We start from the raw sequence: 44039 nt of genomic DNA on the forward strand, positions 1-44039 counted from the left end.
TTCAACGGTGAACCGATAAGCCCCAGACTTGTCGTCCCAGGAAGGTGGGGCTACAAATGGATAAAGTACATCCACAAAAATAGAGCTCGTCAACTACAACTTCCTCGGGACGTGGGAGAGCGCCGGCTACCCAGACGATGCCTACATCGAGGAGCTCGGTGAGGGGGTGAGGTGATGAACCTGAAGAGCGCGTTAAAACTCGTCGAATGGACGTCCTTTCCGCTGCTCCTCATAACGGGCCTCATGGTGGTGAGCGGATACGCTCTGACGAGTGAAGCGGCGCAGAGGGCGTCCCTCTTCATTGACTTCACGAGGGCGAGCACGCTGCACCTTGGGCGCTTCTTCAGGCTGAGCATTGTTCTCCTCTTTCTGGCCCACAGCTATGCAGGAACGGAGCTTTTCCTGGCCAGACGGGTGAAGAATGAGCGGGTAAGGGCTTTTGTGGAGTACTCCACGCTGGCGTTTCTTGTGTACGTGGCGTGGGTGGCCCTCAACGGCGAGCTTGGGAGGTGAGGCATCAACCTCTCATTAAGGGCGGCCTGAAAATGCCCTCGACCTCTTCCCTTATCTTCTCGAAAGGCCCCGCCAGGTATACCTTCCCGCCGCTGATGACCACTCCAAAATCGGCGATGTTCTCGAACGGCTCCCATATGTGGCTTATTATGACGAAGCTCCTGTCTCTGGCCTTCCATTCCCTTATTACCTCCACTATCTCGGCAACGCTCTCGAAGTCCACGTTGGCCAGCGGCTCGTCGAGGAAGATCACGTCAGGTTCGCCAACGAAGGCCTGGGCCAGAGAGAGGCGCTTCAGCATCCCGGAGGAGTAGCCCTCTATTATCCTGTCGAGAGCCTCATCAATGCCGAAGAGCCGCGCCGCTTCCTCCACATCTCCCGCACCGGCTCCCCTGCCCCTCGCTATGAACTCAAGCCATTCCCTCCCCGTGGTCAGCTTTGGAAACCTTCCGGGGTCGAAGGCGACGCCAACGTTCCTCCTCGCCTCGGGACTTTTCCAGGGGTCTTTTCCGAGGAGCCTCACGCTGCCCTTCGTGGGTTTGTAGAGGCCGAGGGCAACCTTTAGGAAGGTGCTCTTTCCGCCGCCGTTGGGGCCGAGGATGAGGGTTAAGCCTTCGGGAACCTCAACCGTAACCCCGCGAAGAGCCTTTATCGGCCCGAAGTACTTGTGCAGGTTCTCCGCCTTGATTATCATCTCCTGCCACCCCCGATGAGAGTTACTGCCAGGAGACCCCCAAAGAGCGCCGTCGTCCACAGGTGGGCCGTCTTCTGCCTCCCTGGAAAGCCCACGTCAACGGGCGTTACGGTTATCGTTATCCCCTGGCTGGAGTTCCCGCTGAACTCGTAGTACCCTGGATGCGGAAAGACGAGAGAGAAAGCCCCGTTGCCGCTCACCTTTCCGTTGAATATCACCTCACCGGTCTGGAGGTCCTTCACCCTGAATTCTCCCGTGCCGACGGCGTAGAGCTTTGATGATGATGCAGAGGAAACGTAAATCGCCGTCGTCTGCCTATCGGCCACGAACGCGCTGTGGTAGTGGACATCGCTCGGCTCGAGGCCGGACTGCAGGCCAAGGCTCAGGAGCGAGACGAGCATGAGGGTGAGGAGGAGAACCCGGAGGAGCCTCATCTCACGTCCCTCCAGTTGCCGATGATGAGGTAGAGCACCGTGAGAACCAGCGCCGGAAGGAGGATCACCTTGAGGAACTCCCGGCCAAAGACCGGATCCATTCCGAGCGATATGGTGGCCCACTTGTAGTTGGTCAGTGCATCCCTCCACTTAAGCAGCCAGAACCAGTCCGCCCCCACGAACTCGGGGAGGTATAGGAGCACGAAGCCGCCGAAGATTGAAACGTAGGTGTTGGGTGAGGCTATGGCAACCACCGCCGCGATGGAGACCATGAAGAGAAGGGCCGAGATGTAGAAGAAGGCCACTGGAACCGTCTGAACCTTCAGCACCTCGATGACGGCTTTGGGAGTGTCCGCGAAGTGGAGGGTGAACACGAGCAGGTGAACGGAAAAGACGAAGATGAGGAGAAGAAGGAAAGCCGCCAGGAACTTGGCGAGGAGGATTCTAACCCTCGAAAACGGGAGGGAGTAGACGGAAAGCGCGACCCCCTCGTCCCTTTCGAGCCTCACCGCCAAGGTGACGAGGAAGGGCACGAGGAGAGCCAGGAGGAGGTAGACGTCACCGGTGAACGCGTCGCGAAAAACGGAGCCCAGAGTCTCAACCCCCGAGGGCACCCCGTGGGAGCTCGCACTCCATGTCATGTAGTACCTCTTCATGACCAGCCCCACCAGAACCGCGCCCCCTGAGGCCATCGCAAGGTTCAGGGGGGAGCGGAGCTCCCAGCGGAGGATCTCCCTCACTTCCTCCACCTCCAGAGGAAGAGCACGGCGAGTGCCACCAAAACTCCGAGTGCAGCCGCTATGGATGTTTTGGACGGCCTCTCATCGGGAAGCTCCGCGGGCCTCGTGAAGTCTATGTTTGTCTCCGCCAGGACGAGGCCGAAGGGTGGCATCTTGCCCCCTTTCTTAATCTCCTCCTCGTGCTCCTTCGCGAACGCCGTGTCCTGTATCATGGGCTCCATTATCCCAAGGGGCTCCCACAGCGGGCTGAAGGGCGTGAAGAAGGCTATAGCGAGTCCGCTTGAGCCGTCGTAGAGGAAGACGTCCATGCCCTTGCTGCCGGAGCCCGCAATCTTATTCGTGTGGGCCATGTAGACCGGCGCGTTGAAGTCGCCGTAGTAGGTCATTGCGGTGGAGTTTATCATCTTCACCTCCTCAACTTCCAGGCCCGGCATTACCTCAAGGCCACTTATGTTAGCGGGGTTCTCGCTCCAGAGGAAGTTCCTTCCCACGGGGGTGCCGTTTACGTAGAACTCGCCGGTCTTGAGGTCAAGCTCGATGGCACCGCTCCGCGTGAAGTTCTCGGGCACGAAGGACTCGTTGAAGAGGTGACCTTTTCCATTCGCTATTCCCAAGACCACACGATAGTGCTCCGTTGTCTCCGTGTAGCTGTCCTCGCAGACGGTTACGTTTTTGGACTCGGATTCAATCGTCAGGCAGTTCCCACCGGTGAAGTTGTAGCGCTCCTGATATTCCTTAAGCAGCTGCCGGGCGGCTTCCTCGTCAAGCTCTTTCCACATCTTTTTCGTGCAGTTGTAGCCCTGGAGAAGAAGGGCCACCTGGGCCTTATCCCCCGAGACCCTGAGGACACGCCACGTGAACTCGACGTAGGGACAGTGGTAGTCAATCGAGCCGTTTTGACTCCAGGAAATCTCTATGATATCTCGAAGATGCTCATCGCCTCCACCCGAGTGAGATATGTACTTTGCATAGATTCCCTCCTTGAACCAGTAGGGGGTTGCCGAGGCAGTTGAAGCAGTTAGAAGCAGCAGAACAAGGATCAGAGCCACCCTCCTCATTCCATCGCCCCCGAAAGAGCGCAGGCCTGTGAAAGCGCTTCCTTCCTCCATCCGCCCCCCCCCCAACGGGGTTCTGCACTTAATGTTACGTTATGGCCATTTATTAGTCTTTCGGTGTTCTGAAGTTCCCATTAAACAACCCATAAGAGCAACAATGAACACCTTAGAATCCGGATAGTCAAAAATACAAAAGGGAGTAAAAAGCCCTCAGAAGTTGAAGTTTATGTCCTTCATGAGCTGGTCGTAGAACTCCTCCTTGTAAATGTCCGGGTAGCGGGTTATGTAGTCGTACTGCCTCTTGAGTATGGTGTAGTGGTTCCTCTCCATGTCAGCGAGCATGTTGAGTACGGTCTTCGTCTTCTCGGTGGCAGCGTAGCCTGCGAGCTCGTTGTACAGCTTCTCACTCACGAGTTCAGCCTCCATGGCAATCTCGTAAACCTCGTCGAGGTTCAGGTCGGGCTTCTTTATCGCCTCGGCCATCTTCTCCGCTATAACCTTGAACTCAGCCATGACGTCTATCTCCACCTTCTTCGGTTCGCCCTCCCCGCTCTGGAAGCGTTCGGCCATCTTCTCAATTATCTTCCTGTGCTTGTCCTCCTCCCTTGCCAGAAAGAGCAGCTCGTCCCTTATGATATCACTCTTCACGACGGAAGCGAGCTTTTCGTAGGCCTCTTTGGCCCTAATCTCCGCGTTCGCGGCAATCTCAAAAACTTCCCTATCGGTTACTTCCATCCAGAATCACCGTGATATAGTAGGGCGAAACTCCATATTAAACTTTTGCAACCCTACCGGCGGATGAAAGACCCTAGGGGTGCAGTGGGGGCAGGACTCACAGGGAAGGGCTTTCGTGGCATCTCCGAGTTACCCTTTTCCTTGAGCCTCGCACCGCGCCATTATTCCGATCGGAGGGGGGTATCCCTCGGCGCATCGGTGGGGAGGGAAGCTTCATACACAAAACCCTAATAACCTTCCGCCCTATTTTCTTTGATGCCCATGAAGAGGATAAAGTTCTCCATCCCGCTGAGCCTCGAGTACTTCAACTCCTTCAGGGACTTTCTGGAGGCTGTGGAGTGGGGATACGGGGACACGTACTTCCTCATCGGGAACGACGTGGTGAAGCTGGTCGAGGTCAAGTTCAGGGAGGGCGTGAACCCCGAGGAACTCCTTGGGGAACTGCTCGAAATCCCCCACGTGAAGGACGCGAAGCTCATCCCGAAGAACGACCACCACCTCCTCTACGTGAGGGCAGACCTTCTAAGCGCTCCCATCCCCGAGAACGTCTTCCAGCTCTTCGAGGTGCAGAAGAGGGGGGTGGTGGTCTTCGAGAAGGGCACCTTCAGTCCTGAGGGGGTTTATCTCTACATCGTCTGCGAGGACGAGCTCGTTGGGGACGTCATCTCGACGGTGAAGGAAGTCTACGGGGGAAAAGTTGTGAGCGTCGAGGACTACACCCCGGAGGAGAACCCCCTCTTAAAGCTGACCGGAAGGCAGTTTGAGGTTCTCCTCCTGGCCTACAAGAGCGGCTACTTTGATGATCCAAGGCGCGTGACGCTGAGGGACCTCTCCCAGATGCTCGGCCTGAGCCCGTCAACGGTGAAGGAGCACCTGAGGAAGGGAATCAAAAAGGTTCTTGAGGGGGTTATTGAGTAGACGGGGGCCCATGAAAAAGCGAGTATTCGAGGGCGTTGAGGTAATGGAGGTTGCGTAAAGGTGTTATAATTCGCCCGTTTATTTAGCATTTTGAGGTCAGGATCTCCTTATAGAACTCCACAGGACTGAAAACCTTGATCGTATGATTCCCGAGTTTCACGACCTTTTCTTCATTTCGAAGGCTCAGGAGGTCGTTATCCCAGGTAAGTATGTAACCTGCTCCCATTTCATAAGCTATTTCCAGCCACTTGTTGTCGTCAGGGTCTCTGCAGAGGTTGAAGTTAGTAGAGGGGGATATTATTTCAGAACCCTTCAAGAAGTGGGCTAAAATATCTTCCCAGCCGGACGAAATCTTCCTTTTTCGGCTAAGAGTCCAATTTTTAGAGTAAGCTCGTCGAGGGCACCCTCACTCGTGAAGTTGATGAGCCGCTCTCCATCCAGGGCCTTGATCAAGAGGGCGGATAAACCATTGGGCTTTATCAGAGCCGCCAGCACGACGTTTGTGTCGAGGACGACTTTCATTCCCTTGCACCCGTGAGCCTCTTGGACTCTTGGTCTATCTCCTTGAGAGCCTTTAGGACTTCGTCCCCTTCTTCTTCGAACTCTCCACGTTTAAGTTTCTCCCATGCCTCTTCTGCTTCCTCTTTGAACTCTTCCTCAGTGAGCCTCTTTGCCCTTTCCCGTGCTTTTTCCATCATTATCTGGCCCAGTGCCATCGTGACGGCGAACTTTATGAAGTCAGAGCGGCTTCTGAACTCTTTCTCCTTTACCAGTTCGTCAATCTTCTCGACGACGTATCCGGGGAGCCTCACGGAGATAGGGTGATCTGTCCCGGTTTCTCCCATTTTCTTCACCAACTACAAATAGAATACAAAAGTATTTAAAAATTGTCCTTTTGCTTATCCCGCACATGTGCGGGGCTAACTATAACTACCTTGACGTCCTAATGTAAACAGGTGGAAGCATGCCGGTGATTGAGGTTAGCGGTGTTAAGAAGTACTACGGCGACGTTAGGGGTGTGGAGAACTTAAGCTTTGAGGTCGAAGAGGGCGAAATCTACGGCTTTCTCGGGCCGAACGGTGCCGGAAAAACGACTACCGTCAAAATCCTCGTCAAGATAATCAGGGACTACACCGGGGACGTCAGGGTCTTTGGAAAGGACCTCAGGGAGTGGGGGAAGGACTACTACAACAAAATCGGCGTCTCCTTCGAGTTTCCAGCGGTTTACTCCCGCCTGACTGCCCTCGAAAACCTCGAGTTCTTCGCGAGCTTCTACAAGCGGCACCTCGACCCGATGGAAGTCCTCAAGATGGTAGGGCTCGACAAGGAAGCTGATCAGCTCGTTGCGGGCTTCTCCAAGGGCATGAGAAAGAAGCTCGACATAGCGAGGGCCCTTCTCCCAGACCCGGACATACTCTTTCTCGACGAGCCGCTCGAGGGCCTCGACCCAGCTAGCGCGAGAAAGTTCAAAGACCTCTTCCTCGAGATGAAGGAGAACGGAAAGACGATTTTCCTCACGACCCACAACATGTACGTGGCCGATGAGCTTTGCGACAGGGTTGCCTTCATCGTTGACGGCTCCGTAAGGCTGGTGGACAACCCGGGCGAGCTCAAGGTAAAGATGGGGAAGAGGCTCGTTAAGGTCGAATACGTGGCGAGCGAGGAGGTGAGAACGACGGAGTTCCCGCTCGAAGGAATTGGCCGGAACGAGGAGTTCCTCAAGATCATCAGGGAGCACGAGGTCAGGAGGATCAACACGGAGGAGCCGACCCTGGAGGAGATATTCCTCAAGGTGACGGGGAGGCGGCTCGTATGATGGGGAACCTGCTGAAGACAAGCGTAATCGTCGGGTTCAGGAGCTACGTCTACCCGATATACCTGCTCGTGGCGCTGGCTTACGGCCTGATGCTCCTCGCGTTCCCGGAGCAGTATCTGCCCACGATGGTGCCGGTTTTCCTCATCCTCGAGCCGGGGCTGGTTGGCTTCATGTTCGTGGGCACGGAGCTGTTCGCGGAGAAGAAGGACGGAGCCATAGGGGCCCTGGCGGTAACGCCAATCGAGTGGAGAGACTACCTCCTGGCCAAGACCCTCCTTTTGGGTGCCCTCTCGGTAATAGCCTCCGTGCTGATAATGGCCGTTAGCACGCGCTCCCTCTACGGGCTTTCCTACGTGGTCGTCGGGACGGTTCTGGCCTCCATCGTCTACACCCTGCTCGGGGTGGGAATCTCCGCAAAATACCGCGACCTCGACGATTACTTCCTCCCCATACTGGGGGTCATGGTGGTCTCGCTTCTGCCCTTCGCCCACTACCACGGCTACCTGACGCACCCGCTCTGGAAAGTCCTCTACGCAGTCCCGAGCTACCCGGCGCTCTACTTCTTCAAGGCTCCCTTCGTGGATGTCCCAACCAGGACACTGGCATACGCGGCCCTTGGATTAATCCTCTGGGCGGTTTTGGCATACTACATCGCTAAAGTCAGGTTCTACAGGTACGCTGTGGAGGGAGTGAGATGAGCTTCGTGAAGAAGTTTGGAGCGATTTACAAGACCGATTTAAAGCTCCTGAGGAGGGACCCGATGCTCGTTTACAGCGTGGCGATGACGCTCGTCCTCCTCCTCATCGTCCGCTACTTCAGGGACCGCGTGGGAGTTTACTACCCCCTCTTGGCCCTCCTTGTGCTGGTGTTTATTCCCATGATATTCGGCATGTTGCCAGGCTTCATGATGGCCGACGAAAAGGAAGAAAAGACGGTTCAGGCCCTTCAGGTGATCCCTATATCGAGCGAGACCTTCCTTGCCTACAGGCTGACTTGGGCTTCCATAGCAACGGCCATTTTAGTGGCCATCTCCCCAAAAATCCTCGACATCGAGATTCCGCGGAAAGGTCTGCTGGCCATAATAGCCTTCTTCCTCTTCGAGGCATGGACGTACGGCCTCATGATAGCTTCGCTCTCCGAGTCAAGGATGCAGGCGTTAACTGTGGGCAAAGTCCTCGGCTGGCTGCTCTTCCTGCCCCCAGCGATAAAGCTCATCGTGGTGTGGCGGAACCTCTCAACAGACTGGAGCGAATTCACGGCTTTCCTCCCCACGTACTGGGCTTACAAGCTCTTTGAGGGGATCCCAAAGGCCGATTATAACTCTTTCCTCCCGGGGCTGGCAGTTCACGCGGTGTGGCTTTTCGTATTCGTATGGCTGTTCAAGAGAAGGGTGCTTTGATATGTTAGTGGATGGACGTTAATGTTCGTTAATTTACTCTCCCTTATTTTCACTCCGGTGGTTAGCAAAACTACCGTTGAAATTACTTAACTTTATGAAAAAAAAGCAGAAATGATTACGTATAGTAAAAGGAAAAATTTATATTGTTGACTGAGACAATATATTATGAAAAATCTTGGAGGTGTAACAATGGGGAATTCACGTAGCCTAAAAATCGGGGCACTATTGTTGATATTTTTTGTTATAAGCATTAACTCTGAGATTGTCTTAGCAACTAAATCCTCTATGGACGAACCCACAAGAGGAACTGAAGAATACCTAAACCATGTGTTCAAAGAATACTATGACCTCAAGGCAAGTGGAAACGAGTCCCAGGCCCGACAGTTATTAGAGAGTTATGGATTCAAGCATCTTACTCACGAAGAGTTCCCTGTAAAAACGATTCCAGGAACTCCAATTCAGCCAATGGGTGGGGATCAGGATGACCTACACTTGTCAATTGATTGGGATGTCTACAATGATAACGGTGTTGCAAAGCTGTTTGTGACATATCAATGGACATGGGATCATATAGAGGAATTTGAGGGTTCTCCAGATAAGGTTTCAATAGCAATACCCGTGGGGTACTGGGACGGGCCAACAAACTCGTATCCATATCACTGGCTTTTAGAAGTTAGCGATCGTCCATACTTTATTTCCGCTGGAGGAGTAAAGAGTTATGAGATTCACTGTGAAAGTGGATACGATGATTTGGCAGAAGACAGTAATAAACTTCTCCATATCTGTAGAATTTATGCAGAAGTATACGATCACTATAACGTAGGTTCTATAACAATTGGATTTAGTAGGATAAACCCGGAATATTATGATTACTGGATAAAAACGGGTTTGTATATATCCATACTTGGGACTTTGGACCTTTGGTTGAGTATCCGCTTTCCTTGGGAGGACTTTTAATTAGCTCTACAACTGGAACAGTTGCATATGGCGCCATATCTTATGCAGTAAACCAGTATGTAGTAGATAAGTACTTAAAAGGCGGATGGTCCAAGGAATACACAACTGAAATACTGCTAATGGATGGAACAGGGGATCTCCCACCGGGGGCATTATCGATCAGGAACTGGAGGAGGTAATATGAGTACCCTCAAAAAGAAGATTGCAGAGTTCCTCCTCCTTCTCCTCTTTTTCTTGGGCCTGATCACGTTTGCTTACTCCCACGAGCCAAAATCTTGCCCGTCCAGCGGTAACTGGATAGATCCCCACGGATTTACGGCAACGTGCAACGTTCCTGACTGTCAGGAAGCCATGAGTAGAATCAACAAATGGACATCTTTAACCCTCATCCTGCTGACAGCCTACTTGGCGGGCCTTAGGGCGAAGGGAGAGCTCAATATCGAGGCAGCTTTGTTCAGGGTTGGTGTTTATCTAACTTTCATAAGTGTAATCATAGCCTCAGAGCTCTCAAAGGTGGCAGAAGGGAGCTGTTTGGTCATTAAACCCGTAGCGTATGGAACAGCAGTGATAGGATCCTTCCTTGTGGCTTGGTTTCATGGGGAATAGAAGAGAAATGGTAAAAAGGAAGGAAAAATCCTTCACTCGAGCTTCTTGTGGCAGAACCACCAGTCGTAGCACTCGATCTCGCCCTTGGCCTTCGCTTCCTCGCGCTCCTTGATCTGCTCGACTGTCCCGGCCGGCGGGACTATGGCGCGGTCGCCGATGAGCTCGTTGTTGGGCCACTTGTGCGGCAGGGCGACGCCCTTCTCGGTGCTTATCTTGAGGGCCTTGACGAGCCTGAGGATCTCGTCCCAGTCCCTGCCGACCTCGGCCGGGTAGTAGACGATGGCCCTTATGGTGCCCTTGTCGTCGACGATGAAGACCGCCCTCGCGGTTATGGTGGCGCCGCTGGGTATCATACCGAGCTTCTCGGCGAGATCGCCCCTATCGTCGGCTATGACCGGGAAGGTTATCTCCTCGCCGAGGTTCTCCTTTATCCACTCCATCCACTTGAGGTGGCTGAAGACCTGGTCAACGCTGAGTCCGATGGGCTCAACGCCGAGCTTCCTGAGCTCCTCAACGCGCTTCTGCATGGCATAGAACTCGGTCGTACAGACCGGCGTGAAGTCCGCCGGATGGCTGAAGAGCACGAACCACTTGCCCTGCTCGGCGAAGTAGTCCGGGAGCTTTATCACGCCGTGGGTGGTCTTGACCTCAACCTCTGGAAACTTTTCTCCTATGACTACCATTTTCATCACCCTCCATTTGTTTGGTATGTTCATCCCAACTAATGAGGTTCGAATATATAAGTATTTTGGTTCGGCTAATTGTATTAAATCTGTCTAATATCGAGATAAAACTGGACATTGTTGGATATAAATACAATTTTTTCCGTTTAACTTGGACACTATGTCAAAATATTTGGGCTATGTATATCGTTAAGACACAACCAGTAGTTTTCCATCTGAAGCACGGTGTATAAGATAAGCTGGGAACATAGAGGGCTGCTGATAGGCCTAATACTACACGTCCCGTGAGGGCAAGTTATTATTTAATTAGTTTTTTATTCTTTTAAATAATTAGTTAATTAAAGAAATAGGACATCTCACAAAACCGCCTGACAGGCTATGGTTAGTGAGGACGAGCTCCAGGGCTTCAACAGGGCAGGAGTTAAGAGCAACAAGGGCTTCAAGTACGCGATGGCGGCTCTTGAGATGGCGAATTTGATAAAAAAGCTGAGGACTTAAAGGCCTTCGCCTTTTTCTCTTTCCTCTATGCAGACTCTCACGTGCTCGGGGGCGCTCTGGAGTATCGCCTCTTTGAGCTCCCTTCGCTGGAGGTATGCCATGAGGAGCACCCCTCCTTTCAGCCAGCGGTTTTTGATCTTCCTCCCGAATTCCAAAGCCCTTTCGTAATCCTCGATCATTATAAAGCCGAAAGCGAGGTTCTCGTAGGCAGTATCGCCTCCCACCTCTTCCGCTATCTCCACTCCCCTCCCGGGATTCCCATTGATTACGTATAGGTAAGCAAGGTGTGAGAGGGCCTCCGAGCGGTAGGGCTCCTCAAGGAGGCGGTAGAGGAATTCAAGCGTTTCTGGCTCTTCAAGGATCATGGAAAGCGCCTACCTGTAGTGGTTCGGGTTTTTGAGTGAGTCGAGGAGGCACTTGGCGGCGTTGGGATCACCATTGAAGAGGAACCTTGAAGCGTTCCTGACGACGTCTTCCACCGCCCATGGGGCGTATGCTGGGGGGAGGGAATCAACGTCAATGGGATAAGCGTCGAGGAGGGTCCGCAGGAGGGCCCTTAAACGGCCCATTTCCTCCAGAGCCGGCCTCCACCCGTAGCGGATAAAGATACCCCGCATCTTTTCGAGGTCTCTGAGAATCATAGCGTACAGCTTTACCGTGGATTCTATCCACTCATCCAGGGGAACCTCGAAGTAGACTTCCTGGTGGGGGCCGTACCACTCAAGGGAGAGCACCTTCAGCGTATCCCCTCCCCTCGCCACGTGGAGGCTTATCCATGGGTCGTAGGAGCCAAGACCCGCAACAAGATGTTTTTCAAGGAAAAGCCCGAAGCTTTCCCCGGCGAGGGCCCTGTAGTAGTCGTTTCCCTTTACCCTGCGCGTTGAGAGCTCCCTCATCTCAAAGGGCGGCTCAATGCCGAGAAGGTGGAAGTCCATGAGGGCAAGCTCCTCAAGCCCATCCGCGAGGAACACGTCGGCGCTGAAAATCGGGACTTCTCCCCGCTTGATGGAAAGCGTGCCGTAGTCGAAAAGCCTCCTTTCTCCAAGATAATCCTCGACGCTTCCAGACCGAGAGAGTTCGGCCAGTCTCTCAAGGAGCCACTCCCTGCCCACTTCAACCGTCCAGCCGATTTCCATACTTCATCACCTTGAGTAGCAGCCTGAGAGAGGCGGTGTTTTCGAGGTATGCCCTTTCGAGCCCGTGCTCTGAGCACTCCTCAAAAAGGGCCTTAAGCTCAAAGGTCAGGGATTCCAAAAATCGCCTCTCAGCGTCGAGGAACTCTCCAGCGGACAGTATTATGTCGTCTTCTTCCCCGTGGAAGACCAGCTTATCATCTATAAGCTCCACCTCCCCATGGAAACCTGCAAAGGAGAGGTAAATCCCCCGTTCTCTATACCGGCCCCTCAGCCCCACTCCAGTTATGCGGGCTATCTCAAAGGCCATCCCAATTCGCCCCCTCGCGATGAGGTCGATTATCAGTAGTGCCTCCGCAAAATCTAGGTAGTCGTACTCACCCCTGGCCAGATAAAGAGACCCCACGGAGAACTCAACGCTTGCCTTCGGCCTTAAACATCTCTTGAACCTCTCCCACGGCCCGGGACGAAAGAGCCGCCTGACGAAGTCCCCCTCAATTGCCGTTGCCTCGTCAATCACCGCCTCAAGGGCCTCTCGCTTTATGCAGTCCCCGACATCTTCTAACTCTGGGTGGGCTTCTATTTTTACCCGCATGTAGTTATGTGGGAGGGTGCCGTTATAAAGTTTAGCCTGTGAAAGAGAAAAAGCAAACTCATGCCTTTCCGCTCACGACCTCAAAGCCGCTCTCCCCTTCCACTATCCCAACGGCGAGCACCTTGTGCTCGAAGGGAAGTTTCATAACTTTTTCAACGAGCTCTTCTGGAGTGGAGAAAGTCAACTCAACGCTTTCAAAGCCGTTCATGTTGTACGTAGCCGTCAGGAACGTCTTCCCCTCTTCAAGCTCAAGCTCCCTGACCCAGAACTCTTCCCTTCCAACAAAGCCGAGCCAGCCTCTCCGCTGTCCGCGCTGGATTATCCCGGCTATCCTTGGGGTATTGTACTCGTCCCTCTCGTAGTCTAAAGCGTCTAAAACGTGGACGAGGGCCTTCCTCGGCTTCTCCCATTCGAGGGCCTGAGTTATGAAGTCCGTGTGGAGGCCGTTGGTAACGACCGCGTAGTCATTAGTTAGCCTCACGACGGGATAGCTCACGTAGGGGTTCTCAGTCTTGGTCTGGTTAATGATGTAAACCCTGTTTCCCTTCACCACTGCCCTTCTGTTCGGGAAGGAGCGGGAGCAGAGGAGGTAGAAAGCGAAGGGCTTTCCTTTGTTCAGCCCTATCCCAAGCGTCCTTCCCACGTACCTCACGTTACCGCCTCCTCAAGCCTGTCCTCCTCTTCAGCAACCTAAGCTCCCTAGCTATTCTCTGCCCCATGGTGAGCCTCTCACCCCAGTAGAGCTCGGAGTACCAGTGGTCGGCGTTGCTTCCCCCGTCTATGCGCGATGCTATTCCTATAGCTTTGAAAGAGCCGTCGTAGGCGAAGTGAAGGGCGAACGGGCCGATAACCCCCGGCGGTTCAAGCTCCCTCATGGCTCCGACGAAAGCCATTCCATAGTCGTAGAGCTTCGGGAGGAGCGATTCTCTGAGCGCTACGGCCCTGTTGCCGGCTATGGTGTAGGGAAGCGGCCTCACCGGCCAGCGAGCGTTGCCATCGGCTATTAGAACCCTCTCGTCAACGCCTAGGAGCTCAAGCCTCTCCAGAATGGGCGAGTAGAAGAAGTGGACGTAGAGGTAAACGCCCGGGATGAAGCGCTCAATCCTGTGGGGCTCTTTAAGCGTTGAAAGCCTCTCCTCAAGCTCGCTTCCCCTTGCAATGAAGTGGCCACTCCCTCCCCTCGGCCCCTCGATTCTGACGAAGTAGAGCTCATCCGGTTTGGCCTCTTCTGGCTCTACCACCTCAGCCCTCGGAATCCCCGCTCTATCGAGGGCCATGTCCTGGAGCTCGAAGGTCGTCTCCCACTTGAGGAAGCGCCTGTTCCCGAAGAACTTTGCTTTGGCCTTTTCTATCGCCTCAAGTCCGAGGTAGGCAACGAACGAGCCGTGCGGGACAACTATGCCGTCATCGTCCAGGATGGCGCTCATGTTATCAGTGACTAGGAGCTCATCAACGACCGGCAGCGAGGAGTAGAAGGGCTTTCTCTTAGGTGAAACGTAGAGCCTCGTCTTAAATCCTTCTTTCTTCGCCCCGAGGAGTATCTGGAGCGAGGAGTGGGAAGCTATCGTGGAGACTATCACACTATCACCTCCCTCAGCTCCTCCTGGCTCAAGAGTTTTCCATCCCTCATAACGCGCATCGTGTCTCCGCTCAGCTCGTCTATGAGGATGAGCTCGCCGTTTCTCCGGCCGAACTCCAGCTTGAAATCAACGAGCTGAAGGCCCTTCGAGGAGAAGAACCCCCTCAGAATCTCCCCTACTTCCAGGGTTTTTTCCTTCATCTCTCTAACTTCCCGTTCGCCCGCTATTCCGAGCTTTGTTATGGCCTCCTCCGTTATCAGCGGGTCTTTGAGGGAATCGTCCTTCAGGGTGAACTCCACTATTCCGAGGGGCTTCAGCTCCTCCACCCAACCATTGTAGCGCCGCAGGAAGCTCCCGTAGGCCAGCTCGCGGTAGATGACCTCAAGTGGTATTCTCTCCGCCTTCAGGAAGCGCGCCCTCCTCTCGTCAATCCGTTCGACGAAGTGCGTCCTTATCCCGTTCTCTTCGAGGAGGCGAAAGAAGAACTCCGCCTCATCGAGGACTGCACTTCCCTTGCCCCTCCGCTCGCCTACGACCTCGTTGCCGCCGGTGTCCTCCCTTCCTCCTTCGCCGAGTATGGAGTCCTTGAAGTGGAAGACGAGGTAAGGCCCGTCTTCGTAAACGTCCTTGGTCTTTCCGCGGTAGATCAGTTTCAATCCCGCTCACCCGCGAGCATGTCGTTGATGAGCTTTATTGCACAGAGGTCGCCGCACATCGAGCAGGCCTCGGTCTTAGTCGGCCTCTCCTTCCTTATCTCGACGAAGCGCTCCTTGTCCATCGAAAGCTCGTACTGCTTGGCCCAGTTGAGTCTCCCCCTCGCCAGCGCCATGAGGTAGTCCTTATGGAAATCAGCCTCGAAGCGGGTTAAGTTGACCGCGTGGGCCGCTATCTTTGAAGCGATTACCCCCCTCCTCACGTGCTCCACATCTGGAAGGCCGAGGTGCTCAGCCGGAGTCACGTAGCAGAGGAAGTCAGCTCCATTGAGGGCCGCTATCGCTCCGCCTATCGCGGCCGTTATGTGGTCATAGCCCGGGAAAACGTCGGTAACGATCGGTCCGAGCACGTAGAAGGGCGCGTTGTCAGTGGCTACTTTAGCGAGCTTCACCTGGGCCCCTATCTGATAAATGGGAACGTGGCCCGGTCCCTCGACCATGGTTTGAACCCCAGCCTCTCTCGCTCTCCTCACGAGCCTTCCGAGGGTGTAAAGTTCAGCCATCTGGAGTTCGTCCCCGGCATCAGGAAGGCCGCCGGGCCTCAGTCCATCGCCGAGGCTCAGAACCACGTCGTACTCCCTGGCGAGCTCAAGGAGGTAGTCGTAGTCCTTGTAGAACGGGTTCTCCTCGCCCCAGTGGAGTATCCAAGCGGCCAGAAACGTCCCGCCGCGCGAGACCATTCCAACGGTTCTCTTCGTTCTCTTCATCTTCTCGACGACCTCTTTTGTGACGCCAACGTGGATGGTCGTGTAGTCAACTCCATCCCTGAAGTGCTTCTCGACAGCCTTCCACATGTCATCCTCGGACATCTCTATGATGGCATTGCCTTTGGCGAGCATCTCCTCCGCGGCCTGGTAGATGGGAACGGTACCCACTGGAACGTCCACGGCGTGCATTATAGTCTTCCTTATCTCGTCGAGATCGCCTCCTGTGGAGAGGTCCATTATCGTGTCGGCGCCGTACTTTACTGCAACTTTTGTCTTCTCTATCTCGGCCTTAACGTCTACTATGTCCCTGGAAGTACCTATGTTCGCGTTCACCTTGATCCTAACGCCCGCGCCCACGGCAACTGGCTTAACCCAATCGTGGCGGACGTTGCGGAAGATGACCGTGTGGCCTTTAGCTATGTTCTTCCTCAGCTTTTCGGCATCTACTCCTTCCCTCCCGGCCACGAACTTCATTTCCTCCGTTATGACACCCTTTCTGGCTTCCTCAAGCTGGGTCATGCCCATCACCCAATCTATAACCGATTTATAACAAAGTTTTTAAATTTCAAAACTTAGTTTTGAACGCGGCTTAAAAAGTTTTGGGTGGTGGACATGAGGGACGTTGAGATAAGCAGGGCGATAGTTGAGGCATACTTCAACGACCTTCTTGAGAACCTCCAGCTCGACGTTGCCATAGTTGGAGCGGGCCCGTCAGGAATGGTCGCGGGTTACTACCTCGCCAAGGGCGGCGCGAAGGTGGCCATCTTTGAGAAGAAGCTCTCCGTAGGCGGCGGCATCTGGGGCGGGGCGATGGGCTTCAATCGAGTTGTCGTCCAGGGGAGCGCGAGGGAGATCCTCGACGAGTTTGGCGTGGACTGCAAACCCGTTGGAAGCGGGCTCTACGTTCTCGACTCAATAGAACTCGCCTCGACGCTCGCGAGTAAGACAATAAAGGCAGGGGTGAAGATATTCAACATGGTCGAGGTGGAAGACCTCGTCGTCAAGGACGGCAGGGTCTCTGGAGTGGTGATAAACTGGACTCCAGTTAAGATGGTAAACCTTCACGTGGATCCGCTCACGGTCGAGGCAAAGTCCGTGGTGGATTCAACGGGCCATGGGGCGCAGATCAGTCAACACCTCCTCAAGCGCGGTCTGCTAAAGACAATACCAGGGGAAGGCCCGATGTGGGCGGAGAAGGGTGAGGAGCTTACCTTTGAGCACACGAAGGAGGTCTTCCCCGGGCTCTACGCAACGGGAATGGCCGCAAACGCTCTGGCTGGAGCGCCGAGGATGGGCCCGATATTCGGCGGAATGCTCCTGAGCGGGAGGAAAGCTGCCCTTGAGATCCTTGGAAAGCTGCGGGGTGAGTGATTTGGAGTTCGTTGGAGAAGTGCTAAAGAAGCTCAGGGAAAAGCGGCCGCTCGTCCACAACATCACGAACTACGTTGTCATGAATGAAACTGCCAACGCTCTCCTCGCCATAGGTGCCTCACCGGTTATGGCACACGCGGTCGGAGAGATAGAGGAGATGGTCTCCATAGCGGACGCCCTCGTGATAAACATAGGCACCCTCGATGGGCGCTGGATAGAGTCTATGGAGCTCGCGGTTAGGACTGCTTCAAGGCTCGGAAAGCCAGTGGTTCTCGACCCAGTCGGAGCGGGTGCCACGAAGCTGAGAACCTCTACAGCACTGAGGCTCATAGAGCTCGGCGACATCTCAGTGATCAGGGGCAACTTTGGAGAGATATCGGCCCTCCTTGGCGAGCATGGGAAGACAAGGGGAGTTGATTCGGCGCACTTCTCGGCGGAGGATGCTTCAGAGCTTGCCGAGACTGCGAGCGAAAGGTTTGGAAGCGTGGTAGCGGTCACAGGGCCTGTTGACTTCGTGAGCGATGGAAAAACAACCTACGCCGTCGAAAACGGCCACGAACTGCTTGGAAGAGTTACGGGTACGGGGTGCATGGCAACGGCCATAACGGGCGCTTTTTTGGCCGTGGAAGAGCCCCTCAAGGCGAGCATCTCGGCCCTCGTGGCCTTCGAGGTGGCTGCCGAAAAGGCGAGCGAGGAGGCCCCTTACCCGGGAAGCTTCCACGCAAAGCTCTACGACTGGCTCTACAGGATAACGCCCGAGCTTCTGGTTGAGAGAGCGAGGGTGAGGAGGGTTTGAGATGTCTCTCAGTGATTCCCTCCTTTTTTACGTCATAACCGCCAGGGGGGACAGGAGTGAAGTGGAAAAGATCAGGGAGGCCCTAGAAGGGGGCGCAACCTCCATCCAGCTGAGGGCGAAAACAGTCTCTACGAGGGAAGCCTACCTTGCGGGGAGGGAAATGAGAAGGCTGGCGAGAGGATATGGGGCGCTTTTCTTCGTTGACGACAGAATAGACCTGGCTTTAGCGCTCGACGCCGACGGTGTTCAGCTTGGGCCGGAGGATATCCCCATAGATGTTGCCAGGGAGATAGCCCCAAACCTTCTCATCGGTGCCTCCGTCTACAGCCTTGAGGAAGCCATTGAAGCAGAGAGGAAAGGGGCTGACTATCTCGGCGTGGGAGCGATTTTTCCAACCCCAACAAAGCCCGAAGCGAGGGTTCTCGGCCTCGGAGGTTTGAGGGAGATCGTGAAGAGCGTTAAAATCCCAGTGGTGGCCATAGGGGGCATAACGGTAGGAAATGTGAAGCAGGTAATGGAGACGGGGGCGGATGGAATAGCCGTTATCTCGGCCGTTATGAACGCACCCGACGTTAAAAGGACCGCGATGGAATTTGCGGCCCTCCTTAAGGGGTGATGCCGATGGTCGTACTCGTCATAGCGGGCCTCGACACGGGCGGCGGAGCTGGACTCAAGGCAGACATCGAGACGGTTTCCGCTTTGAGCGGGCATCCTCTTCCAGTAGTTTCCACCATAACATACCAGAACCCTAAAGAGGTTAGGGGTACCTTCCCAGTCCCGCCCGAGGTCATTCGGGGGCAAATACGAGCAGTTAAGGGGGCGTTTGAAATAAGGGCTGTTAAGATAGGCCTTCTCCACGGTAGCACGGTGGGGGTTGTGGCAGAAGAGACGGAGGGGCTAACGAGGGTTTTCGACCCGGTAATAGCTTCCTCCTCGGGCTTTCGGTTTTTGAGCCCCGAAGATGTGGAGGAACTTAAAGAAAAGCTCATCCCTGGCTCGATAGTCACACCGAACGTCCCTGAGGCGGAGGCACTTACGGGAATGGAGATAAGCTCGATAGAGGACATGAAAAGGGCCGCAAGGATTCTCGTGGAGGAGCTGGGTGCGGAGGCGGCCGTCGTCAAGGGCGGGCACCTGAACTTCACCGACATTCTCTACTGGAACGGAAAGGTCTTCGAATTTTCCGGGGAGCGGGTCGAGGGCTTCACACACGGGACCGGCTGTGTTTTCTCCTCGGCACTGGCAACTTTCATTGCAAAAGGTCTTGAGCTTCCAGAGGCTGTCGAGAGGGCAAAGCGCTTCGTTGAGGGGGCGATAAGGTTCTCAAGGGCCGAGGCAAAGGCCGTCAACCCGCTCTGGGAGCTTCAGAGGGACGCCCAGAGGTGGAAGGCAAAAGAGGAGCTTGAAAGAACAGTCAGCGAGCTCGTGAAAATTGGTGAACTTTTAAATCCACACGTCGCGGAAGTCGGCACTAACTTCGCTCTGGCAACGGATTTCGGCGAGGTCTTTGCAGTTAAGGGCAGGATAGTTCGCTACGGTAAGACTGTGAAGCCCGTCGGGCCCGTTGAGCTAAACGCCAGCGACCACCTGAGGAGGGCCCTCCTGAAGATGATGGAGTTCTACCCGGAGAGTAGAGCTGTCCTCAACCTTCGCTATTCAGAGGAGCTCATAGAAAGAGCGAGAAAGCTCGGACTCAAAGTTTCCTTCTACGACCGCGGGGAAGAACCGGAGGAGGTAAAGGGGGCCGAGAGGGGCACGATGGAGTGGGGCATTGAGACTGCAGTTGAAAGACTTGGGGACAGACCTGACGTTGTCTACCATCTCGGCGACCGGGGGAAGGAGCCGATGGTGCTCGTTTTTGGCAGAAGCGCGGGAGAGGTGGTAGAAAGGATCAAGGCGCTCCTTTAACATCCCTATCTTCAAAGCATACCCGATATCAAAATCAAAAGGATAAAAATCTAAAGTTCTCAGTCCATCAGCCTGCCGCCGTTGACGTCAACCAGCTCTCCGGTAACGTGGTCGTTCTCGAGGAGAAATATCACGGCATGGGCTATGTCCTCAGGCTTCGCTATCTCGCCCGTGAGTGACAGTTTTCCGAGTTTCTCCTTTATCTCGGGGCTTATCAGTCCGGTATCTACGGGTCCTGGTGCTACCGCGTTGACGAGTATGTTTGGAGCGAGGTGTCTTGCGAGGTTGAAGGTTAGGGCTATGAGCCCGCCCTTCGAGGCGGCGTAGTGCGGCCCGACGGTTCCGCCGTCCTTGCCCGCTATCGAGGCTATGTTCACTATCTTGCCCTTCTTCATGAACTTAAGAACTTCCTGCGTGACAATGAAGGCACCCTTAAGGTTTACGCCAAGGACGTTGTCCCAGTCCTCATCTGTTACCTCCATCGGCTTCAGGGCCTTCCCGAGTATTCCAGCGTTGTTGACGAGAATGTCTATCCCGCCGAAGCGGTTAACGACACTCTCCACCATCGCCCTCACTTCCTCTCTGTTCCTGACGTCGGCCTTCACGATCATGGCCTCTGCCCCGGCCTCTCTGCAGAGCCTCTCGGTCTCTTTGGCCCCCTCCTCGTCATGGGCGTAGTTTATGGCCACCTTCGCCCCCTTATTCGCAAGGGCCACCGCTATGGCCCTTCCAATTCCCCTCGAGGCGCCGGTGACAAGGGCAACCTTTCCCGAAACCTCCATATCACCACCCCCATAAGTCCACTACATTGCTGGCAATAGTTTGTCCTTCTCCCAAAAAGCTTTTATGTTTGACGGGGTCGCGGGTGGACTGGGGAGGACTAAGTCGGGGTGCTGAAGCGGTACGTCAATGGTAACCCAAACTTTTTCGTGGATATAATTTCACGCCCATAAACCATTTTTAAACCATAAAAGGCTTCTCCACTCCGAAAATGTTAAATACTCGAAGCTGGGTAGAGAATTCAAGGAATTCAAAAAAGAGGTGGCTCTTCATGGTGAAAAAATATGGTTACTTCGGGCTCGTCCTTCACACCCACATACCCTACGTGAGAAAGCACGGAAAATGGCCCTTCGGTGAGGAGTGGATTTTTGAAGCAATATCAGAGACGTACATACCTCTTTTGATGGCTTTCGAGGAGCTGAAGGGGAAAAACGTCCGCTTCGGACTCACCATCGGTGTCACACCCATACTCATGGAACAGCTGGCGGACGAGTATATGAAGCGCGAGTTCGAGGCGTACATGGAGAGGAAGCTCTCCGCGATGCGCGAGGACGTTGAGAAGTACGAGGGGCAGGTAAAGGAGGCCGCCCGCTACATGTACGAGTACTTCTCGGGCGTTTACGACTACTGGAAGCGCATAAACGGTGACATCCTTGGAGAACTGAGGAAGCTGCAGGACGAGGGTTATATCGAGGTCATAACCTCCGCCGGGACCCACGGTTATCTTCCCCTCCTCGGGAGGGACGAGGCGATAGAGGCGCAGGTGGCAAACGGCGTTCTAACCTATGAGAAGCACTTTGGGAGGAAGCCGCGGGGAATATGGCTCCCCGAGTGCGCCTATCGGCCGGACGGCTTCTGGAAGAGCCCGAGCTCGGGCGAGGTCGTGTGGAGGAAGGGCATTGAGAAGGTTCTCAAGGAGTACGGAATCGAGTTCTTCTTCGTTGAGAGCCACCTCATAGACGAGGGGCCCGCGAGCTTCGGCTACGGCCAGATAATCCCCGCAAAGAGGCCTAAATCCACGCTGAGGCCCTATTTCATAAAGGCCACCAATATAGCTGTCTTCGCGAGGAACCGTGAGACGGGACACCAGGTCTGGAGCGCGGACATTGGCTACCCCGGCGACTTCTGGTACAGGGAGTTCCACAGGAAGGCCCCGGAGAGCGGCGGGCAGTACTGGCGCGTAACGGGGAAAGATATTGATATAGGCAAAAAGGAGCCCTACGTTCCGGAGAAGGCCATGGAGAGGGTTGAGGAGCACGCGAGACACTTCGTCTGGCTCGTTAAGTCCCTCCTCGAGGACTACGAGAGGAAGAACGGCGAGAAGGGTATAGTTGTTTCGCCCTACGACACGGAACTCTACGGTCACTGGTGGTTCGAGGGCGTGAAGTGGATAGCGAGGGTCTTTGAGCTCATGGAGAAGGAGGGAATCGAGACCACAACGATAAGTCACTTCCTTGACACGTTCGAGGGGAAGCGCTACGAGATAGAGCTGCCGGAAGGTTCATGGGGCATGTACGGGACTCACTACACGTGGTGGAACCCCGGGGTCGAGTGGATGTGGGAGCACATACACAGGGCAGAGAACAGGATGGTGGCGCTCGCGAGCGAGTACTTCGGCGAGGACGACCTCGGCGACCGCGTCCTCGAGCAGCTCGGCAGGGAGCTCCTCCTCCTTGAGAGCAGCGACTGGCCGTTCCTCATAACAACCGGACAGGCCAAAGAGTACGGTAAGAGGCGCCTTCTTGAGCACGCGAACGCGTTCCACAGGCTCGCCAACGAGCTCGTGAGGTACTTCAGGGGCGAGAACTTGGACATGGGTCTCCTCGAGGAGATGGAGGAGGTTGACAACCCCTTCAGGCCGATTGACATAACCTCGTACGTGAGCGAGGAGCCTCCGGAGCTCGAGGAGTACGTTGAGCCGCCCGAGGTGCCGGAGGAGCCCGCTGAATCGGGCGAGAGCGAGGAGTCGCTGTCCATAGCGAGCGCCCAGGGGATAGAGAACCGCTTCGAGAGCAGCAGGGCGATGAGGCAACTTGAGCTCGAGGAGAAGGCGGAGAGTGCAGACCTCGCGGCCCTCCTGAAGGTGCGCGGCATTGGCCCAAAGAGGCTGGAGCGCTTAAAGATGGCGGGGATAAAAAGTCCGAAGGAACTGAAGAGTGCCGACCTCAAGGCCCTCTCCAAGAAGAGTGGCATCCCGCTGAAGGTTTTAAAACGGGCCGTTAAGGCCCTCTAATTCATTTCCAGTATGGTTCCCTCATCAGCACGGCCTTCTTGAATATCTCCACGAGCTCCCTATCGTCCGCGCCTTTTCTCATCGCGGTCAGGAAGTCAACGGTGTCGTTTCTTCTAAGGAGGCACGTTTTGAACTTTCCGTCGGAGGTAACCCTAAGCCTCGTGCAGTTGGCGCAGAAAACCGTGTTGTGCATGGAGCGCACTACCTCGACCTCAGCAATCCCGTGATCCGTTGGGACGAAGTACTTCTTACGTCTGTGCATCCTCCTCTCGCGGGTCTCAACGGCGAGCCTTTCTAACTTCTCCTCAACGGGCTTCAGCGGGTAGAAATACTTCTTGAAGAAGCGGGTCTCCGTGAACTCCCTCGGTGCTTCGAGCTCTATGAGCTGGAGAACGGTACCTGTCTTCGCCGCGAACTCCACCATGTCCCATATTTCATCGTCGTTGAGTCCCCTCATCACCGTCATGTTGAGTTTAACCGGCGAGAGGTACTTCACCGCCTCCTCTATGCCCTCGAGAACCGTCCCGAGCATGTCAACGCCCGTAATTTTTTTATAAACGTCCTCTCTGAGGCTGTGGAGCGAGACGTTCACCCTGTCAAGGCCCGCTTCGGCCAGCGGTCTGGCCAGCTCCCTCAGCCTGCTCCCGTTGGTGGTCATCGAGAGGTCAAGGACGTAGGGTTTTACGCGCCTCACTATCTCGGTTATGTCCTCCCTGACGGTGGGCTCCCCTCCTGTGAGCTTGACCTTGCGCACACCGAGGCGGGAGGCTATCCTCACGAGGCGCTCCACTTCCTCCGGCGTCATCTCGTGGCCGTCCATTGACGTCTGCCCCTCGCGGTGGCAGAAGAAGCACCTGAAGTTGCAGTCCCTCGTGAGGGATATTCGAAGATTGGTCACGGGCCTGCCAAAGCGGTCTATGAGCACACCATTCCCTCCGAGAGGAATTAAAACAAACGCTTAAAAAAAGGTTTTGGGAAAACAAAAATGTTTACTCGACTATCTCGAAGGAGTAGGTAACTTCCGCTCCGCTGAGCTTCACATGTGCGCTGGCGGAGCAGTACTTGTCCTGGCTCAGCTCTATCGCCCGCTTGGCCTTCTCCTCGCTCACGTTCCCCTTTATCCGGTAGTGCAGGTGAACCTTCCTGTAAATCCGCGGATGCTCCTCCCTTCTCTCCCCGCTTATCTCGACTTCGAGCCCCTCTATCGGCTCGCGCATCTTCCGGAGTATCATTACGATGTCGTAGGCGGTGCACCCTGCCACGCTGAGGAGAAGGAGCTTCATGGGACTTATACCGCCCTCACCGAGTATCACGGAGCACTTATCCCCCTCAATCCGCCCTATGAACTGCTCGTCCTTAAACCACTCAACCTTTCCCTTGACCTCGCCGCTCATTTTCATCCCCACTCTCACTTGGGAAAAGCGTTTAAATCCCTTTTGAAAACCTCAGGTTATGTATATAAGACCCTTTGACCCGTGGAAATCAAAACTCTGCACCTGCCCATTCAAGTACACGCTTAACATCTACACTGGATGCGATCACGCGTGTGTTTACTGCTACATAACCTCCTACATCCCGAAGGCCTTCCGCGTGAGGGAGAAAGAGGGTCTCCTCCCAAAGCTCGAGAGGGAGCTCAGGAAGTTCGACAGGAGGTACATCATAGCGCTCTCCTACTCCTCTGACCCCTACCCAACCGTGGAGCGCCATCTCGGCATAACCCGGAAGGTTCTTGAGCTCTTTAAGCGCCACGGCGTTAGATGCCTGCTCCTCACCAAATCAGACATCTTCGAGCGCGACCTTGACATCCTGAGCGAGCTCCGCTGCGCCATTGGAATAACGGTGACGACAGTGGATGCGAGAAAGGCAAAGCTCCTGGAACCCAACGCCTCTTCCCCCAGAGACAGAATCCGCGCCCTCAGGAAAGCCAGAGAAGCAGGAATTCCTGTTTACGCCCGCATTGACCCGATAATCCCCTTTTACACGTGGGAGGACTTCGATGAAACCCTCGATGCCCTCTCATTCGTGAGCCACATAACGGTCTCCACGCTCAAGCTCAGGCCGGACATAGAGAAGCGCATGAGGGCGAAGTTCCCGGAGCTGATGGAGCGCCTCGGCCCCCTCTACGAGCGGGGAGAGAGAATAGCGGGCTACCGCTACCTGCCCCGCGATTTGAGGATGGCAATACTCGAGGAGGCGAGGAGGAAGATAACGGAGAGGGGAATAACCTTTGGTTCCTGCAGGGAGGGTTATACCTCATTCCCCACCTGCGACGGCTCCCACCTCGTCCCCCTCTAATTCCCCGCGGTACCTGGAGGCCTCCTCCACGAGGGCCCTGAAGACGGGCAGCATGTTCTCCATCCACTCCGCGTGCCACTGGAGGCCGATTAGAAAGCTCTCGCTCCCCTCAACGGCCTCTATTATTCCATCCGGAGCGTAAGCCACCGCTTTAAGTCCCTCGCCGAGGCGCTTTATGGCTTGGTGGTGGTAGCTGTTAACTGCAAGAACTGCATCGGAGGTGCTCTCCACTTCGAGGCGCTCCTTGAGTATCCCAAAGAGACGCGTGTCCAGCTTAATCTTAACGGGGTGAATCGGATAATCCCTCGGGAGCATGTCCCCCCCATTCGCAAACCAATCGTGTTTTATCGCGTTCACAACCTCGCTCGCGAGATCCTGATATAGGGTTCCCCCGAGGGCCACGTTTATGAGCTGGGCCCCACGGCATATGCCGAGTACTGGAATCTCGCGCTCGTAGGCGAGCTTGAAGAGCTCAAGCTCAAACTCGTCCCTGTAAGGCTCGATGCTCCTGATGCGCGGGCTTATGGGTTCGCCATAGTATTTTGGGTGGATATCCCCTCCCCCGGAGAAAAGTAGGCCATCTACCAGCTCCACCGCGTCCTCCGGGTCCATAAGCGGTGGTAAGAGAACTGGAACACCGCCCGCCCTCTTAACGCTCGTAAAATAGGCCTCCTTGAGTGAGAATGTCCTCTGCTTCCAGTGATATGACGTGGTAATTCCGATGACGGGTTTCATGATATCACCGTCAAAACATTAAGATGCCCATGTATATAAAACATTCCTCCCGCTGGAGGCCGCTGAGGGGATTAGGGGAAAGCATCTCCCAGCAGGAAGAAAGGAACATCTTCCTTTTCCAGCACTTTTACATTCCTTGGATACCTTCTATGCGCAAATCGCCGAGCCTCATACCAACACCTGAGAAGTTTTAGTTCTCACAGGTATGAGATGAACCTACGGTGGCCAAAAGACGGAGGATTAAATATTGCCGGAGCTATTTTCCAATGGTGGCGAGAATGGAGATAGTAATTCCCGATGACGTTATCACAGCCATGAAGCTTCCAAGAGGGGAAGTTGAGAGGGAGTTGAGGGTTGACTTAGCTGTTATTCTCTACCAGTGGGGCATTCTCCCGCTCGGGAAGGCGGCCAAGCTTGCAGGAATGACTAAGAGGGAGTTCCTTGAGGAACTCGCCAAAAGGAAAGTTCCGAGGCACTACACGGAGAAGGAACTTGAGGAGGATCTGGCCTTTGCCCGTGGTGAGTGACGCCACCCCGCTCATCCCAAAAGCCCTGCGGTAGAAAAGGGGTTAAAGAAAAGGGAGAAGGCTCACTTCTTGAGCTTCTCGCACTTCTCGACGAAATCCTTGAGGATGTCCTTGAGCTTCGGCTCGCCGATCTCCTCGAGCTCGTAGCGGACCCTTACGGCCGGCTTGTTGAGCTTCATAACGCGCCTGAGGTCTATTGGGGTACCCATGATGACAACGTCTGCATCAGCGCGGTTGATGGTCTCCTCGAGCTCCTTGATCTGCTTCTCGCCGTAGCCCATTGCCGGAAGGATGACATCGAGGTGGCTGTACTTCTTGTAGGTGTCCACTATTGAGCCGACGGCGTAGGGTCTCGGGTCGATTATCTCGGCCGCTCCGTACTTCTTCGCTGCTATGTAACCGGCGCCGTACTTCATGCCACCGTGTGTAAGGGTCGGACCGTCTTCTACAACCAGAACGCGCTTGCCCTTGATGAGCTCAGGCTTGTCAACGTAGAGCGGTGAGGCACCGTCTATGACGATGGCGTTCGGGTTGATCTTCTCGATGCTCTCGCGGACCTTCTGGACGTCGTCCCTGTTGGCGGTGTCTATCTTGTTGATTATGATGACGTCCGCAGCGCGGAAGTTGGTCTCACCGGGGTGGTACTTTAACTCATGCCCGGGCCTGTGAGGATCTGTAACGACTATCCAGAGGTCTGGAACGTAGAACGGGAAGTCGTTGTTTCCTCCGTCCCAGAGGATTATGTCGGCCTCCTTCTCTGCCTCGCGGAGGATCTTCTCGTAGTCAACGCCCGCGTAGACGACCATACCCCTGTCTATGTAGGGCTCGTACTCTTCCCTCTCCTCTATGGTGCACTCGTGCTTGTCGAGGTCCTCGTAGGTGGCAAACCTCTGAACGACCTGCTTCCTGAGGTCGCCGTAGGGCATCGGGTGCCTTATTGCCACGACCTTGTAGCCCATCTCCTGGAGGAGCTGGGCGACCTTCCTTGAGGTCTGGCTCTTTCCACAGCCGGTTCTGACTGCGGTGACCGCTATAACGGGCTTGGTGCTCTTTATCATGGTGCTCTTCGGACCGAGCAGCCAGAAGTCGGCCCCAGCGCTGTGGGCCCTGCTCGCGAGGTGCATGACGTGCTCGTGTGAAACATCGGAGTAGGCGAAGACAACGACGTCAATGTCGTGCTCCTTGATTATCTTCTCAAGGTCGTCCTCGCTCCATATGGGGATTCCGTTCGGGTAAAGCTCTCCGGCGAGCTCAGCTGGATAGACCCTTCCCTCGATGTCCGGAATCTGAGTCGCGGTAAAGGCAACGACCTCGTATTCAGGGTTGTCCCTGAAGAACGTGTTGAAGTTGTGGAAATCCCTTCCGGCGGCCCCAAGAATAACAACCCTCTTTCTCCTCTTCTCGGCCATGGTGATTCACCCCATGTTCTTTGTGCGTTCGTGTATATGTTTTGGCATTTATAACAGTTTTTGTTGAATAAAGCAACCTTCTGGCGTGATTTATTCGGAGAGGGCAGGGCAGAACTGAAAAACATTCAAGAAGGGCTGAACAACTATATTCATGTGGTTGACCTGGGATCAGTCCCTTACCTCGAGAACCTCTGCCTTCTGATACTCAGCGATTTTCCAGGGCGCTATTTTGAGCAACCTGTCTATCGCCCCACCCCCGCCGATGACGTACTCATTTTCGAGAACCTTTGGATCCACTACTGTCCTGAGTGGAACTCCGACCGGCGGGATGCCTCCAACCTCGTATCCGATGAGCTTCTTGACCTCCTTCGGCCTTGCGAAGCGGCACTTCCCGAAGAACCTCTCCAACTTCTCCATGCTCACCTTTGATTCGCCGTCCACTATGACGAGGAGCGGTCCGTTCTCGCTTACTATCACGAGCGATTTTATGACCTGCTTCGGGGATGCTCCCGTCTCCCTAACGGCCTGCTCCACGGTCTTCACAGGCCGTCCTATGTTTAAAATCTCCGCGCCCAGTCTCCTCGCTATCTCCTCAAGCCTCTTCATCTCGATTCCTCCTCTCTATTTATGGCGCAACCGTTAATAAGTTCTCTGTGGATGTGGAGTGAGTGATGGCTATGATTCCCGTTGAGGTCAGAACCCACACGGCCCTCCACGTCGTTAAGGGTGCGGTTGTTAAGGTTCTTGGAGAGAACGCGAAGTGGACCGCCAGCGTTTATGTAAGCGGGAACCACGGAAGGCTGACCGTCAAGTTCAACAGAAAGCCGGCCCCCGAGGAGGTTGTGGAAATAGAACGCCTCGCCAACCGCAAGGTGGAGGAAAACAGTCCAATAGAGATCTACGAACTCCCGCGGGAGGAAGCGGAGAGGCGCTTTGGCGAGGAGATGTACGACCTCTTTCCGATTCCACCGGAAATTAAAACGCTGAAGGTCGTTGTGATAGAGGGATGGAACGTCAACGCGTGCAAGGAGGAGCACACAAGAACCACGGAGGAGATTGGGGCGATAAAAATCCGGAAGGTCCGCTTCAGGAGGGCCAAAGGGCTCCTTGAAATCGGCTTTGAAGTGGTGGACCAGCCGTTCCTCCCTGCGGCAAAACCTTAATAAACTATGGTGAGTAGTAAAGATTGGGTGAGTGGCATGAAGCTAAATCCTAAAACTTCCATTACGGGAGCGTTTCTTGCGTTTATGCTGGTAATCGGGTGGTTCCTCCGACCCTGGCTCCATGGGTTGGTGATGGGCCTTTACAGGAACCCTGCGTCCCTCTACATGTTCTTGGCCATCGGGGTCATTATCATCGTTCAGGTCCGAAAACCAATAACCTCCGGGAGAAGGGCGGCGTTTCCTGCAATTCTGGGGATTATGGTGCTCCTTTCGATTTTTGCCTCTGCCCTGGCGTCTCCTTTCTCAAACACCTCCCTCTACAAAACCTACCATCCCTCTGAAATCACGGGGGAGCTCGATCTCTCCACGGGCTACATCAGGATCCTCCCGAAGTTCACCGCCTACCGCTACGCCATAGACACCATAGAGTACGCCCGCTACACGCTGAGCGCGGGACATCTGACGATGCTAAACGGAACGCCAGTGTGGGGCTTCTACATAGTGCCAGATGGGGCCTGGAACGCCATAAGGCTCAAAGACCGGGGGGGTGCTCCTGGTTGATATGGGAACGACGCAGGCGAAGATGCAGCGCATCGAGGAGAAACTCCAGGTTGGGCCGGCGATGCAGGTCTTCGACAACCTTGAGTGGGTCCTCTACAAGAAGCACTACCTCGTTGACCTCGACCTCCCGAGGGCCCTCTACTACAACGGCAAGCTCTACATCGTGGTGCCCTACATTTCCTACGACTTCAAAGTCTTCTACACCGTCCCAAGGTGGGGAGGCGTTTTCGTCGTGGACGAGGAGGGCAACGTGGAGGATTTAACTCCCGAGGAGGCCCTAAAGGACGAGCGCCTCAGGGACTTCCCGCTCTTCCCGGAGAGGCTTGTGAGAAACGTTGTGGAGGCGCAGAACTACTGGAAGGAAAGCGTGTTTTCCAACATAAAGAACCTCTGGCTTCACCACGAGAACCAGATTGAGCTGATAGACGTCAGCAACCAGGGCAACAGGCAGCCATTCCTCGTCGTGGCAAACGACGGCAGGAAGTACTGGATGACCGCTGTGGAACCCTACGGAAGGGCCCATGGTTTGGCTGCGATATACCTCATGGACGCGAGGACGGGCGAGATGAGCCAGGTGAAGTTTGAAACTCCCCTGACGGGCCCGGTCAAGGCGATTGATTATGTAAAAAAGGCCCTTCCCACCTTTGACTGGAGCCAGTTCATGGCCGTTGAGCCCATCCCAATCTTCCTCGAGGGGACTCTCTGGTGGAGGGTTGCCATAATCCCGAGGAGCGGTTCGGGTGTGGCCAAGATAGCCTTCGTCAACGCGGAGACCAAGGAGGTGCAGATCTTTGAGAACGAGCGCGAGGTCAGGGAGTTCCTCCTCAGGGGGGAGGCAATCCAGGCGGAGGAGATAAGCGGGGAGGTAAAGGGGCTCTACTCATACATCAAGGACGGCAACACCCACTGGATACTTGTAGTCGGCAACAGGACGCTCTACATAAGCGCGGCCGACCTGAGCGAGGAACTCATTTTCAAGCTGGTGAGCCTTAAAGAGGGGGAGAACGTAACGGTCAAGGTGAGCGAAGGCAGGGCCGTGGATATTAAGCGCTGAGGGGTTTTGCCTCTCTCCATGTTTTTGTTGTTTATTGTCAGCACACAAAATACGGGAAAAGTGTGTATTTCAACTACACACTACTTCCTCACCCACAGGGCCCCGGCCATGCCGAAGTATGTAGGGCATGCGTAGGCGCTCACCTTGAGCTCGAAGTTCGCCTTCCTCATTACACCGAGCATTATGAGCATCTGCCAGTAGCTGTCCGGTAAAGCCCTCTCTATCAGGTCGTTCGGGATTGAGGGAAGCTCCTCGAGGCGGTTCTCGTTTATCAGCTCCATTATTAGCTTATCGTACTCCTCGCTCTCCTTTCTGTAACCGTAGGGACCGTTCTCGTCGTGCGCGTGCCCGTGGTCTGCGCTCACTATGAGTGCGATTTTCTTTTTGCCCCCCTCAAGGACTTCGCCGAGGACTTCTCCCGCTTTGATTAGTGTCTCCCTGCTCAGTCTTCTCGCGGGTGTGAGCAGAACGAGGGGCCTCTTCTCAAGGAACTGGAGAGGTATGAGCTCTCCCCATGTTAGGGGCCAGCGGGAGTAGGTCCCGCTCCTGCTGGCGAAGTGGAGATCCACTACCTGAATTCCAGCCTCTTTCCAGGCGCTGTAGACCTCATCGGCAAGTTCTCGGTCGGTCTCCCACTCCCCCGGCAGCTCAACGCCGTCAAAGCCGAGCCATGAGATGAGGTTCTCCGCCATGACCACTCCGAGGTACTCGCTCATGCGGACGTTGTGGGGGCTTATGAGGACGTAGGTGTCAGCAGTGCCGAACTCCCTTTCAATCTCCTTTAAAACCCCGGCCAGCCTTTTCGTTTCCTCCTCGGGCGGGTCTAAAACCGGGTTTCCGTGGGGCATGAGACCTACTCCAATGAGCACTTCAACCACCAAAAAGCATACGTTTCCGAAACTTATGAGACTTTCCAAGGAGAGGAAAACCCAAATAGATTTATTCTTCCTCCCAGCCCATGTTCCTGAGCATCTTCCACAGGAGTTCCCTGAGTGTCTCCCTCTCCTGGGGGGTAAAGCCCTCGAACATGAGGGAGTCCAGCTCCTGCCCGACTTTCCTTATCTCCTGGAGGACGGCCTTTCCCTCCTCCGTCATGTGAACAAGGTAACGCTTTTTCACCCGTTCCCGCCTTATGAGTCCCCTCGCCTCGAGGTGCTGGAGTATCTTCGACGTCGTCCCTTTAACGACGCCAAGTTTTAGGGTGAGCTCACTCTGCTCCACAGGGCCATTCCGCAGAATAAAGAGCGTCTGGACGTGGAGGAAGTTGAGGTTCAGCTCCTCAAGTTTTCTCTCAAATTTGAGGCGCATCTTCCAGTAAACGTGGTGGATGAGATCGCACTCCTTCACCTTTACTCCCCTTCTCCATTATGGGCTGTAGTCTTATAAGGGTTCCCCACTGTCGCACCCAACGTAACAACTCAATGCCTGAAAAATGACATGGGGGCCCGAGCCGAAGGGCGATGCTTTTTGAGAAAATTTATATATGAGAACCCCCAATCCCCTTTAGCTGTTTATCAGTGCGGGGTGGAAAAGATGGTAAAGATAAAAGCCTCAAAGCTCAGGGACGTTGAAATAATCACCGATACGGGCATAAGGCTCGGATGGGTCTACGATATGAGCTTCGATGAAGAAACTGGCAATATTCTTGTTATAGTAGCCGAACCCGACGAAGACCTCGATGTCAGCGAGTTCGTGACCGACCATGAGGGGCTTCTTCTGATACCAACGAGCGCCATAAAGAGCATCGGCGAGGTTATCATCGTTGATTCGAACAAGCTCGCCGTGAAGTCAAAGCTCAGGCGGCCGAGAAGCTTCTGAGCCATTTAATATCCCTCGTAGAGACGGTAGGCCAGAAAACGCGGGAGACCCGCTTCCATAATCTTTTTTGCCGCTTCTTCAACTTCGTATTCTACCCTGTGAAATTCCACGTTGTCGGGTAGCTCCTTTTTGGTATCAATGATCGCGTAGGCCGCCCTCCAGTCCCCGTCCCTCGGCTGACCGACGCCGCCGGGGTTGATTATCCTCCTTTCTCCGATTACCTTGAGCATGGGCACGTGGGTGTGGCCGACGAGCAGGTCGTCCTGACGGATGTAGCTGAGGACGGATTGAAACTCACTATCCGGCAACCAAGGGAAGAGGTACTCATCGAGGGGAGCCCTCGGAGAGCCGTGGATGAGGATGTAGCTCCTCTCCGTGTCGTCAGTGAAGAGTCCCCTAACGGGAAGCCTCCTCAGGAACTCGAGGTTCTCAATCGTCATGACCCTCTGGTGCCACCTGACAGCTTCCCTTGCGTATGGATTGAAGCCCCAGTCGAGACCAAAAGCGATGGCGTTGTCGTGGTTGCCGCGGACGCATAGGAATGTCCTCTCTTCCATCCGCTCCCTTACGAACTCCACGACCTCGTTTGGGGAAGCACCGTAGCCGACCAAATCTCCCATGCAGAGTACCACATCGGCCTTCTTAACCTTCTCCCACACGGCTTCGAGGGCCTCCAGGTTGGAGTGGACGTCGCTTATCAGCGCTATCCTCATCCCCTATCATCCCGGGTAGGAGTCGAGGAGCAGGCCGAGCTCGTTGTAAATTTTAATCTCCTCAAAATCGGCGCGAAGGACCTCAATTATGTCCTTTAGAATCCTCCGCTGGACGTTTATCGCTATGCCCTGGCAGAAGTGACACTCGGGGGTTGAGCGGGCCAGCAGGAGGAAGACCTCCACCCTCTTGTTCTTTACGGTCAGACCATAAACTAGGCCCTCCTCCACTATGTTGAGGTCGGTTTCGGGGTCCTTAACGGCCTTGAGCTTTTCAACGACCGCCTTGACCTCCTCGGGAAGGTCTTCCCGGGGTCTCCTCTTTGGCTTCGCCTTCAGAAAGCTGAGAAAGCCCGTGTCAATCACCTCTTCTCGAACTTGCCGACGATGTTGTTGCCTAGGTCGTAAACGTAAACGTTGTCGAACTTCACGAGGGCAAAGCGCTCCATTATGTTGCCGATTATCCTCGAGTAGGAGATGGCGTTCTCGCCTATTATGTTGTATTCAGCGTGGCTCTCGAAGCGGAGCCATATTTTGAGGGTATCCTCCTTCACCTCGAGGCCCGCTATCACACCCGAATCCAAAACGTCACCGCCGGTGACGGGGTCTTTAATCTCCCTCAGCTCCTCGAGGACTTCTCTGTACTCCTCCGGATACTCCCTTCCGGGCATGTAAACCTTCATTTTCTCACCATCCTTGACTCTTCATGGGGAGTTAAAAGGGTTGCTGGACAGAAATGGGAAAAGAGATCAGCCGGTGAAGTAGTCGAGCTCCTTTCTCTTCTTCGGCTCGCTCTTCCTGGCCTCCTCGAAGCGGCGGTAGTACTCGAGCATGTACTCGCTTATGCTCGGCCTCACCCTCTTCAGAGCCTCCTCGAAGTCCCTCCTCGTCACCACGAGGTCTTCGAAGGTCTCCTCCTCGTTTATGCCCCTTTCTGCCACCATCCTGCGCAGGGCCGTTAGCGCCGCTTCCCTGACGAGGGAAGCTATGTCGGCACCGGAGTAACCCTTGGTCCTCTTCGCGAGCTCCTCGAGCCTCACATCGCCCGCGAGCGGCACGTTTCTCGTGTGGACTTTGAGTATCTCGAGCCTGGCCTTCTCATCCGGAGCCGGAACGAGGATCAAACGGTCGAACCTTCCAGGCCTCAGCAAAGCGGGATCAAGTATGTCCGGCCTGTTCGTGGCCGCTATGACGACAACACCACTGTTCTCCTCTATGCCGTCCATCTCCGTGAGGAGCTGGTTGATCAGCCTGTCCGTGACACGCTCCCCCTCAACGGCCCCCCTCGAGGGCGCTATTGAGTCTATCTCGTCTATGAAGACAACCGTTGGAGCCGCCTGCCTGGCTTTTCTGAATATGTCCCTTATGCGCTTCTCGCTCTCCCCGACCCACTTGCTAAGCACCTCCGGCCCGCGTATGCCTATGAAGTTCGCCTCACTCTCGTTGGCAACCGCTTTAGCGAGGAGTGTTTTTCCCGTTCCAGGCGGCCCGTAGAGGAGTATCCCCTTCGGCGGGCTGATTCCGAGGCGCTGGAACGCCTTGGGGTACTTGAGGGGCCACTCGACCGCTTCCCTTAGCGCCTGCTTGACGCCCTCCAATCCTCCAATGTCCTCCCAGCGGACGTTGGGAACCTCTATCATGACTTCCCTCAGGGCGCTTGGTTCAACCATCTTGAGGGCCTCGTAGAAGTCTCCCCTCGTCACCTTAAGCTCCTGGAGAACCTCCGGTGGAACCTTCTCCTCCTCGGGGTTTATCTTGCGCTCCGTTATGAGCCGTCTGAGGACGACCATAGCTGCTTCCCTTGCGAGGGCCGCCAAGTCAGCCCCCACGAAACCGTGGGTCTTCTCGGCCAGCTCCTCAAGGAGGGCATCAATCAGCTTCGCCTTGACCTCCCCGTAGAGTTCGGCGTCGAGCTTGAGGGCTTCCTTCACTTCCTCCTCGCTCTTGGCGTTCTTAACGCGCTCTATGACCTTCTCAACGCTCTCCGGGCTAAAGCGCTCGTCCTTCCTGAGCTTCTCAAGGATCTTCAGGACTTCCGTTTTGTCGTAATCTGGTTCGAGGGGCATTCCCCTCGTGTGTATCTGGAGTATCTCCTTCCTCCCCTGCTTGTCGGGAACGCCAACCTCGATCTCCCTGTCAAACCTTCCGGGTCTCCTTAGGGCGGGATCGAGTGCATCCGGCCTGTTGGTGGCTGCTATGACGATGACCTTTCCGCGTCCCTTGAGGCCGTCCATGAGGGTGAGTAACTGGCTGACAACCCTCTTCTCGACCTCTCCGACCACTTCCTCTCTCTTGGGGGCGATTGCGTCAATCTCGTCAATGAAGATTATGCTCGGCGCGTTCTCCTGTGCCTCTTTGAATATCTCCCTCAAACGCTCCTCACTCTCGCCGTAGAATTTGCTCATTATCTCCGGCCCGTTGATGGCTATGAAGTGGGCGTTCGCCTCGTTGGCCACAGCCTTGGCCAATAGGGTCTTACCTGTTCCGGGCGGCCCGTAGAGGAGGACACCCTTGGGCGGCTCGATTCCCAAACGCTCGAAGAGCTCCGGGTGCTTGAGCGGGAGCTCCACCATCTCCCTTATCTTCTGGATCGCATCCTTGAGGCCCCCTATGTCCTCGTAGGTGACCTCAGGAACGGCCTCCTCCTTCATCTCCACCGCCTGCGGAAGAACCTCGACCTCCGTGTTGTGGGTTATCTGGACGATGCCCTTTGGCGCGGTGCTCACCACCACGAACTTGAGCTCCCCGAAGCCGAGGGGCATGGCCTGGAAGAAGCTCCTGAATATCTCGTCGAAGGGCCCGCCCATGAACTCGTCCTCTATCCTTCCGCTCGCTATGAGGAGGTCGCCCTTGACCACGGGCCTCCCGAGCAGGTTGTTCTTGAGTATCTCCCCTGGAATCTGAATCAGGACGCCCTTCTGCGCCGGGGCGAGCGTTACCTTCCTCGCTTCCTGCACCTCGGCCCTGCGAACGGTTATGAAGTCGCCAATGCTTACCCCCGCGTTCCTCCTTATGTAGCCGTCCATCCTCGCAATGTCCAGGCCCCTGTCGTCCGGGTGGGGGTTGGCCACTATCGCAGCGGTGGAGCGCTCACCCACGAGTTCCACTATATCGCCCGGCTCAACGCCAAGCTGCCTCTGATACTTCCTGTCAAAGCGAACTATGCCCCTACCAACGTCCCTCTTGAGGGCCTCCGCGACACGGAGTTTTATCTCTTCTTTAGTATCCTCCCTACCGAATATCATCGCCATCACCTTTCCTCTTCTTCCTGTGGATTTCAATCGCCTCAGCCAGGCTTAGATGACCTTTAGCAACTTCCCTCGCGAGGTCGGAGGATATGGTTATTCTACCCCCGCTCTTGATTCTGCTCTGATGCTTTATATGTTCTATCTCCCTTTTGGTGGGCTCCCTCACGTTGAGGAGGTTCCCTATGGTGGTCTCCTTCCCCTCCCTGAGCCCTATGTTGATAGCGGCCACTATGTCCTGCACCTGCGAGGCCTCGACGCCACCGACCTTTGGGGTTGTCCCGCGTTCGTTCACGAGCAAAACGGGGTAATCGCTCCCCAGGACCTTCTCAAGGGCCCGGAGCATCAGTACCCTGTGTCTCTTCGCGCCGTGGCCGATTTTAATCTTGGCCCCGGGATACTTCTCAAGGAGCTCAAAAATGGGCTCAACGTCCTGCGGGCTCTTGAGGTGGCGAACCTCCAGGACGCGGTTGTCGGCAACCACGCTCACCCCCGGCCTCTCCCCGGGGTCTATGGCAATGTAGATGTTCTTGAACCGGCCCCTACCCTCCAGCCTCGCAAGGAGCTCGTCTATGAAGTCCTCGTCCCTCACTATCACCTTTACCGGAAAGTCAACCCTATCGTGGGGCCCCGTTAGAACGACCTCCACCTCCGGAGGAACCCTCTCCCCGGGGGAGAGGCTGTGGAAGGCTATCCCATACTCCTTGAGCACCCTCGTGGCGAGGTAGTACACCCTCGCGTCGGCCGTTATCACCGCCACCCTCATGGGTGTTCTTTCTACATAAAAGGGTTAAAAGGTTTGGCCTACTTCCACGGCACACTCGTTTTTATCTTCCAGAGACCGAGGAGCTTTCTGCTCCCCCATGTGGCCTGAACCTCAAAGGCCGCTATCATGTCAGGGTATATGTCTATAACGTTGAAGGAGTTTCCAAAGGGGTTCCTGTGGAGTTCCCAGCTTATTGCTCCCGAGTTCACTATGGGTGTGTTCTCCACCTTTATTCCGACGGCGTTGCCTCCGTGTCCCGTTAGCACGAGGTCCGCTTCTCTATCGGTCAGTATTTTGAGGACGTTGCCTCCATCCTCGAGGAACCCCACCTCCCTGCTGCGCGGGATCGGTATGACGTTGTGGTGCATGACCACCACGGTGAACCTGTCCTCGTACTCCTCTAGCGTCTTTGCGAGAATCCTCTGCCCTATCCTCCCGACGACGCCTATGGGAATCTCGTACTGGGCCGTCATGAGCGGAATGAAAACGAAGTTCCCCTTCTCGATTATCGCCGGCTCGCCGAAGTACTCCTGGAAGAGATCGTAACCGAGGTACGTTATGTCGCTGTGGCCGGGAACGACGAGTTTCTCCGCCTTCACCTTTTCGTAGTACTCCATGGCCCTCTCGTAGTAGCGCTCTATTCCCGCGTCAACGATGTCGCCGCAGTGGATGACCAGGTCCGGTTTGTACTTCTCGTTTATCGCCCTTATCGCGTTCTCAAGCACGCGTCCACGGAAGTAAACCCTGTCCGAGATTTTGCTCTCGCTCACCTGCACTATCCTGAAGAGCCTCTCACCCTTTGGAAGGAATATCTTCTGCCTCGGGAGTTTAAAGCTCCTGTCAACGGTGTCGCCCGTAACTCGCTTTATCCTGACGTCTATCTTCCCGTCGTCGTGGATCGTTATTATGTTGTAGCTGTTCACATCACCCTTCCTCGTCTTTCTGCACGAGGTGCAGCCCGCGTTGTCAACGACGAGTCCCTCCACGCGGTAGACGTTGGGTACGTGCTTGTGGCCGCAGCTGTAGAGGTTAACGTCGTGGCTCAGGAGAAGTTCGAGCACGTCACCGGCGTTGAATAGGACGTTACGCTCTCTTCCAGTATCGGGCAGGGGGACGAGGTGGTGGTGGGCGGCTATGATCTTGAAGCGCTTGTGGGAGTACTCCTCCAGTCTTTCCTTGAGCCACCTGAACTTGTAGCCCCCAACGCGGCCGTCACTGAGGTCGGGTATGGTTGAGTCGAGCCATATGACAACCAGGTCCCCCTTTTCGTACACCCCCGTCGTCGGGCCTATGTAGTGCTCGAAGAGTTCATAGCCAACGTTCCTCGCGTCGTGGTTGCCGGGGACCACTATGAGCGGTTTCTTTATCTTTTTTAGGGCGTAGGCTGCGTGCTCGTACTCCTCGCGAAGGCCGCTGTTGGTGACGTCCCCAGTGTGTATAACGAGGTCGAAGGGGCCGTTGTTGATTTCGTTGACTATCAGGTCGTAGGGGTAGGCCTTGTAGGCCACGTCGGGGGTTATGTGGGTGTCGCTTATGTGGGCTATCCGTATCATATCACTCCCTCGCGATGGCGGTCTCGAGCTTTCTCCTCGTAGCATCGAGCAGGTCGCTCAGCGAGAATACACCAACAATCTTTCCCCCGTCCTCCACCAGTATGTGCTTTATCCTGTGCTCGGCCATCTTCTTGAGAACGTCCTTCAGGGGGTCGTTGACGTTGACGGTTACGAGCTCCTTTGTCATAATCTCCCTCACCGGCGTCTCATAGGGAAGGCCCGGGACGATAACACGCCTTATCACGTCGCTCTTCGTAAAGAATCCAACAACCCTGTCCTCCTCAAAAACCACGAGTGAGCCTATGTCGAATTCCACCATTATTTTGCTCGCGTCCTGCACGGAGTCCTCCGGAGAAACACCGATCAGCTTCTTCACCATGTACACTTTTATGGGGGCACCCTCATCCATACCATCACCCCGTATATTTTACGCGCTCGGAATTATTAACGGTTCCGTTGGGCCCCTGCGGGGGTTTTCCGTAGAAAAACTTATATCCTCCATGAACTCAAATAGAAGAGAGCAATAAGCGGGCTGAAGTTCGGGGGAATGCCTCTTATGGTTGTGGTCATAGTAACGGGGAGAGGGGGTGCGGGGAAGACTACCACCACCGCCAACATCGGCACGTACTTTGCCGGGAAGGAGTTTAGGACTCTCCTCATGGACGGTGACCTCTACCTCCCCAACCTCGGTTTTCACTTCGCCCTTGAGAACGTTAAGTACACCCTCCATTCCGTTCTAAAAAATCCCGACCTCAACCCCGACTGGGCCGTCTATAAGCACCCGGAAACCGGCGTTTTTGTGATGCCCGGGAGCACGAACCTCCAGGACGTCCTCGGCATTTCCACGGCCAGGCTGAGGGACATCGTGGAGGAAATGCGCTATAAATTTGGAATGGTCTTCGTTGATTCACCCACCGGGATTCCCTTTGATACCCTCCCGACCTTCGAGGTTGCCAACTACCAGATAATAGTCGTCGAAATAGAGCGTTCCCCCATATACTCCTTCGAGACGATGGTCGAGAACGAGGTTCTCAAGCTCAAGGCCCTCGGGGACGAGTACGGCCTCCAGGAGGGGGTTATCCTCAACAAAGTCCGCGAGTCAGAGGACGTCATAGACAAGATAGTCGAGACGATAGAGGAGGACGTTGGAATACCCGTTCTCGGCGTCATACCCTTCGATGAGAACGTTCCCGAGTCGGTCAACGTTGGTGTGCCTATTCTGAAGTACAAACCCCACTCCGATGCCGCCATCGCCTTCAAGGAGGCAGGCACCATAATAGAGGAATGGATATTCGGAGAGGTTAAAAAGGAGTTCCGCTTCTAACTTTCCGGAGGGATAGGTATGGACTTTGACGAGCTTGTTGAGAAAGTGGCCAGTGGAGAGATAAAGCTCCACCAGGTCGAGAAGTACACGAACGGCGACAAGAAGCTCGCCACTGAAATAAGGAGGAAGGCCCTTGAGAAGAAGTTCGGGATAAGCCTCGAGAACATCGGCCACTACTCGATAGACCCGAATAGGGTGATAGGCAAGAACATTGAGAACATGATAGGCGTCGTTCAGATACCGATGGGCGTCGCCGGGCCGCTGAAGATCAACGGAGAATACGCCAAGGGAGAGTTCTACATTCCCCTGGCGACAACTGAGGGCGCGCTGGTCGCCTCTGTAAACCGCGGCTGTTCAGCTTTAACTGCCGCCGGTGGCGTTAAAACCACGCTCATAGACGACAAGATGACTAGGGCACCTCTCCTAAAGTGCCCCGACGCGAGGAGGGCGAGGGAGGTCGCGGAGTGGGTGAAGAACAACCTCGACTACCTCCAAGAGAAGGCCGTGAGCAAGGTCACCAGACACGGGAAGCTCCGTGATGTGAAGCCCTACATCGTCGGCAACAACCTCTACCTCCGTTTCGAGTTCGAGACCGGAGATGCGATGGGAATGAACATGGTCACCATCTCCAGTGAGGAGATAATGAAGGTCATTGAGGAGGAGTTCCCCGACGTGAGGTATTTAGCGCTCTCGGGCAACCTCTGCGTTGACAAGAAGCCCAACGCCATGAACTTCATCAACGGGAGAGGGAAGACCGTCATAGCCGAGGCGGTGATTCCGAAGGAAATCGTCGAAAAGAAGCTCAAGACGACGCCAGAACTCATAGCCGAGGTGAACTACCGCAAGAACCTCGTAGGTTCGGCGCAGGCAGGTTCCTACGGCTTCAACGCCCACTTTGGAAATATCGTTGGGGCTATCTTCCTCGCCACCGGTCAAGACGAGGCGCAGATAACCGAGGGCTCTCACGGCATAACCCTCGCCGAGGTTACCCCTGAGGGAGACCTCCACATCAGCGTAACCATGCCGAGCCTTGAGATTGGCACGGTGGGCGGAGGTACGAGGGTTCCCACGCAGAGGGAAGCCCTTTCAATATTGGGCGTTGCCGGCGGGGGAGAACCCGCGGGAAGCAACGCCAGGAAGTTCGCGGAGATAATCGCGGGCGCCGTTCTGGCCGGCGAGCTCTCACTCCTTGCGGCGATAGCTGCGAAGCACCTCGCCAAGGCCCACAAGGAGCTCGGACGTTAGGCCTCTTTACCATGTTTTGTCTTTATTCTCCAGACCTTGACGAATCTTATCGTGTTTCTTTCCCAGGGGTCGTGGGAGAGCACCTCAACGCCCCTGATGTAGAGGAGCGAGAAGGGGTAGTCCAGTATCAGGTAAATCAAAAGGGCAAGGGCCAGCAGAATGAGGGATTGAAGGAAGTAATTCTCAACGTTGAGGAGCGACGAGAGCAGGAAACTCCCAATGAAGCTCATGGCGAGGTTTATTCGGGAGCGATACCTGTACCTTCTACCGCTGATTTTCTTTTCTCCTATTACTCTAAGGAGGGCTTCGAGGGCTTCCTCACTCCTCACGTTGAAGAAGATGGTAAACTCGGGCTCAAGCGTTCCCTCCGGCCTAACCGGAACCTGAGAAGAGGCCAGGTAAAACATCCTGCTCATCCCATCGGTAAGCTCGATTATCTCAAGCGACTTTCCGGAGTAGAGCCTCCCGGTGTAGGAAGCGAGGGTATCGGAGTCCGGTTCAAGCAGCCTGACAAATTCAACTCCCGCTGTTTTGAAAATCGCCTCCAGCTTTGAGGCACACGTGGAGAGTACATCGCACCTAATCTGGGCATACATCACGTACCTGTTCAGCTCCCACTGGTGGAGTATTTTGGGGAACCTCTCCTTCACCCTCATCGCCCATAATACTACATTCAATTTTAAAAACGTTGCCTTTCTGAAAGGTTCCAATCCCAGGCTTTTCCACATTTTTCTGGAGACGATTGGTATTCCTATACCCCTTAAAGTAGCCTGCCCAAGTTTATGCTCCAGACTCCTAAGGGTGGAAAAATTTATAAACTATGACTATTCATCATTTCTTGAATACTGCTGTGGAAAAGTAATAGAATTACTCGAGATATGTCGTCATGAAACCATACGTTGAGTGCAACTCGTACTGCACGAGGTGAATTTGATGAAGGCAAATAGAAAGGTTATCCTTCTCCCGTTTTTCCTCCTCTTGATTTTACTCGCTGGTATAGCAGTTAGGGAGCACGTGGAGGATTCCCCAAAGGAGGAGCCCGGCCAAGAGAAATATTTAGAAGAGGCAACCTCCCAACCCCCCACTGTGCAGAAGCCTGAACTCCCACCCATCCTGCCAGAAGATTTTATGGGGGGCTTCATCGGCTACGTCTACGGCCCCATGAACACAACGGGGTACGTATCCCTTTACTGGTGCTATCCTAAGGAAATTCTCAACGCGTCCGCCGCCGTGTCCATATCTTCGCACTCTCCCTTTGAGGGTATTGACTATCGCGGAGATGAGATTTCCACCACTTACAGGGGTTATCTACGCCTTCTCATACCCATAAACTTCTCAAAGCTCTCCGACAGCTTTCCCAAAGATATGGACTTCCAAAATGTGAGCGCAAGCCTGATCATGGACATGGACTACTACGATGCGAGCGCGAGAATCGGCCTGACCACTCCCCTCGGCAGTGAAACCGCCCGCGTAAACCTCGGAAACTGGACGTTCAATGTGGCGAAAGGCCTCCCTGAAACAATGCCCAACGTGACGGCGTACCGAAATGAGGACGTCTCCTTTGAGTGGGGAATCCACGAGGTGGGCTACGTAGTCGGGCTCTACAATCCCGCATCCATCCCAATGGAGATCCTCAACATAAGTTTTGAGCTGCCCGACCTCCTTCCGAGGGAGTGGGTCGTGGTGAAGAACATATCCGCGTATAAGGGGAACTCTATATACGACGTACCCGAAAGGGCCGAGCCCTCCGACATGGGCCTGAAACCGGGGGAGGTGAAGTACTTCGTGCTGTCGCTAGAGGTGCATCCACAGGTGAAGGGGCTGTTCCTCCAGCCCAGGATAGTCTACTCCCTTAACGGCACGATCTATGCGATGCCCGGCCCTCCGTTCCAGTACACGGTGATGGAGGGGGCCTGTGCTCACAACGGGGCAGGGTAAACTTTATCTTCCCCCTCTCCCATAAACGCATGGGATGATGAGCGATTTCCCTCACTCCGAGCGGTGAGGAGGAGCCGATGCTCTGACCCGGAGGGTTTGCTCGATATTCCAGCTCCTTCTCTCGTTTTTGAGTTTCAGCGGGCTAATTTTCGCATTCGGGACATTCTCAAAGGCCGGGAAATCTTTAGTAACTTGAGGTTATTATCTAACATTATGTGTCAAAAAATTCTTGAATTTGTGACGAAAATTTTTCGAAGTTCCTGGACAAGGCACCGACGCCGGGTTCTAAGCCCTACCCCCATGTAGATACGATTATTTTAACTTTCGTCCGTCCAGAGCACTGGGGAGTGAGTTTAAAGCCCTGTTTCATCCCGGGAAGTCTCATGAACAAAAACGTGCATGAAAAAATCTGGGGGTTCAAAAGGCTTCGCTGGCGTTAAAGGGCTACCCACAGGTCGTGATATAAGGCGTGGATGGGCTCCGTTATCCCCCCCTCCCGCGAAAGCCTTATAAAATTCAAGTGCTCTTATCAGTTTAAAGGGCAAAAGAAGGAAAAATCCGTCCTGTTGCAATAAGACTCTAAGAGAATTGAAAGGACTGGGGGAGTTAGCAAATGAAAGCACGGCGCCCGGGTTGCAATAAGACTCTAAGAGAATTGAAAGGAGCAGTACGACGCAAACAAAGTCGTGCTTGACTAGTTGCAATAAGACTCTAAGAGAATTGAAAGACTAAGTCATACACGTGGAAATGCAGCAGGGAAACCCTGTTGCAATAAGACTCTAAGAGAATTGAAAGACTGGAAGCCCTCACGTAACTGTTTAAAGCGCTCTTG

The 44039-nt window shown here is 54.7% G+C and carries 54 protein-coding genes and 1 pseudogene (1 of these 55 running past the window's edge); 23 read left to right on the forward strand and 32 right to left on the reverse strand.

From position 1 onward, the window contains the following. Together PFER_RS00650 and PFER_RS00655 are read left to right on the forward strand one after the other, a co-directional pair. Positions 1–162 carry the end of a molybdopterin-dependent oxidoreductase gene (locus tag PFER_RS00650; RefSeq protein WP_052696150.1) on the forward strand. It extends 396 nt beyond the left edge of the window, so 162 of the gene's 558 nt are visible here — the last part of the coding sequence; the start codon falls outside the window, past its left edge; its stop codon occupies positions 160–162. 12 nt (positions 163–174) lie between these two features. Next, positions 175–513 (forward strand): hypothetical protein, encoded by a 339-nt coding sequence (locus tag PFER_RS00655; protein ID WP_048147830.1) that lies wholly within the window; start codon positions 175–177, stop codon positions 511–513. 4 nt (positions 514–517) lie between these two features. Here the strand turns inward: PFER_RS00655 and PFER_RS00660 are convergent, their stop codons facing one another. The 5 genes from PFER_RS00660 to PFER_RS00680 all read right to left on the reverse strand — a co-directional run bounded on the left by PFER_RS00660 (position 518) and on the right by PFER_RS00680 (position 4171). Next, positions 518–1207 carry an ABC transporter ATP-binding protein gene (locus PFER_RS00660; RefSeq protein WP_211255066.1) on the reverse strand — a complete coding sequence of 230 codons (690 nt, stop codon included), beginning with the start codon at positions 1205–1207 and terminating at the stop codon, positions 518–520. After that, complete coding sequence (locus PFER_RS00665; protein WP_048147831.1) at positions 1204–1641, reverse strand: hypothetical protein; 438 nt, start codon at positions 1639–1641, stop codon at positions 1204–1206. The genes PFER_RS00660 and PFER_RS00665 overlap by 4 nt, the downstream gene beginning before the upstream one ends. Next, positions 1638–2381: an ABC transporter permease gene (locus PFER_RS00670; RefSeq protein WP_048147832.1), complete on the reverse strand. Its 744-nt coding sequence runs from the start codon at positions 2379–2381 to the stop codon at positions 1638–1640. Before PFER_RS00670 ends, PFER_RS00665 begins: the two co-directional genes overlap by 4 nt. Beyond that, positions 2378–3490: a hypothetical protein gene (locus PFER_RS00675; protein ID WP_245612374.1), complete on the reverse strand. Its 1113-nt coding sequence runs from the start codon at positions 3488–3490 to the stop codon at positions 2378–2380. The genes PFER_RS00670 and PFER_RS00675 overlap by 4 nt, the downstream gene beginning before the upstream one ends. 156 nt (positions 3491–3646) lie before the next feature. Next, positions 3647–4171 (reverse strand): ferritin-like domain-containing protein, encoded by a 525-nt coding sequence (locus PFER_RS00680; RefSeq protein WP_048147833.1) that lies wholly within the window; start codon positions 4169–4171, stop codon positions 3647–3649. A 255-nt stretch (positions 4172–4426) separates the two neighbouring features. Here PFER_RS00680 and PFER_RS00685 point away from each other — a divergent pair, with 255 nt between their 5' ends. Next, a complete protein-coding gene (locus tag PFER_RS00685) occupies positions 4427–5089 on the forward strand; it encodes a helix-turn-helix domain-containing protein (protein WP_342666362.1) in 663 nt (220 codons plus the stop codon). Positions 5090–5171: 82 nt separating this feature from the next. On the opposite strand, the gene PFER_RS12515 is transcribed toward PFER_RS00685, so the two are convergent. The 3 genes from PFER_RS12515 to PFER_RS00695 are packed head-to-tail and all read right to left on the reverse strand — an operon-like array spanning position 5172 to position 5934. After that, positions 5172–5405 (reverse strand): putative toxin-antitoxin system toxin component, PIN family, encoded by a 234-nt coding sequence (locus tag PFER_RS12515; protein ID WP_281175690.1) that lies wholly within the window; start codon positions 5403–5405, stop codon positions 5172–5174. Between the two features lie 8 nt (positions 5406–5413). Next, positions 5414–5611, reverse strand: a complete 198-nt coding sequence (locus tag PFER_RS12520; protein ID WP_281175691.1) for a putative toxin-antitoxin system toxin component, PIN family — start codon at positions 5609–5611, stop codon at positions 5414–5416. Further along, complete coding sequence (locus PFER_RS00695; protein WP_048147835.1) at positions 5608–5934, reverse strand: ribbon-helix-helix domain-containing protein; 327 nt, start codon at positions 5932–5934, stop codon at positions 5608–5610. Before PFER_RS00695 ends, PFER_RS12520 begins: the two co-directional genes overlap by 4 nt. 119 nt (positions 5935–6053) lie before the next feature. On the opposite strand from PFER_RS00695, the gene PFER_RS00700 reads away from it, so the two are divergent. From PFER_RS00700 to PFER_RS00720, 5 genes are all read left to right on the forward strand, one after another. Continuing rightward, positions 6054–6905 carry an ABC transporter ATP-binding protein gene (locus tag PFER_RS00700; protein ID WP_048147836.1) on the forward strand — a complete coding sequence of 284 codons (852 nt, stop codon included), beginning with the start codon at positions 6054–6056 and terminating at the stop codon, positions 6903–6905. Then, the gene (locus tag PFER_RS00705) at positions 6902–7603 is read left to right on the forward strand and encodes a fluoroquinolone export ABC transporter permease subunit (protein WP_048147837.1); all 702 of its coding nucleotides are present in this window, start codon (positions 6902–6904) and stop codon (positions 7601–7603) included. Before PFER_RS00700 ends, PFER_RS00705 begins: the two co-directional genes overlap by 4 nt. Beyond that, positions 7600–8304: an ABC transporter permease gene (locus PFER_RS00710; protein WP_048147838.1), complete on the forward strand. Its 705-nt coding sequence runs from the start codon at positions 7600–7602 to the stop codon at positions 8302–8304. Before PFER_RS00705 ends, PFER_RS00710 begins: the two co-directional genes overlap by 4 nt. Before the next feature lie 165 nt (positions 8305–8469). Beyond that, a complete protein-coding gene (locus PFER_RS00715; RefSeq protein ID WP_157254973.1) occupies positions 8470–9261 on the forward strand; it encodes a hypothetical protein in 792 nt (263 codons plus the stop codon). Positions 9262–9441: 180 nt separating this feature from the next. Continuing rightward, entirely contained in the window at positions 9442–9867 is a 426-nt protein-coding gene (locus PFER_RS00720) for a hypothetical protein (RefSeq protein ID WP_048147840.1), read from the forward strand. A 32-nt stretch (positions 9868–9899) separates the two neighbouring features. Here PFER_RS00720 and PFER_RS00725 read toward each other — a convergent pair whose 3' ends face one another. Then, positions 9900–10550: a peroxiredoxin gene (locus PFER_RS00725; RefSeq protein WP_048147841.1), complete on the reverse strand. Its 651-nt coding sequence runs from the start codon at positions 10548–10550 to the stop codon at positions 9900–9902. A gap of 387 nt (positions 10551–10937) precedes the next feature. On the opposite strand from PFER_RS00725, the pseudogene ribH reads away from it, so the two are divergent. Next, positions 10938–11048: pseudogene (gene ribH, locus PFER_RS11965) on the forward strand (6,7-dimethyl-8-ribityllumazine synthase); the annotation flags it as partial. Here ribH and PFER_RS00730 read toward each other — a convergent pair. The 7 genes from PFER_RS00730 to thiC are packed head-to-tail and all read right to left on the reverse strand — an operon-like array spanning position 11045 to position 16295. Continuing rightward, a complete protein-coding gene (locus PFER_RS00730; protein ID WP_048147842.1) occupies positions 11045–11413 on the reverse strand; it encodes a hypothetical protein in 369 nt (122 codons plus the stop codon). The pseudogene ribH and the gene PFER_RS00730 sit on opposite strands and share 4 nt — an antisense overlap. A gap of 9 nt (positions 11414–11422) precedes the next feature. Continuing rightward, a complete protein-coding gene (locus PFER_RS00735; RefSeq protein ID WP_048147843.1) occupies positions 11423–12184 on the reverse strand; it encodes a hypothetical protein in 762 nt (253 codons plus the stop codon). Then, complete coding sequence (locus PFER_RS00740; RefSeq protein ID WP_048147844.1) at positions 12162–12776, reverse strand: hypothetical protein; 615 nt, start codon at positions 12774–12776, stop codon at positions 12162–12164. The genes PFER_RS00735 and PFER_RS00740 overlap by 23 nt, the downstream gene beginning before the upstream one ends. A gap of 58 nt (positions 12777–12834) precedes the next feature. Beyond that, positions 12835–13428 carry an IMP cyclohydrolase gene (locus PFER_RS00745; protein ID WP_048147845.1) on the reverse strand — a complete coding sequence of 198 codons (594 nt, stop codon included), beginning with the start codon at positions 13426–13428 and terminating at the stop codon, positions 12835–12837. Between the two features lies 1 nt (position 13429). Next, on the reverse strand, positions 13430–14356 hold the full coding sequence (locus PFER_RS00750; RefSeq protein ID WP_048147846.1) for a formate--phosphoribosylaminoimidazolecarboxamide ligase: 927 nt from the start codon (positions 14354–14356) through the stop codon (positions 13430–13432). Beyond that, positions 14353–15012, reverse strand: a complete 660-nt coding sequence (locus PFER_RS00755) for a phosphoribosylaminoimidazolesuccinocarboxamide synthase (protein ID WP_048147847.1) — start codon at positions 15010–15012, stop codon at positions 14353–14355. The genes PFER_RS00750 and PFER_RS00755 overlap by 4 nt, the downstream gene beginning before the upstream one ends. After that, positions 15009–16295 (reverse strand): phosphomethylpyrimidine synthase ThiC, encoded by a 1287-nt coding sequence (gene thiC, locus PFER_RS00760; RefSeq protein ID WP_048147848.1) that lies wholly within the window; start codon positions 16293–16295, stop codon positions 15009–15011. Before thiC ends, PFER_RS00755 begins: the two co-directional genes overlap by 4 nt. A gap of 93 nt (positions 16296–16388) precedes the next feature. Between thiC and PFER_RS00765 the strand changes: the two genes are divergently transcribed. Genes PFER_RS00765 through thiD form a run of 4 tightly spaced genes read left to right on the forward strand, consistent with a single transcriptional unit; the run spans position 16389 to position 19851 of the window. Beyond that, complete coding sequence (locus tag PFER_RS00765) at positions 16389–17147, forward strand: sulfide-dependent adenosine diphosphate thiazole synthase (protein WP_048147849.1); 759 nt, start codon at positions 16389–16391, stop codon at positions 17145–17147. A 1-nt stretch (position 17148) separates the two neighbouring features. Beyond that, on the forward strand, positions 17149–17943 hold the full coding sequence (gene thiM, locus PFER_RS00770; protein WP_048147850.1) for a hydroxyethylthiazole kinase: 795 nt from the start codon (positions 17149–17151) through the stop codon (positions 17941–17943). Position 17944: 1 nt separating this feature from the next. Further along, a complete protein-coding gene (gene thiE, locus PFER_RS00775; RefSeq protein ID WP_048147851.1) occupies positions 17945–18559 on the forward strand; it encodes a thiamine phosphate synthase in 615 nt (204 codons plus the stop codon). Beyond that, a complete protein-coding gene (thiD, locus tag PFER_RS00780; protein WP_048147852.1) occupies positions 18559–19851 on the forward strand; it encodes a bifunctional hydroxymethylpyrimidine kinase/phosphomethylpyrimidine kinase in 1293 nt (430 codons plus the stop codon). The genes thiE and thiD overlap by 1 nt, the downstream gene beginning before the upstream one ends. A gap of 59 nt (positions 19852–19910) precedes the next feature. On the opposite strand, the gene PFER_RS00785 is transcribed toward thiD, so the two are convergent. Beyond that, positions 19911–20633 carry an SDR family NAD(P)-dependent oxidoreductase gene (locus PFER_RS00785; RefSeq protein WP_048147853.1) on the reverse strand — a complete coding sequence of 241 codons (723 nt, stop codon included), beginning with the start codon at positions 20631–20633 and terminating at the stop codon, positions 19911–19913. Between the two features lie 269 nt (positions 20634–20902). Between PFER_RS00785 and PFER_RS00790 the strand changes: the two genes are divergently transcribed. Next, positions 20903–22864 (forward strand): 1,4-alpha-glucan branching protein, encoded by a 1962-nt coding sequence (locus PFER_RS00790; RefSeq protein WP_048147854.1) that lies wholly within the window; start codon positions 20903–20905, stop codon positions 22862–22864. A 1-nt stretch (position 22865) separates the two neighbouring features. On the opposite strand, the gene moaA is transcribed toward PFER_RS00790, so the two are convergent. Together moaA and PFER_RS00800 are read right to left on the reverse strand one after the other, a co-directional pair. Beyond that, on the reverse strand, positions 22866–23789 hold the full coding sequence (gene moaA / locus PFER_RS00795; RefSeq protein ID WP_048147855.1) for a GTP 3',8-cyclase MoaA: 924 nt from the start codon (positions 23787–23789) through the stop codon (positions 22866–22868). A gap of 64 nt (positions 23790–23853) precedes the next feature. Next, complete coding sequence (locus PFER_RS00800) at positions 23854–24258, reverse strand: OsmC family protein (protein ID WP_048147856.1); 405 nt, start codon at positions 24256–24258, stop codon at positions 23854–23856. A 58-nt stretch (positions 24259–24316) separates the two neighbouring features. On the opposite strand from PFER_RS00800, the gene PFER_RS00805 reads away from it, so the two are divergent. Continuing rightward, positions 24317–25159: an SPL family radical SAM protein gene (locus tag PFER_RS00805; RefSeq protein WP_048147857.1), complete on the forward strand. Its 843-nt coding sequence runs from the start codon at positions 24317–24319 to the stop codon at positions 25157–25159. Here PFER_RS00805 and PFER_RS00810 read toward each other — a convergent pair. Continuing rightward, entirely contained in the window at positions 25118–25894 is a 777-nt protein-coding gene (locus PFER_RS00810) for a gamma-glutamyl-gamma-aminobutyrate hydrolase family protein (protein WP_048147858.1), read from the reverse strand. The two genes, PFER_RS00805 and PFER_RS00810, sit on opposite strands and share 42 nt — an antisense overlap. Before the next feature lie 278 nt (positions 25895–26172). On the opposite strand from PFER_RS00810, the gene PFER_RS00815 reads away from it, so the two are divergent. Further along, a complete protein-coding gene (locus PFER_RS00815) occupies positions 26173–26421 on the forward strand; it encodes a UPF0175 family protein (RefSeq protein WP_048147859.1) in 249 nt (82 codons plus the stop codon). Positions 26422–26483: 62 nt separating this feature from the next. Here PFER_RS00815 and PFER_RS00820 read toward each other — a convergent pair whose 3' ends face one another. Continuing rightward, positions 26484–27830, reverse strand: a complete 1347-nt coding sequence (locus tag PFER_RS00820) for a cyclic 2,3-diphosphoglycerate synthase (RefSeq protein WP_048147860.1) — start codon at positions 27828–27830, stop codon at positions 26484–26486. 168 nt (positions 27831–27998) lie between these two features. After that, positions 27999–28436 (reverse strand): aminoacyl-tRNA deacylase, encoded by a 438-nt coding sequence (locus PFER_RS00825; protein WP_048147861.1) that lies wholly within the window; start codon positions 28434–28436, stop codon positions 27999–28001. Between the two features lie 71 nt (positions 28437–28507). On the opposite strand from PFER_RS00825, the gene PFER_RS00830 reads away from it, so the two are divergent. The 3 genes from PFER_RS00830 to PFER_RS00835 are packed head-to-tail and all read left to right on the forward strand — an operon-like array spanning position 28508 to position 30608. Further along, on the forward strand, positions 28508–28993 hold the full coding sequence (locus tag PFER_RS00830) for an alanyl-tRNA editing protein (RefSeq protein WP_048147862.1): 486 nt from the start codon (positions 28508–28510) through the stop codon (positions 28991–28993). A gap of 27 nt (positions 28994–29020) precedes the next feature. Beyond that, positions 29021–29554, forward strand: coding sequence for a hypothetical protein (locus PFER_RS12385; RefSeq protein WP_245612375.1), 534 nt, complete (start codon positions 29021–29023; stop codon positions 29552–29554). Next, entirely contained in the window at positions 29541–30608 is a 1068-nt protein-coding gene (locus PFER_RS00835) for a hypothetical protein (RefSeq protein ID WP_245612376.1), read from the forward strand. Before PFER_RS12385 ends, PFER_RS00835 begins: the two co-directional genes overlap by 14 nt. 80 nt (positions 30609–30688) lie before the next feature. Here the strand turns inward: PFER_RS00835 and PFER_RS00840 are convergent, their stop codons facing one another. Further along, positions 30689–31477, reverse strand: coding sequence for a DODA-type extradiol aromatic ring-opening family dioxygenase (locus tag PFER_RS00840; protein ID WP_048147863.1), 789 nt, complete (start codon positions 31475–31477; stop codon positions 30689–30691). Between the two features lie 70 nt (positions 31478–31547). Continuing rightward, on the reverse strand, positions 31548–31955 hold the full coding sequence (locus tag PFER_RS00845; RefSeq protein WP_052696152.1) for a MarR family winged helix-turn-helix transcriptional regulator: 408 nt from the start codon (positions 31953–31955) through the stop codon (positions 31548–31550). 186 nt (positions 31956–32141) lie between these two features. On the opposite strand from PFER_RS00845, the gene PFER_RS00850 reads away from it, so the two are divergent. Continuing rightward, complete coding sequence (locus tag PFER_RS00850; RefSeq protein ID WP_048147864.1) at positions 32142–32426, forward strand: PRC-barrel domain-containing protein; 285 nt, start codon at positions 32142–32144, stop codon at positions 32424–32426. A 5-nt stretch (positions 32427–32431) separates the two neighbouring features. Here PFER_RS00850 and PFER_RS00855 read toward each other — a convergent pair whose 3' ends face one another. From PFER_RS00855 to PFER_RS00885, 7 genes are all read right to left on the reverse strand, one after another. Next, on the reverse strand, positions 32432–33139 hold the full coding sequence (locus PFER_RS00855; protein WP_048147865.1) for a metallophosphoesterase family protein: 708 nt from the start codon (positions 33137–33139) through the stop codon (positions 32432–32434). Between the two features lie 6 nt (positions 33140–33145). Next, positions 33146–33502, reverse strand: coding sequence for an iron-sulfur cluster assembly protein (locus PFER_RS00860; protein WP_245612377.1), 357 nt, complete (start codon positions 33500–33502; stop codon positions 33146–33148). Then, positions 33499–33819 (reverse strand): iron-sulfur cluster assembly protein, encoded by a 321-nt coding sequence (locus PFER_RS00865; protein ID WP_048147866.1) that lies wholly within the window; start codon positions 33817–33819, stop codon positions 33499–33501. The genes PFER_RS00860 and PFER_RS00865 overlap by 4 nt, the downstream gene beginning before the upstream one ends. Before the next feature lie 66 nt (positions 33820–33885). Beyond that, a complete protein-coding gene (locus tag PFER_RS00870) occupies positions 33886–36381 on the reverse strand; it encodes a CDC48 family AAA ATPase (protein ID WP_048147867.1) in 2496 nt (831 codons plus the stop codon). Further along, complete coding sequence (locus tag PFER_RS00875) at positions 36368–37147, reverse strand: hypothetical protein (protein WP_048147868.1); 780 nt, start codon at positions 37145–37147, stop codon at positions 36368–36370. The genes PFER_RS00870 and PFER_RS00875 overlap by 14 nt, the downstream gene beginning before the upstream one ends. Before the next feature lie 38 nt (positions 37148–37185). Beyond that, entirely contained in the window at positions 37186–38700 is a 1515-nt protein-coding gene (locus tag PFER_RS00880) for a metallophosphoesterase family protein (protein WP_211255067.1), read from the reverse strand. Position 38701: 1 nt separating this feature from the next. Then, positions 38702–39109 (reverse strand): CBS domain-containing protein, encoded by a 408-nt coding sequence (locus PFER_RS00885; protein ID WP_048147869.1) that lies wholly within the window; start codon positions 39107–39109, stop codon positions 38702–38704. Positions 39110–39256: 147 nt separating this feature from the next. Here PFER_RS00885 and PFER_RS00890 point away from each other — a divergent pair, with 147 nt between their 5' ends. Both PFER_RS00890 and hmgA read left to right on the forward strand, forming a co-directional pair. After that, positions 39257–40024 (forward strand): MinD/ParA family ATP-binding protein, encoded by a 768-nt coding sequence (locus tag PFER_RS00890; protein WP_048147870.1) that lies wholly within the window; start codon positions 39257–39259, stop codon positions 40022–40024. Positions 40025–40042: 18 nt separating this feature from the next. Continuing rightward, complete coding sequence (gene hmgA / locus PFER_RS00895; protein ID WP_048147871.1) at positions 40043–41269, forward strand: hydroxymethylglutaryl-CoA reductase (NADPH); 1227 nt, start codon at positions 40043–40045, stop codon at positions 41267–41269. On the opposite strand, the gene PFER_RS00900 is transcribed toward hmgA, so the two are convergent. Further along, positions 41266–41925, reverse strand: a complete 660-nt coding sequence (locus tag PFER_RS00900; protein ID WP_157254975.1) for a hypothetical protein — start codon at positions 41923–41925, stop codon at positions 41266–41268. The two genes, hmgA and PFER_RS00900, sit on opposite strands and share 4 nt — an antisense overlap. Positions 41926–42202: 277 nt before the next feature. Here PFER_RS00900 and PFER_RS00905 point away from each other — a divergent pair, with 277 nt between their 5' ends. Continuing rightward, on the forward strand, positions 42203–43207 hold the full coding sequence (locus PFER_RS00905; protein ID WP_048147873.1) for a hypothetical protein: 1005 nt from the start codon (positions 42203–42205) through the stop codon (positions 43205–43207). The last annotated feature ends 832 nt before the right edge of the window (positions 43208–44039 follow it).

Origin of the sequence: Palaeococcus ferrophilus DSM 13482 (assembly GCF_000966265.1) — an archaeon.
Classification (GTDB): Archaea; Methanobacteriota_B; Thermococci; order Thermococcales; family Thermococcaceae; genus Palaeococcus; species Palaeococcus ferrophilus.

Bases quoted from the DNA above. Each gene is read 5' to 3' on its own strand.
- PFER_RS00655 (WP_048147830.1), top strand. From the start codon at position 175: ATGAACCTGAAGAGCGCGTTAAAACTCGTCGAATGGACGTCCTTTCCG.
- PFER_RS00660 (WP_211255066.1), bottom strand. From the start codon at position 1,207: ATGATAATCAAGGCGGAGAACCTGCACAAGTACTTCGGGCCGATAAAG.
- PFER_RS00665 (WP_048147831.1), bottom strand. From the start codon at position 1,641: ATGAGGCTCCTCCGGGTTCTCCTCCTCACCCTCATGCTCGTCTCGCTC.
- PFER_RS00675 (WP_245612374.1), bottom strand. From the start codon at position 3,490: ATGGAGGAAGGAAGCGCTTTCACAGGCCTGCGCTCTTTCGGGGGCGAT.
- PFER_RS00680 (WP_048147833.1), bottom strand. From the start codon at position 4,171: ATGGAAGTAACCGATAGGGAAGTTTTTGAGATTGCCGCGAACGCGGAG.
- PFER_RS00685 (WP_342666362.1), top strand. From the start codon at position 4,427: ATGCCCATGAAGAGGATAAAGTTCTCCATCCCGCTGAGCCTCGAGTAC.
- PFER_RS12520 (WP_281175691.1), bottom strand. From the start codon at position 5,611: ATGAAAGTCGTCCTCGACACAAACGTCGTGCTGGCGGCTCTGATAAAG.
- PFER_RS00695 (WP_048147835.1), bottom strand. From the start codon at position 5,934: ATGGGAGAAACCGGGACAGATCACCCTATCTCCGTGAGGCTCCCCGGA.
- PFER_RS00700 (WP_048147836.1), top strand. From the start codon at position 6,054: ATGCCGGTGATTGAGGTTAGCGGTGTTAAGAAGTACTACGGCGACGTT.
- PFER_RS00705 (WP_048147837.1), top strand. From the start codon at position 6,902: ATGATGGGGAACCTGCTGAAGACAAGCGTAATCGTCGGGTTCAGGAGC.
- PFER_RS00710 (WP_048147838.1), top strand. From the start codon at position 7,600: ATGAGCTTCGTGAAGAAGTTTGGAGCGATTTACAAGACCGATTTAAAG.
- PFER_RS00715 (WP_157254973.1), top strand. From the start codon at position 8,470: ATGAAAAATCTTGGAGGTGTAACAATGGGGAATTCACGTAGCCTAAAA.
- PFER_RS00720 (WP_048147840.1), top strand. From the start codon at position 9,442: ATGAGTACCCTCAAAAAGAAGATTGCAGAGTTCCTCCTCCTTCTCCTC.
- PFER_RS00725 (WP_048147841.1), bottom strand. From the start codon at position 10,550: ATGGTAGTCATAGGAGAAAAGTTTCCAGAGGTTGAGGTCAAGACCACC.
- PFER_RS00730 (WP_048147842.1), bottom strand. From the start codon at position 11,413: ATGATCCTTGAAGAGCCAGAAACGCTTGAATTCCTCTACCGCCTCCTT.
- PFER_RS00735 (WP_048147843.1), bottom strand. From the start codon at position 12,184: ATGGAAATCGGCTGGACGGTTGAAGTGGGCAGGGAGTGGCTCCTTGAG.
- PFER_RS00740 (WP_048147844.1), bottom strand. From the start codon at position 12,776: ATGCGGGTAAAAATAGAAGCCCACCCAGAGTTAGAAGATGTCGGGGAC.
- thiC (WP_048147848.1), bottom strand. From the start codon at position 16,295: ATGACCCAGCTTGAGGAAGCCAGAAAGGGTGTCATAACGGAGGAAATG.
- PFER_RS00765 (WP_048147849.1), top strand. From the start codon at position 16,389: ATGAGGGACGTTGAGATAAGCAGGGCGATAGTTGAGGCATACTTCAAC.
- thiE (WP_048147851.1), top strand. From the start codon at position 17,945: ATGTCTCTCAGTGATTCCCTCCTTTTTTACGTCATAACCGCCAGGGGG.
- thiD (WP_048147852.1), top strand. From the start codon at position 18,559: ATGCCGATGGTCGTACTCGTCATAGCGGGCCTCGACACGGGCGGCGGA.
- PFER_RS00785 (WP_048147853.1), bottom strand. From the start codon at position 20,633: ATGGAGGTTTCGGGAAAGGTTGCCCTTGTCACCGGCGCCTCGAGGGGA.
- PFER_RS00790 (WP_048147854.1), top strand. From the start codon at position 20,903: ATGGTGAAAAAATATGGTTACTTCGGGCTCGTCCTTCACACCCACATA.
- PFER_RS00800 (WP_048147856.1), bottom strand. From the start codon at position 24,258: ATGAGCGGCGAGGTCAAGGGAAAGGTTGAGTGGTTTAAGGACGAGCAG.
- PFER_RS00805 (WP_048147857.1), top strand. From the start codon at position 24,317: ATGTATATAAGACCCTTTGACCCGTGGAAATCAAAACTCTGCACCTGC.
- PFER_RS00810 (WP_048147858.1), bottom strand. From the start codon at position 25,894: ATGAAACCCGTCATCGGAATTACCACGTCATATCACTGGAAGCAGAGG.
- PFER_RS00815 (WP_048147859.1), top strand. From the start codon at position 26,173: ATGGAGATAGTAATTCCCGATGACGTTATCACAGCCATGAAGCTTCCA.
- PFER_RS00820 (WP_048147860.1), bottom strand. From the start codon at position 27,830: ATGGCCGAGAAGAGGAGAAAGAGGGTTGTTATTCTTGGGGCCGCCGGA.
- PFER_RS00825 (WP_048147861.1), bottom strand. From the start codon at position 28,436: ATGAAGAGGCTTGAGGAGATAGCGAGGAGACTGGGCGCGGAGATTTTA.
- PFER_RS00830 (WP_048147862.1), top strand. From the start codon at position 28,508: ATGATTCCCGTTGAGGTCAGAACCCACACGGCCCTCCACGTCGTTAAG.
- PFER_RS00850 (WP_048147864.1), top strand. From the start codon at position 32,142: ATGGTAAAGATAAAAGCCTCAAAGCTCAGGGACGTTGAAATAATCACC.
- PFER_RS00855 (WP_048147865.1), bottom strand. From the start codon at position 33,139: ATGAGGATAGCGCTGATAAGCGACGTCCACTCCAACCTGGAGGCCCTC.
- PFER_RS00865 (WP_048147866.1), bottom strand. From the start codon at position 33,819: ATGAAGGTTTACATGCCCGGAAGGGAGTATCCGGAGGAGTACAGAGAA.
- PFER_RS00870 (WP_048147867.1), bottom strand. From the start codon at position 36,381: ATGATATTCGGTAGGGAGGATACTAAAGAAGAGATAAAACTCCGTGTC.
- PFER_RS00875 (WP_048147868.1), bottom strand. From the start codon at position 37,147: ATGAGGGTGGCGGTGATAACGGCCGACGCGAGGGTGTACTACCTCGCC.
- PFER_RS00880 (WP_211255067.1), bottom strand. From the start codon at position 38,700: ATGATACGGATAGCCCACATAAGCGACACCCACATAACCCCCGACGTG.
- PFER_RS00885 (WP_048147869.1), bottom strand. From the start codon at position 39,109: ATGGATGAGGGTGCCCCCATAAAAGTGTACATGGTGAAGAAGCTGATC.
- PFER_RS00890 (WP_048147870.1), top strand. From the start codon at position 39,257: ATGGTTGTGGTCATAGTAACGGGGAGAGGGGGTGCGGGGAAGACTACC.
- hmgA (WP_048147871.1), top strand. From the start codon at position 40,043: ATGGACTTTGACGAGCTTGTTGAGAAAGTGGCCAGTGGAGAGATAAAG.
- PFER_RS00900 (WP_157254975.1), bottom strand. From the start codon at position 41,925: ATGAGGGTGAAGGAGAGGTTCCCCAAAATACTCCACCAGTGGGAGCTG.
- PFER_RS00905 (WP_048147873.1), top strand. From the start codon at position 42,203: ATGAAGGCAAATAGAAAGGTTATCCTTCTCCCGTTTTTCCTCCTCTTG.